We start from the raw sequence: 55,256 nt of genomic DNA, 5'->3' as shown, positions 1-55,256 counted from the left end.
GGGCTAGGCGCGCTCATTGACGGGGCTCTCTCGTTCGAGGGTCATGTACTTCAGGAGGAATTCGGGGGTCGCCTCGGCGATCGGCACGTCGGCCGTGATGCGCCCCTCCGAGAGGGTGTAGATGCGGTCGCAGATGCCCAGCAGTTCGGGGAGCTCGGACGAGATGACGATGACGCCCTTGCCCGCGTCCGCGAGCTGGTTGATGATCGTGTAGATCTCGTACTTGGCACCGACGTCGATGCCGCGGGTGGGCTCGTCGAGGATCAGCACGTCCGGGTCGGCGTACATCCACTTGGACAGCACGACCTTCTGCTGGTTGCCGCCCGAGAGCTTTCCGGTCACGGCGGCCACGGTGGGCGCCTTGATGTTCATGCTCTTGCGGAAGCGCTCGGCGACGGTGCTCTCTTCGGACCGGTTGACGAAACCCCAGTTCGCGAGCTTGGAGAGCGCCGAACCCGAGACGTTGCGGGTGATGTCGTCGATCAGGTTGAGGCCGTACTTCTTGCGGTCCTCGGTGGCATAGGCGATGCCGGCCGCGATCGCCTTGCTGACGGTCGAGGTGTCGACCTTTTCGCCGCGCTTGTAGACGGTGCCCGAGATGCCGGTGCCGTAGCTCTTGCCGAAGACGCTCATCGCGAGCTCGGTTCGTCCGGCGCCCATCAGCCCGGCGATGCCGACGATCTCGCCGGCCTTCACGCTGAGGTTGGCCTGGTGGATGATCTCGCGCGTCGCGTCGAGGGGGTGGTGGACGGTCCAGTCCTCGATGCGCAGCAGCTCGGCGCCGACCTTCGACTCGTGGGCCGGGTAGCGGCTCTCGAGGTCGCGACCGACCATGCCTTTGATGATGCGATCCTCGGACACTTCGCCGGCGTGCATGTCGAGGGTCTCGATGGTCTTGCCGTCGCGGATGATCGTCACCTTGTCGGCGATCGCCTTGATCTCGTTCAGCTTGTGGCTGATGATGATCGACGTGATGCCCTGGGCCTGCAGGCTCTTGATCAGGTCGAGCAGGTGGGCCGAGTCGTCGTCGTTGAGGGCGGCGGTCGGCTCGTCGAGGATCAAGATCTTCACGCGCTTCGAGAGCGCCTTGGCGATCTCGACCAGCTGCTGCTTGCCGACTCCGATGTCGACCACCTTGGTGATCGGGTTGTCGCGCAGGCCGACGCGGGCCAGCAGACCGGCGGCGTCGAGGTTGGTCTTGTTCCAGTCGATGAAGCCGCCCTTGGACTGCTCGTTGCCGAGGAAGATGTTCTCGGCGATCGACAGGAAGGGGCTGAGAGCGAGCTCTTGGTGGATGATGACGACGCCCGCGGCCTCGGAGTCGTTGATGTTCTTGAAGTCGACGGGCTGACCGTCGAGCAGGATCTGTCCGTCGAACGAGCCGTGCGGGTAGACACCCGAGAGCACCTTCATCAGCGTCGACTTGCCGGCGCCGTTCTCGCCGCAGATCGCGTGGACCTGGCCACGCTCGACCTCGAGCGTGACGTCCTGCAGGGCCTTGACGCCGGGGAACGTCTTGGTGATCTCCCGCATCTCGAGGATCGTGTTCGCCACGTGTTCCTTCTTCCGTGTGTCGGGTGGGTGCCGCTGGGGAGCAGAGAGACGAGGAGGCGCTGGTCGGCGACCGGCGCCTCCTCGGTTCTCGCAGGGGAGGGACCTACTTGAGGTCGGCCTCGGTGTAGTAGCCGCTGTCGATCAGGACCTTCTTGTAGTTGTCCTTGGTGACGATGGTCGGCTGGAAGAGGAAGGTCGGGACGACCTTCTCGCCATTGTCGTACGTCTTGTCGTCGTTCGTCTCGGGCGTCTTGCCGGTCAGCAGGTCGTCAGCCATCAGCACGGACTGGTCGGCGAGCTGGCGGGTGTCCTTGTAGATCGTCGAGTACTGCTGACCCTCGATGATCGACTTGACCGAGGCGGCCTCGGCGTCCTGGCCGGTGATGACCGGCAGGGCGTCACTGGCGTAGCCAGCGCCCTCGAGGGCCGAGATGATGCCGATCGAGATGCCGTCGTAGGGCGAGAGCACGCCGTCGAGCTTGGTGCCGCCCGAGTAGGTCGAGGCGATCAGGTTCTGCATGCGGGCCTTGGCGGTGGCGGGGTCCCACTGCTGCGTCGCGGCCTGCGTGAACTGGTCCTGACCGGAGCCGATCGTCAGCGAGCCGTCTTCGATGTAGGGCTTGAGGGTGTCCATCGCGCCGTTGAAGAAGAAGGTCGCGTTGTTGTCGTCGGGGCTGCCGGCGAAGACCTCGATGGTCTTGGGCGAGGCGCCGTCGACCTTCTTGCCGTCGGCGTCGGCGAGGCCGAGACCGGTCAGCAGGCTGGTGCCCTGGTCGACGCCGACCTTGTAGTTGTCGAACGAGACGTAGTAGTCGACGTTCTCGTTGCCGGTCAGCAGGCGGTCGTACGAGATGACCTTGATGCCGGCCTTGGCGGCCGAGTCGAGCTGGTCGCTGAGCGAGCCACCGTCGATCGAGGCGACGATGAGCACCTTGGCGCCCTTGGTGATCATGTTGCTGATCTGCTGGACCTGCTGGGGGATCTTGTTGTCGGCGTACTCGAGGTCGACCTTGTATCCCTTGTCTTCCAGGGCACTCTTGACGGCGTCGCCGTCCTTGATCCAGCGCTCGGACACCTTGGTGGGCATCGCGACGCCGACCAGCGCACCGGCGTTGTCGCCGCTGCTGCTGCCGCCGGCGTCACCGCCGCGTCCGCCGCCGCCGCCGGAGCAGGCGGCCAGGGAGAATGCCATGCCGACGGCGACGATGCCGACGAGGAGCTTTTTCTTCACGGTTGTTCCATTCGTGTCAGGTGTCATCTCGACGGCGTCGTCGATGACGGGTGATGGTGCTGTGAGGGGATCTCTGTGGTGCGGGCGCTCGACGGCTCGGGTGGCCGGGGACGCGCCGGGCCGACGGGTGCGCGAGGCCTGCCCGTCGGGGCTGAGGGGACGTCAGGCCGGGGCGGCCGCGAGGAGGCGCGGGGCGGGCGACGTGCGGACGGCCCGGTGGGCGGCCGGGCGGCGGAGGGAGGAGCTGTTCACGGTTGACCTCTTCGTCAGGAAACGTGTGGCTGGGGTGTCGCGGAGTGGAGCGGGATGGCCCGTCACGAGGACGGTCGAGCGCTGACCTGAGAATGTGAGCGCTCACATCGGTGGTGCTGGGCAATACTGAACGAGGTCCAGGTGCTTGTCAAGTCGGTTCGTGCCCGGCGTGTCGCGACATGATTTACACGTTCGCCACACGCCGTTCACGCGCGTGAGCGGTCGTCACGTCACAGTGTGCGCATGATCACCGCGACCGCGACCGTCCACACGGCGTACGACGCCGCCGGCCTGTTCTGGTTGTCGCGCCGCCTGCTCGCCGAGCACCGTGCCGCGCGGGTCGACGAGGGCCAGTACCTCGTGCAGCTCGCCGATGCCGGAACCGTGCTGCTCACCGAGCTGCCCGAGGCGCTGCGGTTCGACGTCGTCGTCCGGGACGAGCTGACCGCCCGCCGCACGCGTCGCGCCCTCGAGGCCGCCCTCGAGCGCTGCCTGCCCGGCACGGTCTCGGCCATGACCTGGCAGACCGAACCCGTCGCCGTCTGAGGGCGGCCCGGCGCGACACCCCCGAACCAGCGCGACTCCCCGGGTTCGTGGGGTGTCGTGCTGGTTCGGAGGTGTCGGGCCGCGCTAGAACGCGGCGATGGTCCAGCTCGCCGAGTGGGCCTCGCCCGGGGCGAGCAGCACGAGGTCGTCACCCGAGTTGAAGGCGTCCGGCGGGCAGGTCATCGGCTCGACGGCCAGGCCGACCCGGTCGTTCTCGGGCTCGGGGCGGTCGGCGGTGTGCACCTGCACCCAGGGCAACTCGGCACCCCACGACATGGTGACGCCGTGCCCGTCGCGCGCGGTGACCGTGGCGGTGACCCGCGCCTCCTGTGCGGGGCCGCCCGCGCCGTCGACGCCGTCGACCGCGGTGAACGCGAGGTCGGTGAAGGCGTGGTCGACGAAGAGGTCGCCGATCGCGTGCCCGTCGCGGAAGTCGAAGCCGTCACGGTCGCCGACCGGCCGCGTGCCGACGGGCACGAGGCGGTCGTCGGTCACCTCGAGGTAGCTCGCGGCGGGCAACGTGAACGACCAGTCGTCGACGCGGCCCTCGCCGGGGACGAGGTAGGGGTGCGGCGCGGTGCCGTAGGGGGCGACGCCCGTGCCCGCGTTGCGGGCCGTGACGGTCGTGGTGAGCCCGTCGTCGGTCAGCTCGTAGACGACCGACAGCGCCAGTCGCCACGGGTAGCCGTCGCTCGGCACGAGCACGAACGAGGCCGAGGCCCGCGCGGCCTGGGCCTGGTCGATCGTCCAGTCGGCCCAGTGGGCCAGGCCGTGCAGGGCGTGGCCGCGTTTGACCTCGTTGAGCGGCAGCTGGTGCTCGACCCCGTCGCGCTCGTATCGGCCGTCGGTCACGCGGTTGGGCCACGGGGCGAGCAGCGCCCCGCGGAAGCCCGGCCGCACCTCGTCGGCGGCGAACGGCACGACCAGGTCGCGGCCCTCGAAGGTGAGGGTGCGCAGCGTGGCCCCGACACCGGCGATCTCGGCCCGGTAGCCACCGCGCTCGAGCACGACCTGCGCACCCGAGACCGGCACCGGCGACGTGACGAGCCTCGCGGTCGGCGGCGCACCCGGTGCGGGCTCGACGACGGGGGGCGTGGTGCCGGGCGGCGGCACCGAGGCGGCGGGGATGGGCTCAGACATGCGCGGGCTCTCCGAGGACGGACGCGGACAGGAACGGGTTGCGGAAACGCCCCTCGGGGTCGACCGACTCGACGTGGGCGGCGAAGTCGCCGAGACGCGGGAACACCCGGCGCAGCTCGGCGTGCGTGGCGGTCGAGACCTTCCCCCAGTGCGGGCGGGCGTCGAACGCTCCGAGCACCCGTTCGATCTCGGGCAGGACGGCGAGCACCTCGTCGGGACGCCGGTGCCAGGTGAAGTGGAAGGCCACGCTCTGACGTCCACCGCTCGGGCTGATCCAGGCGTCGTCGGGGGCGATCGTGCGGATCTCGCTGACCATCAACACGTCGGCGAAGGTGTGCGCGATGCCCCGCAGGCCCTCGATCGCGGCCGCGGCGTGTTCGGCGGGGATCAGGAACTCGCTCTGGATCTCTTCGCCGGCGCTCGGCGTGAAGTCGAACCGGAAGTGCGGCAGGCGCTCGAGCCAGGGGCCCGCCACGCCGCCCTGCTGCGTCACGGCCGCGGTCTCGGCGCCGGGGATCATGTGCGTGGTGTCGTCGGCCCGCACCGCGCCGAGGTCGCGGAGGTCGAGACCGACCTCGTCGCCGACCCGGTGCTTCGACCAGATCTGGTCCACCCCGTCGCCGTCGTACCTCGTGAAGAAGCTCAGGCTGTAGGCGCTGGCGAGCACGGCGTCGAGGTGCTCGAGGGCGGCCGCCCAGGGCAGGTGCTCGTGGATGGTCTGCTCGACGTCGAAGGTCGGCACGGTGTCGAGTTCGAGGGTCGTGACGACGCCCACGGCGCCGAGCGAGACGACGGAGGCGCCGAACGCGTCGTCACCCCGGCGGACGGTCTCGAGGCTGCCGTCGGCGCGCACGAGCTCGACGGCGCGGACGCCCGCCGAGAGGGCGGGGTTGCCGACCCCCGAACCGTGCGTGCCGGTCTGGACCGCACCGGCGACCGAGATGTGCGGCAGCGAGGCGAGGTTGTGCAGGGCGAGGCCGTGGCGCTGCAGCTCGCCCGCGAGGGCGGCGTGCGTCGTGCCCGCGCCGACGCGGACCGTGCCGGCGGCCGAGTCGATCTCGACGGGGGTGCCGAGCGCGTCGAGCGAGACGAGGGTGCCGTCGGTGTCGGCGACGCGGTTGAACGAGTGGCGTGAGCCCAGGGCCTTGACCAGGCGGCTGCCGGTGACGACGTCACGCAGCTCGTCGAGGCTCGTGGGGCGACGCAGGTCGGTCGTCGAGTACTCGACGTTGGCGGCCCAGTTCTGCATGGAGACTCCTTCGGCTCGGGGTGCTGCGTCGAGTCTAGGCGAGTGGCCTACGGTGAGTGAGCGCTCACTCGGCTCCGTCGGTGGCCTGCCAGCCGAGGAGGGGGCCGAGGCGCTCGGCGGTGTCGGTCAGCACCTGCGTGTACTCGGCGAGGCCGAAGTCGAAGGGCAGCTCGACGATGAGGTCGTCGACCTCGCGCATCGCGGCGTTCTCGTGGAGCTGCTCGGCGATCCACTCGGACGGGCCGACGAGGTCGCGGTCGAACATCATGCCCCGGGGACCGTGGGCCACGGTCGTGCGGTCGCGACGGGAGGACGCGTAGGCCTCGTACGCCGCACGCTGCTCGGCCGTGGCCGTGTCGGTGGGCAGGACGACCGCGCCCTTGGCGACCCGCGCCTCCTGACCCGCGGGGTGGACCGCGCGGAAGGCGCGGATCTGGTCGAGCTGCGACGCGGCGAAGCGGGTCGGCTCGATCGGCCCGGGCGCGCCCGCGAAGCTGACGTTGCTGATGAGCATGCCGAGGCCCTGCCGGCCCGCCCACTCGGCGGACCGCGGGCTGCCCGCGCCGTACCAGACGCGGTCGGCGAGACCGGGGCTCTGCGGCTGCACCCGCCCGGTGTAGACCTCGATGCCCTCGGTGCCCTCGAACGCACTGACCTGCTCGCCACGCACGAGCGAGAGGAACTTCTCGACCCGGCCGTACGAGAAGTCCTGGTGATCGGAGGCGTCGCCGTAGAGGTGCGGGGCGATCTCGTCGTAACCGCGGGGCTCGCCGACGCTGACCCCCAGCTGCAGCCGTCCACGCGACAGCACGTCGACCGTGCCCCAGTCCTCGGCCAGGCGGAACGGGTTCTCCCAGCCGAGCGGCATCACGGCCGTGCCGAGGGTGAGGCGCGAGGTGCGCTGCGCCGCGGCCGAGAGGAACGCGACGGGCGACGAGATGCCGAACTGGAGGTGCCGCGTACGCGTCCAGCCGCCGTCGAGGCCCAGCGCCTCGGCCCGCTCGAACAGCTCGAGCCCCTGCTCGAGACCGGCGGTCGGGTCGTCGCCCTCGAAGGCGCCGATGGTGAGGAAGCCGAGACGGCGCAGCGGCCTCGCGGCGGCGGACGGGGCGGGCGACGAGGAGGCGGTGGTCACCGGTCGAGCCTAGCCAGACGACTCGACGCCCCGGCCCGTGTCCCCGGACCGCCTTCCCCGGCTCGCGTCCCCCCGCTCGCGTCCCCCGATCCGCGTCCCCCGGACTGGGGACCGGCCCACCCCCGTACTGGGTGGCCGTGCCCCGTTGTCCCCCGGGCCCGCGTGCGGTTCGCTGGACGGAGCCGTTCGAGAGTCACGTCGACGACGACACGACCACGGACGCCACCACGACTTCAGGGGAACAGAACACGATGGACACCGCAGAGCCCGACACCGGACGCCCGGGCACGACCGACCCGTCGGACGCCGCGACCACGCTCGGCCCCGTCACCACCGTCGGGGCCGCCCCGGCGACCTCGGCCCGTCCGACGCGCCTCCGCCGCGAACGCGCCACCCGCCTGCGTCGACCCGCCACCTTCGTGCTGTCCTGGCTCGACCTGCCGAACGACGGCAGCGACCCCACGCTGCCCCTCGGCACCTGCCTGGTGCTCCGCACGGTCGGACGCCCCGCGCGCGACGTGCTCGTCGATCTGCCCGGCGGGCCCGTCCGGGGTCGCGACAAGCTGCGCCCCGGGGCTCCGCTCGGCATCGCGACCCCCGTCGAGCTCGACGCGGTGGTCGCCCTCGGCACCGTCTTCGTCGAGTGGTCGGACGGCCGGGGCGTCAGTCGGACCACGTGGCTCCGCGTCCCGCCGGTCCCGGCACGGTACCGCAGCCCCGCCGCTCGCTGACCACTCCGGCGCGTCGACCCGAGCCGGGTCGTTCCGTGCGCGGACGCGAGCGGCGCATCGAGCCGCGCCGCGCCTCCCCGGCTCAGCGGCGGTAGGCCGCCGCCGGGTGTGTCTCGGGCAGCCGGGGCCCACCGCCGGTCAGCCGCTCGCGCAGCGTCTCGCCGGGCACGTACGCCTCGCGCAGTCGACCGCGTCGACGCAGCTCGGGCACGATCAGCTCGACGAAGTCGGTCAGCGTGTCGAACGAGTGGTACTGGCGCAGGTTGATGCCGTCGATCCCCTCGTCGTCGAGCCAGCGCTCGACGGCGTCCGCCACGACCGTCGGTGTACCGGCGACGAAGAACGTGCCGCCCCAGGCCTCGTCGACCGAGTCGATCAGCTGGCCCACCGTGATGTCGAGCGGCAGCGCGGCGGCTCCCGGGTGGTCGAGCCGACCCTCGGCCTCGAGCGCCTCGCGCACGGTGCGGTCGCGGGGGTGCGACGGGGCGTCGAACGGGATGCTGCGGTGGATCAGTTTGCCCTGCTCGCTGGCGAACGAGCGGTAGAGCGCGAGCTTCTCGGCGACGACCTCGTCGGTCTCGCCCGTGATGACGCCGGCCTGCACGATGAACGACACGTCGTCGGCGGAGCGCCCGGCCGCGACGGCCGCCTCGCGCGTGGCGGCGCCGACCGCCTTGACGGCGGGACCGCCGGTGAAGACGACCTCGGCGTTGCGGGCCGCCTGCTCGACGCCCTTCGGCGACGCGGTCGCGAGGAAGAGCACGGGCGTGCGCTGCGGCGACGGCTCGCTGAGGTGCGGACCGGCGACCCGGAAGTGCTCGCCGACGTGGTCGATCGCGTGCACCTTCGCGGGGTCGGTGTAGACGCCCGAGCCGGGTTCGAGGCCGTCCGCGGTGGGGTCGGCGACGACGGCGTCGTCCTCCCACGAGCCCTCCCACAGCTTGTAGAGCACGTCGAGGTACTCGGCGGCGCGGGCGTAGCGCTCGGCCTTGGGGATCTCGGCGTCGAGGCCGAAGTTGCGCGCGGCGTTCGGCAGGTACGACGTGACGACGTTCCAGCCCACGCGTCCCTTCGTGAGGTGGTCGAGGGTCGACATGCGCCGCGCGAAGGCGAACGGCGGCTCGTAGCTCGTCGAGAACGTGATGCCGAAGCCGAGGTGCTCGGTCACGGCCGCCATCGCCGGCACGACCATCATCGGGTCGTTGTTCGGCGCCTGGATCCCCTCGAGCAGGGCCGGCGCCGGGCTGTCGCCGAAGACGTCGTAGGCACCCAGCACGTCGGCGATGAAGATCGCGTCGAAACCGCCGCGTTCGGCCAGGCGGGCCAGCTCGAGCCAGTACGCCAGGTCTTTGTACTCGCTGCGATGGTTGTGCGGCAGCCTCCAGAGGCCGTGCGTGATGTGCCCGACGCAGTTCATCTCGAAGAGGTTGAGGATCAGCTTCTTCTTGGTGGTGGGGGCGTCGACGGCGACGGACGAGACGGTGGCGGACGGGTCGGGCGCGGGGGTGTCTGCGGTGCTCACGCGTCCTACTGTGCCGCACCGCGCCTCCTCGTCCACCGGGCGGTGACGCCGTGTTGCACGACGGGAAGACCGGGCGGCACCCCGTCGCACCGCGTTTCGTGCACGACACCGCGACGAGACGAGGTGCGGTGCACGGAACGCGGTGCGGTGCGATGCCGTTCGGGACGGTGCGGCGGGTCAGCGCTCGCGGATCGTGGTCGTCACGTCGACGAGGCTGGGGTCGGCGGGCGCCGAGCCGAAGCCGAACCGCACGGGCGGGTCGAGCGGGGCCAGCGCCCCGAGCGCGCGGCCGTCGAGACGGGCGTCGACCGCGACGATGCGCCGGGCCAGCGTCACGCCGTAGTACTCGCGACGGCCGCCGCCGGCCGTGCCCGCCGTACGGGCACCCCGCACGATCAGCCGGGCCACCGGATCGATCAGCATGAGCCAGCCGGGCCGGGTCGCGAAAGCCCGGGGCACGAGCCGCAGCAGCCACCCGAGCGGCGACACGGGCCCGATCTCGAGCGACAGGTCGAGCACGTCGCCGCCCGCGTCGTCCGGGCCGGCCGAGACCCGCAGCGTCCGGTCGACGCCGTGCCACGAGACGGGCTGAACCCGCACCTCGTCGAACGTGTAGGTCGACGAGACGTAGTCGGCGACGGCCTGCGACGGTGCCAGCAGGGTGCGGTGACCGTCGGCGTCCTCGACCATGACGTCGACGAAGCGACCGAGCGGCGAACGGTTCCACAGCCCGACGACGACGCGCGTCCCGGACTCGGTGCCGAACCCGGCGATGCGTCCGTGGAACCGCTGGTCGGGGGTCACGTTGCTCATCGTCGCTACTCGGCCACCCGGGCCGAGACGGTCTCGAGGGCGGCGAGCTCGTCGGCGCTGAGGGCGACGCTCGCGCTGGCCAGCAATGCGGGCAGCTGCTCGAGGGTGCGGGCGCTGGCGATGGGGGCGACGACGCGGGGCTGGGCCTGCAGCCAGGCGAGGGCGATCGTGGCGATCTCGACCTGGTGGGCACTCGCGATGTCTCGCAGGGCCGCCACGACGTCGAGCCCCTCGTCGCTGAAGTAGCCCTCGATGTTGCCACTGCGGGCCCCGGCGATGTCGTCACGGGTCTGGTACTTGCCGGTCAGGAAGCCCGCGGCGAGCGAGAAGTACGGCGTGACGCCGAGCTGGTTCGTGGCGGCGAGCGGGGCCAGGTCGCGCTCGTAGGCCTTCCGGGTCACGAGGTTGTAGTGCGGCTGCAGGGCGACCGGGGCCGCGAACCCCTCACGGCGCGCGATCTCGACCCACTCGGTGATGCGCTCGGGCGAGAAGTTCGAGATGCCGACGTGCCGCACCTTGCCGGCCTTCTGCAGGGCGTCGAAGGCGCCGAGGGTCTCGGCGAGGTCGTCGCCGGTGTCGAAGTGCGCCCAGTACAGGTCGATGTGGTCGGTCTGCAGGCGGGCCAACGAGGCGTCGGCCGCGGCGGCGACGTTGGCGGCGCCGAGCCCGGGGAACTCGGGGTGCTGGCTGACCTTGGTGCCGAGCACGATCTGGTCGCGACGCGAGGCACCACCCTGGGCGAGCCAGGTGCCGATGACCGTCTCGGACTCACCGCCCGAGTTGCCGTCGGCCCAGGCCGAGTAGACGTCGGCCGTGTCGACGAAGTTGCCGCCGCCGGCGACGAAGGCGTCGAGCACCGAGTGCGACTCGGCCTCGTCGCTGGTCCAGCCGAAGGTGTTGCCGCCGAGGGCGAGGGGGAAGACGTCGAGGTCGGATGTTCCGATGAGGGGCATGCGGGGGTTCCTTTCGCGAACGTCGCGTCGGGTCGGCGCGGCGACTACCCAGGTCTAACGCGTCGGGGTCGGGTTCGTTCCCAGGTGGACGATCAGTAGCCCTGCTCGACGTCGACGACGCCCTCGGGGTCACCGCCGTCAGCCAGCGCCCGGATGTTCGCCTCGACCCGGGCCTGGAAGAGCGGCTCGGTCATCGCGTTCGTGTTGGCCTGGTGCGGGGTGAGCAGGGCACGGGGTTCGGCCCACAGCGGGTGACCGTCGGGCAGCGGCTCGGGGTCGACGACGTCGAGGCCCGCCGCCCCGATCCGCCCCTCGGCGAGCGCCGCGACGAGGGCGTCGGTGTCGACGAGCGGACCGCGGGCGATGTTGACGAGCACGGCCGTGTCCTTCATGGCGGCGAACTCGTCGGCTCCGAGCAGGCTGCGGGTGCCGCCGGTGAGCGCCGCGGCGACGACGACGACGTCGCTCGTCGGCAGCACCTCGGCCACGCGGTCGACCGTGATGGTGCGGGCCGCGCCCGGGACGTCCTCGTTGGTACGGCGCACCATCGTCACCTCGACGTCGAACGGCTGCAGCAGGCGCAGCAGCTCGGTCCCGATGCCGCCGGCGCCGACGATGGTGACGCTCGCCCCGTTCAGCGAGATGCCCCGCTGCTCGCGTTCCCACGAGGAGGCGCGGGCCCTGATCTGCAGGGAGCGCAGGGTCGCCAGCGTCAGCGCCAGGGCGTGCTCGGCCACGGGTGCGCTGTAGGCCCCCTTGGCGCTGGTGAAGACGAGACCGTCCCGGGCGGTGGCCTGCATGGTCTCGACGTAGGCGTCGACGCCCGCGCTTGGCAGCTGCACGATGCGGACGCCGGGGTGCTGCTCGATCGCGGATCGCAACTCGCCCTGGTCGATGCGGCCGCCGACGACGATCATCTCGGTCTCGTCGCCGAGCTCGACCAGGCGGGCGTCGGTCGCGTCCACCGCCCGCTTCGCGGGCGCGACGCCCCACGTGTCGCCCGACGACCCCTCGGAGTCGGCGGTGGCGGAGGCGGCGGGGAGGACGGTGACGGCGACGGTGCTCATCCGTCCACCGTATCGATCAGGTCACGAAAGCGACTCAGGCTCGTGTCTTCGTCGGACCGGTGGCAGAGTGACGCCGTCTGCCGGTCGCGAAACCCGATCGTGGACGCGGGAGGCACGGGTCAACGGCGACACGCGCCTCCTTCCCTCCGACCTCGCCCGGCGACGGTCGACCGCCCCTGCGGGCAGGGGTACGCTGTCCCACGGCCCAGGCGGGCCCACGGCCCCACCGGGCCCGGCGGCAGCACGACGGAAGGCAGGTGAGCGGCGATGGCTGGTGACAGTACTGGCGCCCCGCGGCATCGCTCCGTGATCGCGCCGTCCGCCCCGCTCGTCTGAGCTGCGGGCCCGACCGACCACGAGCGATGCCCACGGGCACCGACGTCTCCTGTCGACGCACGTCGTCGACGACCCGACACCCCGGTCTCGTCTCGTCGCCCGTGTGCGTCGCCCCGGCCCCCACCGCACACCCGTCGTCCGCACGGCTGTCGTGACCACCACCGGTACGACATCGTCCCTCGACGGACGGTCGTCGCACCCCGAACGGCAGGAGCGCAGACCATGGCACTCATCGACAACGGCATCTACGTCGCGGGGCACCGCACCGACAGCCCGGCGAACCTCGACGAGACGTTCGAGTTGCTGCACGAGCACCAGGGCATGGCCTGGATCGGCCTGTACCGCGCCGACCCCGACGAGGTGCGCGCCATCGCCCAGGAGTTCGAGCTTCACCCGCTCGCCGTCGAGGACGCGCTCAAGGGGCACCAGCGCGCGAAGCTCGAGCGCTTCGGCGAGACCCTCTTCGTCGTGCTGCGCTCGGCCCGCTACCTCGACGCCGAGGAGACGGTCGAGTTCGGCGAGGTGCACGTGTTCGTCGGCCCGGGCTTCGTCATCACGATCCGGCACGCCGAGAACCCCGACCTCGGCCGGGTGCGCCGCCGCCTCGAGTCGAACCCCGAGCTGCTCGCGCTCGGTCCCGAGGCCGTGCTCTACGCCGTGCTCGACCAGGTGGTCGACGGCTACGGCCCGGTCGTCGCCGGCATCGAGAAGGACATCGACGAGATCGAGGACGAGCTCTTCGGCGGCGACCCCGAGGTCTCCCGACGCATCTACGAGCTGCTGCGCGAGGTCATCAGCTTCCAGCGCGCGACGAGCCCGCTGCGCGGCATGCTCGAGAACCTGCTGCGCGGGTCGGACAAGTACGGCGTCGACGTCGAACTGCAGCGCTCGCTGCGCGACGTGCTCGACCACGTGCTGCGCATCGGCGAGCGCGCCGACACCTTCCGCGCGCTGCTCGAGAACGCACTGACGGTGCACTCGACGCTCGTCACCCAGGCGCAGAACGACGAGATGCGCCGTCTGTCCGAGGCCGGGCTCGCCCAGAACGAGGAGACCCGGCGACTGTCCGAGGTCGGCCTGCAGCAGAACGACGAGGTCAAGAAGATCTCGGGCTGGGCGGCCATCCTGTTCGCCCCGACCCTGGTCGGCGGCGTCTACGGCATGAACTTCGACCACATGCCCGAACTGCACTGGCAGTTCGGCTACCCGATGGCGGTCGCGGCCATGGTCGCGGTCGGCGCGAGCATCTGGGGAGTCTTCAAGTGGAAGAAGTGGCTCTGACGCGGTCGGGCCGGTGACGCGGAGAACGCAGGAGGCGCGGGTCGGGTGACCCGCGCCTCCTGCTTTCTCGAGGCGGTGCGGTGCTGCGGTCGGGGCCTAGGCCTCGAGCGCGGCGTCGAGCGTGATCTCGACGCCGGTGAGGGCCTTCGAGACGGGGCACGTCTCTTTGGCGTTCTGGGCGGCCTCGAGGAAGCGGGCCTCGTCGATGCCGGAGACCTCGCCGCGGACGGTGAGGGCGATGCCGGTGAGCTTGAAGCCGCCGGCCGAGTCCGGGCCGAGCGAGACGTCGGCCTTGACGTCGAGCGCCTCGACGGTGCCGCCGGCCTGGCCGAGGACGGCCGAGAACTGCATGGCGTAGCAGGCCGAGTGGGCGGCGGCGAGCAGCTCTTCGGGGCTGGTCGCGCCGTTGGCGTCGTCGGCCGCACGCTTGGGGAACGAGACGTCGTAGGTGCCGAGCTTGGAGCTCGACAGTTCGACCTGGCCTTCGCCGGTCTCGAGGCTGCCGTTCCAGGCGGTGCGTGAGGTGCGAGTGGGCATGTGGTGCCTTCTTTCGTGGAGGGGGCCGACGTCGGGGTCGGCTCCGGGTGGGGTGTTCGGGGGTGTTCTGGTCGGTCGGTGAGGCGGGTCAGAGGTGCTGGTCGGTGAGGGCGGCCGTGTTCGCCCGGACGGCGGCGGCGAGCGCGGCGATGTCGGCTCGCAGCGTCTGCAGGTCGGTCAGCTCGAGACCGGTGGCGCCGCAGATCTGGTCGGCGAAGCCGGCGGCCTGCTCGCGGAGCGCGACCCCGGCGTCGGTCAGGGCGACGTCGACGGTGCGCTCGTCGGCGGCCGAGCGCGTGCGCGTGACCAGGCCGTGGGCCTCGAGCCGCTTGAGCAGGGGCGACAACGTGCCCGACTCGAGCTGCAGCTGGTGGCCGAGCTCGGAGACGGTCGTCGGGCCGCCCTGCCAGAGGACCAGCAGCACGAGGTACTGCGGGTAGGTGAGGCCGAGCGGGGCGAGCAGGTCGCGGTACCGCGCCGTGACGGCACGCGAGGCGTTGTAGAGCGCGAAGCAGATCTGCTCGTCGAGCACGGGCGCCGGGCCCGGAGTCGTCGTCTCGGCTGCTGTCGTCATGTCGGCGACTGTAGCACGTCGTGCGCGATTTGGTTGTGCACAATCGAATGGCACCGAGCGAGACGCGGGGCGGGCGGCGACGAACCCACCTCAGTCGACGTCGGCCCGGCGTTCCCGGAAGGCGATCATGTTGACGCGGTTGCCGCAGCGGACGCTGCAGAACCGCTTCGACCCGTTACGTGACAGGTCGACGAAGACCCCGTCGCAGTCCTCGGCGGCACAGGCCCGCAGCCGGCCGGTCTCGTCGGTGCGGATGACGTCGACCAGCGCCAGGGCCGACTCGACGCGGATGCGGTCGGCCAGGGGCGCGTCGTCGCTCGTCGCGTGCAGGTGCCAGTCGAGGGCGTCGTGTCGCACGAGCCGGGGCGACGAGACGCTGTCGGCCAGCATGCGGTTGACCTCGGCGGCGAGCAGATCGCGCTCGAGCGTCCAGATGCGTCGCAGTTCGGCCCGGACGCCCTGCACCGAGGCCAGTTCGGCGTCATCCCGGTCGAAGCGGCCCGAGAAGGCGAACGAGTCGAGCAGGGCCGTCAGCTCGGCACGGGTCGAGAGCTCGTCGCCACCGGACCGACTCGCGCCGGCACCCGTGTTGACCAGGGCGACGTTGAACTCGAGGACGTCTTCGGTGTCAGGGGCGAAATGCAAGTTGACTCCTTGTGAGAGGCGGTCATACGCTCGCGACAGAAGCGGCGCGTCACCACCCATTGTGCACGACGGCCCTGACAGAAGGAGTCCCCGTGAGCACCGGTGCGACCACGACCCCGCCCACGACGACGCCCCTCGCCGACGGGCGCCCCGCCTCGACCACCGCAGGCCTGCTCGTCGCGCTGCTCGCCGCGGCCTCGTTCGGCTTCTCGGGGCCCTTCGTCAAGCCGCTGCTCGAGTCGGGGTGGAGCCCCGTGGCGGCCGTCACCGTCCGCGCCCTGATCGGCGGGGTGGTCCTCGCACCCGTCGCCCTGGTCGCCCTCCGCGGTCGGCTCGGCCCGATCTGGCGGGCCCGCCGGCGCGTGCTCGGCATGGCCGTGATCGGCGTCGCCGGCACGCAGGTCTTCTACTTCGCGGCGGTGGTGCGCATCCCGGTCGGGACCGCGATCCTCGTCGAGTACCTCGCCCCGCTGCTGCTCGTCGGAGTGGCCTGGGCGACCACGCGGCGTGTGCCGCAGGTCGTGGTGCTCGTGGGCTCCGCGATCGCCTTCGCGGGCCTCCTGCTGGTCGTCGCCCCGAGTGGCGGCGTGGCGCTCGACCCCGTCGGGCTCGCCCTGGCCGGGGCGGCCATGGTCTGCTGTGCGGCTTACTTCGTGATCGCCGCCCGACCGAGCGGCGACCTGCCCCCGGTCGCGCTGGCGGCGTCGGGCCTGCTCGTCGGCGCCGGGCTGCTGGGGCTGCTGGGACTGACCGGGCTCGTACCGTTCACGACCTCGGCCGCCGACGTGCCCCTGTTCGACGCGATCGTGCCGTGGTGGGTGCCGATGCTCGTGGTCGGCGTCGTCGCCACGGCGGTCGCCTACGCCACGAGCATCACGGCCAGCAGCATGCTCGGCTCGCGCCTGGCGTCGTTCGTCGGCCTGCTCGAGGTCGCGGCCGCCGCGCTCTACGCCTGGCTGCTGCTCGGCGAGGCCCTCACTACGCTGCAACTCGGCGGCGGCCTGCTGATCGTCGTCGGCATCGGCTTCGTGCGGGCCGAGCGCACCCGCGAGGCCGAGGTCGTGGCCGACGCGGTGGCCGAGACGCCCCTCGCCGACGCGGTGGCCGAGGGCCGGGGTGCGACCATGAGGTGATGGACCCCGTCGAGAACGCCAGCTTGCACGACCTCCCCCGCCCGGACACGGCCTCCGAGATCGCGGCGACGTTCGGTCGCCCCGTGTACACGTTCGTCGAGCAGCCCCGCCTGGACCTCACGCAGCCCAGCACGATCGCGCACGACGACGTGCTGGACACCGTTGCCCTGAACTACGTGTTCGTCGCCGACCCGTCCGACCCCGGTGCCCCGTCCAACCTGGTCGAGAACGTCGCCGAGATCGACCATCACCTGGCGAACGCGGTGGACGCCGGACAGCCCGAGTGGTTCCTGGCCGGACTGCGGGCGTTCCGGTACCCGATGCTGTGGGAGGCGGTGGTCACCACGGTCGTACCCGACGAACCGGAACGGTCGGGCGGACGCGATTCCGTGGCGGAGCATCTCGCTCGGCACGTGAACCACGTGCTGATCAACACGGCCGAGGGGCGGAGCACCCGACCCGACGGCGCCGTGCCCGTGGTGGACGCCCCCGTGACCGTCCGGCATGCGCAGCCGGGAGCGGTGCTCGTCGTCGACGGGGTCGAACACGACGCCGTGCTGATCGACACCGATCCCGACCTGGTCGGCTGGGGCACCGAGGTCGACGGCTCGATCGTGCTCGTGGTGCTGCCGCGGGACCTCGTGCCGCTGGTCGACCGGCGGTTGACGTCCCTCGCGACCTGACCCGCGCCTCCTCGGCTTCCCTCCCCCACCGCCACCCGCGGGCGCTCGACGGCAGGGCGTCGGGTTCGACCTAGCCGGGGGCGCTCTGGCGGGCCGAACCCGACCTGCCAGAGCCCGAACGGCGTACCGAACCCGACAGAACCCGTGCGACACGCCGCTCACCACCGTCCACGACGAGGCTCGCGCCGGCAGTCGTCGCGAATTGCACACGGGGGCTGGGCGAGGCCGAGCGAACCGGGGGCGGGCATAGGGTCGGGGGGTGACTCCGACGACGCTGCCGCGCAGCACGCCCTCCGCCCAGAACGTCGACGCGGCGGGCATCGCCGCGTTCGTCGACGCCCTCGAGACCACCGCCGGCGTCGAGCCGCACAGCATCATGTTGCTGCGCCACGGGCAGGTCGTCGCCGAGGGCTGGTGGGCTCCGTACTCGGCCGACCGCGCCCACCTCCTCTACTCGCTCAGCAAGAGCTTCACCTCGTCCGCGGTCGGGTTCGCCGTCGCCGAGGGGCTGATGGGGCTCGACGACACCGTGCTCGGCCACTTCCCCGAACTCGACGACGAGGTCACCGACCCGCGCAGCCGCTCGATGCTCGTGCGCCACGTGCTCGCGATGGCCAGCGGGCACCGTGCCGAGACCCTCGACCGGGCGCTCGCCGTCGACCCGGTCGACGTCGTCCGGGGCTTCCTGCTCACGCCGCCCGACGACGAGCCCGGCACCGTCTTCGCCTACAACCAGCCCTGCACCTTCGCCGCCGGCGCGATCGTGCAACGCGTCACGGGCCAGTCGCTGAGCGAGTACCTGCGCCCGCGCCTGCTCGACCCGCTCGGCATCGGCGAGGTCGGGTGGCAGCGTGACGCGTCCGGCCGTGAGCTCGGCTTCAGCGGGTTGCACGCCACCACCCACGCGATCGCCGCCCTCGGTCAGCTGTACCTGCAGCAGGGCGAGTGGGACGGCGTGCAGCGGCTGCCGCGCGAGTGGGTCGTCGAGGCCACGCGCTCGCACGTCTCGAACGCGGGCGAGTCGAACCCCGACTGGGCCCAGGGCTACGGCTTCCAGTTCTGGATGGCCCGCCACGGCTACCGCGGTGACGGCGCCTACGGGCAGTTCTCCGTCGTGTTGCCCGGGCACGACGTCGTGCTCGCCCTGACCGGCCAGTCGCTCGACATGCAGGCCGTGCTCGACGCCGCGTGGACGCACCTGCTGCCCGCGTTCGGCACGGACACGATCCGCGTCGGTGGCGCCGCGGCCGACGACTCGCTGGCGGCCCGTCTCGCCGACCTGACGCTGCCCGGGGTGGCCGGTCCGACCGAGCACGACGCCGCACCGGTCCGACCGGCGGACGAGGAGGCGCGGGTCGGCGACCAGCACTCCCCCGGCACCGAGCGCCTCGTCTCGTTCACCGCGGCCGAGGGCAACGACCAGCCCGGCCTCACCCTCGTCGAACTGCGCGCCTCGGCCGACGCCGCGACCACGCTCACCCTCGTCGAGGGCGACTCCCGCCTCGTGGCCCGCGTCGAGGCCGAGGACTGGGTCGTCACCGACGGCTTCGGCACCGACCCCGGCACCGGCTCCGGCACCGGTTCCGTCGCGGCTCCGGTCGCCGCGAGCGCCACCCGGTCGGCCGACCTGCTGCACGTCGACCTCGTCTTCGTCGAGACGCCGCACCGCCTGCACCTCACGCTCGACGAGGCGGACGCGACCTTCACGGCCCTGTGGGAGACCCAGCCGCTGCACGCGCCCGCGCTGACGCAGCTGCGCATGCCGCGCGGCTGACGCAGCGGGGCACGCCGAGCGCAGCGCGGGGATCAGCCGAGGACGCCCGTGTGCTCGAGCACGATGTTCACGCCGATCAGGATCAGGATCACGCCACCGGCGATCTCGGCCGGCTTGCCGAACCTCGCACCCACCCGGCGCCCGACGAGCACGCCGACGAAGGTCAGCACGGCGGTCGTCACGCCGATCAGCAGGATCGCCCAGCCGATCGACACCGGCAGGAACGCCAGGGTCACGCCGACCGCGAGGGCGTCGATGCTCGTGGCGATCGCGAGCACGGCGAGTTCGCGGAGGTTCAGCCGGTCGGTGTCCTTCTCGTCGTCCTCGCCCGACGAGAACGCCTCGTAGAGCATCTTGCCGCCGATCAGGGCGAGCAGGCCGAAGGCGACCCAGTGGTCGAACGGCGCGATGTACTGCGCGAAGGTCGAGCCGAGCAGCCAGCCCAGCAGCGGCATCAGCGCCTGGAAGGCACCGAAGGTGAGGGCGATGACGACCGCGTGGCGCGCGTTGAAGCGCGTCATGTGCAGGCCCTTGCCGAGGGCGACGGCGAAGGCGTCCGCGGAGACGCCGAGCGCGATGAGGAAGAGGGCCCAGAACGACATGGGGGCAGCGCCTTTCGAGACGGTCGGGTGGAGACGCCGGTGTCTCGGAACCTGACGATCCTGGCATGCCGAGCGCGCCTCCTCGACCGAAAAAGTGCTGATCAGAGGTATTCGGCACGCCGAATTCGGGGTGTTGGCAAACCGTCGCGCGGGGCGCTGCGAGCCGAACGGCGACCACCGGACGCCGACCCGCGGTCGACGGTCAGGAGGCGCGGCGCCGCTCAGGCGGGGACGAGCACGTCCCGAGGCAGCACGGCGTGCACGCCCCAGGTCCGGTTGGCGACCTGGGTGACGCGCAGGTCGACGACCGTGCTCGCGAAGGCCAGTGCCGTGGCGGCGTCGACGCCGTAGAGCTGCTGCATCCAGATCACCATCGCGGCGAGCGCGTCCCCGCTGGCGACGTTGAGGTCGGCGTCGAAGCCGAAGGTGATGCGGGCTTCGGGGGTCTCGGCGTGGATCGTCGTGAGCGGGCGGTCCGTGGCGAGCCCGACCCGCGCCTCCGTCGTCATGCCGGTCTCGATCGCGGTGCCTCCGACCTCGCCGTCGCCCTGGGCCGCGTGCCCGTCGCCGAGGTAGAGCAGGGCGTCGTCGACCGCCACCGGCAACCAGAGCGTCGTGCCCGCGACGAGGTCACGGCAATCGATGTTGCCGCCCACGGAGGTGCGGGGCGGGATGGTCGAGTGTTCTCCGGCCTCGGCGGGGGCGAGTCCCATGACGCCGAGGAAGGGCGCGATCGGTCGACGCAGACCCCGGCTCTCGGTGGCGGCGCCCGCCTCGTGGTCGATGCTCCAGAGCAGCCAGGCGGCTTCGGCGTCGACCAGGCCGAGGTGGCGGGTGATCGGGGTGTCGGCGGCCGCGGCGACCGTGAAGCCCCAGTCGTCGGGGGTGAGCGCGAGCAGGTCGAGCTGGAGCATGTCGCCCGGACGGGCTCCGCGGACGGCGATCGGACCGGTCAGGGCGTGACCCCGCCGCGTCGGGAACAGGTACGGGGTGACCTCGCCGGGCACGGTCTGCGGCTCGAGGTGACCCGAGGCGTCGAGCGAGCGCACGACGACGGTGTCACCGGGGTCGATCGTCAGCACGGGGGCGTGGTCGCGCGAGAAGACCTCGTGGGCGGTGTCGGTGCTGGGGTCGAGGCGGTGGGTCGTCATCGTCCGAGCGTAGGCCGCGACGCCGACACCCACGCTCCGCCGGACGTGCCGCGCCCAGGGGCCCTCGGTACGATGGACCCCTGTTCCGCCCAGACCCCGCCCCACCTGCTCACAGAGAGACCGACGCCCCCATGGTCCTGTTCTTCCACGTCCTCATCATCGCCATCTCGGTCGTCGGCGCCGGCCTGATCTCGGCCGCGCTCGTGGGCCTCGCCACCTCGAAGTAGCCGCCGCCGGTACCGCCCGAACGGGGTCTGGACGACCCGACCCCGGGGATGGTCGGATGAGGCAGTGATGGAAACACCCGACGCCCCGCACGACACCGTCCGCCCGAGCCACGACACCGAGACCCGGGTCCGCATCGTGAGGGCCGTCGTCACGGCGTTCCGTACGCGGGCCTTCCACGAGACCACGTACGCCGTCGTCGCCGAGATCGCCGACCTGCCGGTCGACACGGTCGAGCGCCACTTCCCCCGGTGGGACGGCCTCGTCATGGCCGCGGTCGACCGTTGGAACGCCGAGCGCATGGAGCCGGTGATCCCCCTCATGCAGAGCCACGGCACCGTGCGGTTCCTCCGGGGCATCGTCGAGCAGAACGTCCTCGACCCCTCTCTCATGCGCCTCCTCACGTCGCTGCTGAACGTGGCGGCGACACCGGGCCATCCGATGGCCCCGACCCTGCAGCACGAATGGCAGAAGTTCCACGCTCTCGTCCTGCGAGGCCTCACCCAGGACGTCGCCGTCGGTCGTGAACCGGCGACGATGCAACCGGATCGCGGGGCCGAGCAACTCATCGCCCTCTACGAGGGCCTGCAGATGCAGTCCATGGTCCGGCCGCGCATGGACCTCCTGGCCTCGTACGACCGGGCGGTCACGCGCCTCCGGGCCGGATGGTCGCAGTCCTACGCCGAGCAGGTCTGGGACCTCGACCGCTAGCCCCTGCTCGCGCAGGCTCGCGACCTCCGCAGGGAGTGCGGAGCCGACCCCCAAAGACCCGTTTGACGGTCGGCCCGGGTGGCCTGCACCATGGCCACATGTCCGCACTCGACGAACTCCGCGCCACGGCCCACCCGATCCGTCTGCGCCTCCTGTCGCTCCTCACCGGCGTCGCGATGAGCGCCGCCGAGGCCGGTCGCGAGCTCGGGCTGTCGCAGGCCACCGCGAGCTACCACCTGCGCGTGCTCGAGCGCGTGGGTCTCGTCGAGGTCGTCGAGCTCGTCACCATCCGCGGCGGCGAGGCCAAGCGCTACCGGCACCTGTCGTCGGCGCAGCCGTTCCCCGTCGTCCCGCCCACCGCCGACGGGACCGACGCCGACACCGACGCCGAGCGCGCCCGCTACGTCGACGCACTGGCCGACGAGCTGCGCCGCCGCTCCCCCCGGCGGGCGGACGGTCCCCAGATCTCGACCGACGCCGAGCTCTGGGTCGACGCCGAGACCTGGCAGCGGGTCGTGCGCCACGTGGGTCACGCCTCCGCCCTCCTGCACGCGGCCGCGCAGCGCCCCCGGACACCGGGCACGAACCCGGTGTCGATGACGGCCGCGCTGTTCCCGATGAGGCGACCGTGACCGGGGACGCAGGAGGCGCCTCCTCGGTCACCCGGGCACCTCGCGACCACCGCGGCCCCCTCGCTCACGGCACGTTCCGCTGGCTGCTCGCGGCGCGCACGACGGGCGTGCTCGGCAACGCCGTCGCCCCGATCGCGCTCGCGTTCGCCGTGCTCGACCTGACCGGGTCGGCGGCGGACCTCGGACTCGTGGTGGCCGCCCGATCGATCGCCAACGTCGCGGTGCTGCTCTTCGGAGGCGTGATCGCCGACCGGCTGCGGCGCGACGTCGTGCTCGTCGGGACGTCGCTGGCCGCGGCCGGGACGCAGGCCGTGGTCGCGACGCTCGTCATCACGGGGTCGGCGACGATCCCGCTGCTCGTCGTGTTGGGCGTGCTGAACGGGGCGGTCGCCGCGGTGAGCCTGCCCGCGGCGGCGGCTCTCGTGGCCGAGACGGTGCCCGACGCCCTGCTGCGGCCCGCCAACGCGCTGCTGCGCCTCGGCCTGAACGGAGGCAGCGTCGTCGGGGCCTCGGCCGGGGCGGGCATCGTGGCGGTGGTCGGGCCGGGGTGGGGTCTGGTGATCGACGCCGCGGGGTTCGCGCTCGCGGGCGTGCTGTACTCGCGGCTGCGCCTGCCCGCCCGGCCGGGAACCCCGGCGACCGGCGCGGCAGACACGGGCTCGGGCACGGGCACGGGCTCGGGCTCGTCGGTGCTCGCCGACCTGCGCGACGGGTGGCAGGAGTTCACCCGGCGCTCGTGGGTCTGGATCGTGGTGGCGCAGTTCGCGGTGCTGAACGCCGCGTTCGTGGGGGCGACGACGGTGCTCGGGCCCGTCGTGGCGGACGGGTCGTTCGGGCGGGCGGCCTGGGGACTCGTCGTCGCGGCCCAGACCGTCGGCCTCGGCCTCGGGGCCGTCGTCGCCCTGCGCTGGCGACCCCGGCACGGCCTCGCCGTGGGCGTGGGGCTGATGGCCGTGACGGCGATGCCGGTGGCGATGCTCGGGCTGGCGCCGGCGGTGCCCACGCTGGTGGTGGCGTTCCTGCTGGGCGGCGTCGCCCTCGAGATCTTCGCCATCTCGTGGGACCAGTCGTTGCAGGGCAACGTTCCCCGCGCCTCCCTGGCCCGGGTCTACTCGTACGACATGGTCGGCTCGTTCGTGGCCGTGCCGCTCGGCGAGGTGTTCGCCGGGCCGGCGGCACACCATTTCGGCACGCGACCGACGCTGCTCGTCTGTGCCGCGATCATCGTCACGGCGACCCTGGCGGCCGTGGCGACGCCTGGTGTCCGCCGACTGACGACCGAGGTGACGACCGGAGCCACGACCGACCGGGCTATCGGGCCGTGACGGTCGCGAGTTCGTCCCAATGGGTGGTCGCGCGCGGCGAGACCATGTCGCGCTTCATCGACCACCCGCGGCGGTGCCGGAGACCCGCGATGCCGAGCCCCAGGGTGTCTTCGCCGAACTTGCCGGCGATCCGGTCGATGACGGCCCCGTAGGCGGGCGGTGCCGCGTCGGCCTGTCCGAAGACGTCGAGGCTCGCGTGTTCGTCGCGCGGGGTGAGCTCCATCAGGGTGACGCCGGCTCGGACGTAACGCTTGCCGGGTTCGAGCTGCGGGCCGAGGGCGGCGATGGCCGAGCGGTACAACAGGGCGGCGTCGTCGGTCGGCTCGGGGAACGCCACCGACACCGAATGGTTCGTGTGGGCGGCGCTGTCGGAGAACGGCGAGGTCGCGGTGAAGCACCGCATCATGCGCGTCAACGAGCCCTGCTGTCGCAACCGGGCCGCCGCGCGCTGCGTGTACACCGACAGCACCTCTTCGAGTTCGGTGACGGTCGTGATGGGCACTGCGAACGAGCGCGAGTGGTGGATCTGCTCGCGCTCGGGCTGCACCTGCTCGATCGGCAGGCAGTCGACGCCGCGCAGCTCGTGCACCACCCGGGCCTGCACGACGCCGAAGCGCGAGCGGATGCGGGCCGCGTCGGCGTCGCGGAGGTCGGCCGCGGTGTGGATGCCGAGCGGCGCGAGCTTCTTCGCCGTACGTCGGCCGATGCCCCAGACGTCGCCGACGTCGACGCTCGCGAGGATGGCGGTCTGCTGCTCGGGGGCGTAGCTGCCCAGGTGGCAGACGCCGGCGAGGGCGGCGTTCTGCTTGGAGCCGCGGTTGGCCAACTTGGCCAGGGTCTTGGTCGGCGCGATGCCGATGCTGACCGGCAGACCGATGAGTTTGCGCAGGGCCCGGCGGATCTCGCGGGCCTGCGCGATCGTGTCGTCGAGCGAACCCGTCAACTCGATGAACGACTCGTCGATCGAGTACACCTCTTGGTCGCTGGTGTACCGGCTGAGGATCTCGGCCGACCGCGCCGACATGTCGCCGTAGAGCTCGTAGTTGCTCGACACCGCGACCACGCCCTGCATCGCCGCGATCGGCGCGATGCTGTGCCACGGTGCGGCCATGTCGACGTTCAGCGCCTTCGCCTCTTGCGAGCGCGCGATGACGCAGCCGTCGTTGTTCGACAGCACGACCACCGGTCGGCCCTCGAGGGCCGGGTTGAACACGCGCTCGCACGACACGTAGAAGTTGTTGGCGTCGACGATGGCGACGCTGCGCTCGGACGTGGCGGACCTGGAGGTCGTGACGGACTCAGACACGGTGCAGGCACCTCGTCACGACGCCCCAGATCGTCGCCTCGTCGAGCTCGGACAGCACGATCTCTGGGTAGGCCGGGTTCTCGGGGCTGAGCACCATCTGCCCCTGCCGGTACGAAAGGCGCTTGACCGTCAGCTCGGCGTTGACGACGGCGACGACCACGTGCCCGTCGTGCGCGTCGAGGCCCCGGTCGACGACGAGCTCGTCACCGTCGAAGATGCCGGCGCCGGTCATGCTGTCGCCGCTGACGCGGACCAGGAACGTCGCGGTCGGGTCGCGCATCAGGTGCCGGTTGAGGTCGACCGGCCCGTTGTAGTACCCCTGTGCCGGCGAGGGGAATCCGGCGTGGACGGCTTCGGCGGCTTGCTGCGGCAGCAGGTGGTCGGGACGTTCGTCGCCGCCGACGGGACCGATGACGGCGGTCACCGTGCGCCCTCGCGCCCGGCCCGAGGGTCGTCGAAGAGGCGCGCGCCGGTTCGCGCGGTCGGCTGCCGGTGGTCTCTCATCACGCCTCCCACCGAGGACGTTACGACAGACCACCGACACCGCGCCCCTCTCCGCTCCGGGAAGGCCGCCCCGCCGCCCGACCGCCCGCCCCGCCGCGTGGTCGGCAACTCCTGCTTCGTGCGGAGTCGTTCCGCGGCGCCCCTGAGCTTCCGGGCCCGGGGGTTCGCGAGGCGGCACCGGTCCGGAGTTGCCGACGGGTACCGTGGCGATGCGCCGTCACGACCGGACCGATCCGATTCGACGCGCACCCCCGGCACGCCACCCCGCCACCCCGCCCTGCGCGTGGCCTCCCGATGCGGGCAATTCCTGCCTCCGGGTGCAGCGACCGGCACGGGCCCCGGGTTTCCGGGCCCGGCATCCGGCGCTGCGGCACCAGCCCGGAGTTGCCGACACGAACGCACGGCACCCACGAACTCGGGGCCGGGGCCGAGCTAGGGGTCGAGACCGGGGTCGAGCCCGGGGTCGGGGCCGGCGTCGAGGCAGAGGTCGAGGCCGGGGCCGGGGCCGGGGCCGGGGGCGACGTCGCGCGCGGCACGTTCCCGGCGCGACGTGCACCTCGGCGATGCCGGACCCCGCCCCTCGATCCACCCGACTGCCTGCGGACGCGTGCGGTCGGCGGCGGCGGACGCCTCAGCCGGCGAGGGCGTCCCGCAGGGCGGTCTCGTGATCGACCAGTCGACCGGCGCGGGCCGACGACGCCACCTCGTCGAGCCGCTCGGCGAGGTGCAGCGCCGCTGCCAGCACGGCCGGTTGGTCGAGGGCGTAGGTGCGGACGGTGTGGAAGAGCGAGTCGACGAGCGCGTCCACCGTCGGCCACGTGACGAGGACGACCGGCTCACCCCGGTCGTCCAGCAGGGCCGTGACGGGCTCGCCCCGACGCCAGAGCGGGACGAGCACCCCGGCCGACATGTCGAGCGCACTCACCGCGGTGTACGGGTCGTTGCTCCCCGAGGCGAGACCGCGCACGGCGATCTCGACGAGTTGTTGCAGGGCGAACCCGACGTCCTGGTGAGGGGTCCGGGCGGGTCCCAGGGTGGCCGCCCGTCGCAGCTCACGGACCGTGTCGGCCCCCGGGGAGGCGCTGGTCACCACGAGCGGGTCCCCCACGATCACGTACCGGCCGGGCATCGCGACGACTTCGACGACGAGGCCTTCGCGCACGGCGACGCGGCGGAGCGCCTCCCACGCGACGGTCTGCACGTAGCCGTCGGCGTCGGCACGGACGACGGCCGCGTCGGCCGGGAGCGGACCGTCCGCCGAGGACCCCACCCGCGCCTCTTGACTGACGTCGTCGGCCGGGCTCGTGGGGTAGACGACGTCGGTCACGGCCCGGAGGTCGTCGAGCACGCGCGCCTGCAACGAGGTGATCTGCACCGAGCCGGCGATGTGGTGGATGAAGAAGACCAGCACCCCGACGTCGAACACGCTGAGCAGGACCGCGACGTGGACGGCGATCACCGGGACGAAGGCGCTGGTGTCGTCGACCTCGGTGTGGACGGTGCGCATCACGACGATGCAGTAGAGGAAGGTCGAGGTGAAGGTCGCCAGCACGAACTGGTTGGCACGGTCGGCCATGAAGTTGCGGACGAGTCGCGGGCCGTAGGTCGACGACGTCGTGGCGAGCACCGAGATCGTGATCGAGAACGACGTGCCGGCCACGGTCAGCATGGACGTCCCGATGCCCGACAGCAACGACCGTCCCCCGGAGGCGCTGAGGGCACCCAGCAGCGGCAGCCCCTCGGTCACCGTCGTCGGCAGGGACCGGTCGACCGTCACCAGCACCTCGGCGAGGACGACGGCGACGAGCCCGAACACGGCGGGCAGGAACCAGAACGACTCCCGCACGCGGGTCAACGACAGCATGCCGCCGAGCGTAGACGGTGCCTCCCGCCGGGCACCGCCCGAGGAGGAGGACTCCCCCGCCGATCAGCGGGCCGTGACCACGCGCCGTCCAAGGTCGGAGTCGAGCATCGTGTCCATGGCCGTGCCCACCAGGCGGTCCCCGAGGGGTCGTTCGACGCGGCCCGAGGCGACGAGCGCCGCGATCCCCTGCATCGTCGCCGCGAAGAGCATCTTGAAGTGGTCGCGCGACTCGTCGCCGGACGCCTCGGACTCCGCCGGCCCCAGGGCTCCGTCGAGCACGGCGAAGAGGGTGCCGGCCGCCTCGTGCACGGCCTCGGGCTTCGTCGTGACCTTGGCCTGGAACATCAGCTCCATGAGCGCGGCGTCGTCGACGGCGAAGTCGACGTAGGCGCGGGCGACGCGGTGCAGGCGTTCCGTCCGACCTCCCCCGCCGTCGAGTGCGCGCCGGATCGCGGTGGTGAGCCGCTCGAACCCGGCTCCGGCGAGCGCGTCGAGCAGCGCCTGACGGTCGACGAAGTGGCTCCGGGGGGCACCGTGACTGACCCCGGCCCGACGGGCGAGGTCGCGGAGCGAGAGGCCGTCGACACCGGACTCGCGCACGACCTCGATCGCCTCGTCCAGCAGCACCGCGCGGAGGTTCCCGTGGTGGAAGGGCCGCTGCGTCATGCCTCGATCCTAATCCCCGACTAGTCATTGACTAGATACTAGACACCGCCTAGATTAAAACCATGACCACTCCACGAACCCTTCTCGTGCTCGGCGCCACGGGCCAGACCGGGCAACACTTCACGCGACTGGCCCTCGACGCCGGGCATCGGCTCCGCGCCCTCGCACGGACGCCCGGCAAGCTCGCGATCGAACACGACGACCTCGAGGTCGTCCAGGGCTCCCTCGACGACGACCTCGACCTCGACGCCCTGCTCGACGGCGTCGACGCCGTCGTCATGATGCTCGGGGACGCGGCCGCCCAGCGCGAGCGGCAGGTGAACACGATCTTCGTCCGATCGCTCGTCCCCGCCATGCGCCGCAGCGGCACGCGACGACTCCTCTACCAGGCCGGGGGCCTGAGCGCGGCACCGGGCAAGCCCCTCGCGCCGGCGTTGCGGATCGTCCGCCGCACGATCGCCCGCGGGTACATCGGGCAGCACGAGGACAACGAGGCCGTCATGCGCTACCTCGACCAGGACGCCCGCGACGTCGAGTGGATGGTCCACCGGGCGGGCATCGGCTCCGACGGCCCCTCCAAGGGAGAGCTGCACCGCTCGTCCTCGATCATCAGCATCGGGACGTTCGTCGACTGCGCGACCTACAATCTGCGCATGCTCTCGGACGATTCGGCCGTCCACACCTCCGACGGCAGCCGGTACCGACGACGCTGACCGGTCATCGCGGCGGGCTCGACGGCAGGGCGGCGGCGAGGACGAACTCGAGCGCCTGCAGCTGACGCGCCGTGGTCCATCGGCGGGGGTCGCCCGCCGCGAGGCTCGAGACCCCTTCCACGGCCGCGACGAGGGCCGCCGCCCGGGTGGCCGCCTCGTCTCGGACCCCGGGATCACCGGCCTCGAGCAACCGGGTCAGACGATCGGCGAAGGCGCGACCGTTGCGCGCGTGCCGCTCGGCCAGGACGGGATCGTCGAGCGCCGCCGCCAGGAAGCCGACCCACACGCGGGCCTCGGCGAGACGCTCGTCGTCGGTCGGCAGGGTGCCCAGGACGACGGCACGCACGGCGGAGATCGCGTCGCCGGCATCGCGCTCGAGCGCGTCCGAGCGCTCGCGGGTGCGCTCGTGGAGCACGTCTCGAGCGTGGAGCAGCAGGGCCTGCTTGTCCGGGAAGGTGTGCAGGACGAGGCCCGTCGTGCATCCCGCCCGTTCGGCGACCGCGCGGAGGGTGAGTCCCGTCGCCCCCCGCTCGGCGAGGGTCGTGAACACGGCGTCCGAGAGGCGCCTCCGGGTGTGGGTCACATCTCGCGTCCTGCTCATCCCGACATCGTAACGTCTGTTACCGTAACGGTCGTCACGAAAGGACCCCCATGAGCTGGACGATCACCCGGACCCCCTTCGACCACCTCGACGCCGACGGACTCCGCCGCGCGCAACGGGTCGAACTCGACGCCCGGTACGGCAGCGACGACCACGAACCCGGCACGCCGCCGTCGGCGGCCGACGTCCCCGTGTTCCTCGTCGCCCGCGCGGACGACGGCCGGCCGATCGCCTGCGGTGGGCTGCGCCCTCTGGCCGACACGGTGCTCGGCCCGGCCACGGTCGAGGTCAAACGCATGTACGTCTCGCCCGAGGCGAGAGGGTCGGGTGTGGCGACCGCCGTCCTCCGAGCCCTCGAGGACGCCGCTCGCGACCTGGGCACCCGCCGCATCGTGCTCGAGACGGGCATCCTCCAGCCGGACGCCATCCGCTTCTACGAACGGGAGGGCTACGAGAGCATCCCGCCCTTCGGCTCGTACGTCGGATCGGCCGAGTCGGTCTGCTTCGCCCGCGACGTCTGAGCCGTGGCCGCGGCACCCCGTCGACCCGCCGGCGGCCTCCCGACCCGCGACGGGACGCCGCCCCCGGGGCGGGACACGTCTTCTGGGGTAGGGACAGCTGCCGGTGGATGCGGCATCATGTCCGTCAGACCTCCCGTCGGCGATTCGTGACGAAACCTGCTCGACCCTCGTCCCCATTGCTGAGGCCACGTCCCACCAACGTGCGACCCGGACGAGAGGAGGACCAGGAGATCACCATGCCCAGCACCTACATGCCCGCGACCGGACCGGCGCCCGACGAGCGCGCGCCCGACGAGCGCGCACCGGACGAGTTCCGTCGAGACGCCTGGTCGAGCGACGACATCGAGGAGGCGCGCGACAGTCTGCAGACGGTCCTCGCCGGCCGGGACTTCCGTGCTCGCGTCGGCCCGGAGCCGTTCGCGTTCCGCTTCGCCTCCGCCGGTGACGCCCGTCTGGCGCTGCAGACCGGCACCTTCACCGGTCACCTGCAGGGCACGATCCCGTGGTCCCGGGACTACGTCGTGTCCTGGTTCCAGCAGGGCTCCGTGACCATCGACCACCCCACCGGGCAACTCACCAGCGTGGGCACCCGGCCGTTCCTGACCCCCACCGAGACGTCCTTCTCCTTCGTCATGACCCCCCACCGTCACGGCATCGTCCAGATCGACGGCGCCTTCTTCGAGGAGGTCGCCACCGAACGCCACGCCGGGCCGGCGCAACGGATCGTCTTCGACTACGCCGCCGTCCCGAGCGACGTCGCCCTCGCCGCCTGGCAGCGCACCCTCGGCACGGCCACCCCGACGATCGTCGACCCGCGGACCCCTCCCCTCGCCCGACACAGCGCCCAGACGGCGATCGTCAGGACGCTGCTGGACGTGTTCCCCTGGCGAGCGGTCGACGTCCCCGACACCCTGCGCACCGAACGGACGAAACGCCTGCGACTCGCCGCCGAGTACGTCCACGCCTACGCCGACCAGGCGATCTCGTCGGCGGACATCGCCACGGCCGCCGGCCTGCACACCCGGACCCTGCAGCAACTGATGAACGAGCACCTGGGTTCCAGTCCGTCGAAGTACCTCAGACACGTCCGCCTCGACCGGGTGCGCCAGGACCTCGTCGCGGGCGACCCGGGGACGACCCTCGTCTCGGAGGTCGCCGGCCGCTGGGGCTTCGGGAACATGGGCCGGTTCTCGGCTGCGTACCTGGCCCGCTTCGGCGAGCACCCGAAGGACACCCTCGCGCGCTGAGCGGACGACGGCCAGGGTTCCGTCGTCGCCTCCGGTCCGTGTATTGTCTCCCTCACTGAGGTAAAAGGCGTCGCGATCCGCGACGCACCCGCACGCGGCATCGGACGATCCGCCACTTCTTCCCTCGAAGGAGTGCGCCCTCGTGTCGCCCAGCCCCCACCTCATCCGCCGCGCCGGTCTGCGTACCGGCGACGCGCCTCCTCGCCTCTCGGACGCCTGGATCGCCCTCGCCGGGTTGTCGGCGGTGTTCCTCTTCGAGATGCTCGACAACTCGGTGCTGAACGTCGCGCTGCCGACGATCGGCCGCGAGCTGGACGCGTCGACGACGGGCCTGCAGTGGGTGTCCGCTGCCTACTCGGTCGCCTTCGGCGGGCTCATGCTGCTGTTCGGCGCCGTCGCCGACCGCGTCGGCCGCCGCCGCGTGATGCTGACGGGCCTCGTCCTGCTGGCCGCGGCGAGCCTCGCCACCGCGGCGGTCACGACGACCGGAGAACTCGTCGCCGTCCGCGTGCTCATGGGGGCCGCCGCCGCGATGACCACACCGGGGTCGATGGCGCTGGCGTTCCGCCTCTTCGACGACGAGCGCCTGCGCGTCCGGGCGCTGACCGTCGTCTCGACCGCGGGCCTCGTCGGCCTCGCCGTCGGACCGACGCTCGGCGGGTTCGTGCTGGCGGTCGCACCGTGGCAGGTGCTGCTGCTCGCCGACGCGCCGATCGCCGTGCTGGCCCTGGTCGGCATCCGGTCGGGCGTCGCCCGGGACGACCCCGCAGGGCTCCGACGCGACCCGGTCGACGTCGTCGGGGCGCTTCTCGGCACGGTGACCGTGTCCGCGGCCCTCGTGACGCCGACCGTCCTCGTGGAGTCGGGTGGCGCCTCCGGGTGGGGGTGGCTCGGCGTCGCCGTGACCGTCGTCGGCGCCGTCGGGTTCGTGGCCCGGGAGCGGTCGGCCCGACACCCGGTGGTCGATCTCCCGCTGCTCGCCCGTCCGCTGGTGTCGAGCGGCCTGGCGTTCAAGGCGGCGTCGGGCCTCGCCGTCGCCGGGCTCTCGTACCTGGTGACGCTGCAACTGCAGTTCGCCTGGGGCTGGCCTCCGGCCCTGGCCGCCGTGGGCACGCTTCCGCAGGTCGTCGTGCTGCTCGCCGGCGGCCGACTCGTCGGGCCGTTCGTCCGGCGGGTGGGCCTGGGCCGCGCGGCGGGGATCAGCGCGGCGGCCGTCGTCGCGGGTCTCGCGGTCTTCGGCGCCCTGAGTCGCCACGGGTACGTCTGGGTGCTCGTCGCGCTCGTGCTGGTCGCGGCGGGGATGCGCGTGGTCGGGGTCGTCGCGGGCGCCTCGGTGCTCACCGGCCTGCCCGCCGACCGCACCTCGGTCGGCGCCGCCCTCGTCGACACGTCGAGCGAGCTCGCGAGCGGTGCCGCCGTCACGGCGGCCGGGACGGTCGTCGCCGTCCTCGTCGACGGCAGCATCACCACGACCACCTGGACGGCCGCGCGTCTGGCCACGTTCCAGGACGCGCTGACGGTCGCGGGCCTCGGACTCTGCGTCGTGGCCGCCGCGCTCGTCGTGCTCGGGATGCTCCGGGCCCGGGCCGACGACGGCGGTGCCGACCGCGGCCGTAAGGAACCCCCTCCCACACACCTCTCCACCCCTGCCCGTTCGACCACCCCCACCGAGGAGACCACCCGTGCCTGACACCACCACCCTGCCCCGCCCGCCGTTCGACCCCGAGTTCGTCCCCTTCCTGGAGGCGATGGACGCCCGCGGCCGCTTCCGTCTCGAGACCGAGATGCTGCCGCGGATGCGACAGCTCGAGATGACGGAGGCGCAGCTCGACGAAGGACTGCACGCCCGCGGTCTCGAGAGGCGCAGCATCACCGTCCCCGGGCACCTCGGCGCCCCGATCGCCCTCGCGGTCGTCCAGCGGATCGGCCGCACCGGGACGGCGGCCTGCGCCTACGCGATCCACGGGGGCGGCATGATGTTCGGCCACCACCTCGGCAACCTCGACTCGTACGACGACTGGCTGCTCGTGCACGACGTCGTCCTCGTCAGCCCCGACTACCGTCTCGCCCCGGAGCACCCCGACCCGTACCCGGTCGAGGACTGCTACGCCGGCCTGGCCTGGGTCGCCGAGCACGTCGACGAGCTCGGCGTCGACCCCGCGCGGATCGTCCTCGTCGGCCAGAGCGCCGGAGCCGGACTCGCCGCGGGCACGGCGCTCCTCGCCCGGGACCGACAGGGTCCGGCCGTCGCCGGCCAGGTGCTCGTCAGCCCCATGCTCGACGACCGCGACGCGACCCTCTCCGCCCGGCAGTTCGACGGGGTGGGCGTCGCCGACCGGGAGATGACCCGGTTCGGCTGGGACGCCTACCTCGGCGACCGTCGCGGCAGCGACGACGTGTCGATCCACGCGGCCCCCGGCCGCGCGACCGACCTGGCCGGTCTGCCGCCGGCGTACGTCGACTGCGGCAGCGCCGAGGTGTTCCGTGACGAGGCCGTCGCCTACGCCGGCGCGCTCTGGGCGGCCGGCGTGCAGGCCGAACTACACGTGTGGCCGGGGGCCTTCCACGGCTCGGCCAGCATGCTGCCGCAGGCGACCCTCTCGCGACGGGCCGTCGCGGCCCTGCGGGACTGGACCGGGCGCCTCCTCGGCTCTGCCGCCTGACCGAGGCCCAGGCCCAGGCCCGAGCCTGGGCCCGGGCCCGGGCCTGGGCCGGTCACGATCGGCGGCCTGCGGCAAGGGCGGGACACGGTCAGGAGTCCCGTCGGCGGTGCGCGGCGAGAGCGAGAAGCGCTCCGAGGACGAGGAGGCCGAGCGCGGCGATGCCGATGACGGCCGGTTCGGTGCCCGTGAAGGCGAGCAGACGATCTCTCCATTGCGCACCGGGACCGGCCGACGGATTCGAGATCGTGTCCTCGGCGCCGACGGGTGCCTCAGGGTCGAATGGCGCCCCCGGGTCGACGGGCGCCCCTGGATCGACGGCCGCCAGCAGGCCCGCGTCGATGCTTCGGTCCCTGTCGACCCCGACGAGCTCGTCTCCCTCGAGGACGGTCGAGAGCACCACCGACGCGGTGCCGTCGGCCGCGACGTCGGAGTCGACGGTCTCGTCATCACCCTGATGGCGTGCGGTCCAGGCCCTGTCGGGCAGCGAGGAGAACGCGACGGTGTAGGCCCCCGGGCGGAGCCCGTCGAAGACGTACGTGCCCCCGATGTCGGTCGTGGTGTGGCGTTCGACCGGACGGCCCCGGTCGTCGGCGCCGACGAGGGTCACCGGGAGGGACGGAGTGCCGCTCTCGGCAGGTCCCTGGAGCCCGTCGGCGTCCGCGTCGTCCCACACGAGGTCACCGACGGCGCCGGCGACGACGGTGATGGAGGCCCTGTTCGAGAAAGCGGGGAGCGCGAGGTTCGTCGCGCGCAGGCCGAACCGGTTCGTGACGACGTCTCCGTCACGCGCCTCCGTCGTCGTCGCGGTCAGGTCGTGGGTGACGACCTCGCCGACGTCGACGGCCGTGGTCCGCTGGATGCGGACGGCGGTGACGTCCTCGAGCGCCACCCCGTCGCCCCCCGTTCCGATGCGGGACCCGTCGAACCAGGCGGTGTCTCCACCGGGTGCGTTGCTCGGATCGTCACCGTCCAGGGAGATGCTGCCCGGGTTGGCCGTGGTGTAGCTGACGCGTTCACCGGCGGCGGGGTCGACGGCGACCGGGGCGGCGAGGTCGACCTGTCCACCGCCGGGGCCGACGAACGGCAGGACGTCGATCAGGTCGACGGCCGCGATGGGGACGGCGTCGGTGTTCCGGTACTCGAGTGCCCAGACGAGCGGGTCGCCGACGACGACGGTGGGCTCCTCGGCGGTCTTCTGGACCCCGATGCCGCTCGAGGACTCGACTCGGACACCACGGAGCGCGGTACGCCGTTCCTCGGGCGACAGGTCGTCCTCGGAGAAGACGCGGGCGGTGTTGTTCACCGACCCCGCCGGGGCGGTGCCGGACACGTCGAGCCGGTAGGTGAGGGCAGTGATCGGACGGTTGGGGACGACGTCCTCGAGGGTCCAGACGATGGTCTCGTGGACCTCACCGTCGATCGTCGTGGTCTCGACGCTCGTCGGTTCGAGGGAACTCGAACCACGCTGGTACGTGGTGTGCGGGGGCAGGACGTCGGTCACCGTGAGGACCTGGGGGCGGCCCCCCTCCGTGGCGTTCGTGAGGGTCGGGTAGAGGGCGTAGTCGACGCTCGTCCCGGCGACGACGAACGCGGTCTTGTCGGGAGTGGTCGCGGCGCTGGTGCCGGGGTCGACGATCTTCTTCACGATCCTGGCCCTGACCTGGGTGACGATGACGCTGTCGGCCAGGGGCCCCGCGCCGTTGACCGCAGGCGCCGTGTCGTGGACCCAGGCACTCGTGCCGTCGAAGATCGAGCCGAAGTCGTAGAGGCGGGTGTCGTTCGGCGCGGCCTGCACCTCGAAGTAGCTGAAGAGGTTGCCCGCCCTCCCGCCGGCGACCGTCCCGACGGCGCGGATCTTGCCGATCGCGTCGACACCGCCGGGGACGTCCTCGGGGCTGTCGTACCAGGGCCCGTCGGAGTCGTCGCACGTGGCGTCACGACCGACGGAGGGGTCGGTGAAGGAGAACGCCGCGTACTCGACGCGGACGCCGTCGTTCCACCCGTTGGTGGCGGCGTGGTTGCCGAACAGGGTCGTCAGTTTCTGAAATCGGTTGTCGTAGACGTCGCAGGCGATCGCCCCGACGTAGTCCGAGACACCCTTGTTCGCGAGGTTCACCTGGGACCGGATGCGCGTCCCGGGTGTGACGTAGGGGTCACCGGACTTGGCCGAACCGACGGCGGTGGAGCCGTCGTCCCGGGTCTGGCCGAGGTGCTTGAAGCCCCCTCCCGGGACGAAGTACGACAGGTTGCGGTCGACGGAGTTGTTCGTCAGCGGCTCGGTCGAACCCGGGAAGTTGGAGGCACCGCTGATGCCCGTGGTCTGCAGGGGCGTGTAGGTGTTGGTCGCGATCAGGGACTGGCCGGCGTCGAGGCCGGGAACCCAGATGCTGATGTAGCCGCTGATCACGTAGGGCTTGACGCCCCCCTGGATCGGCTGGCCGGTGGCGCTCTGCGAAGGGATGCCCCGCGACGGCGTGATGTCGGTGTCGGTGCCCGTGATCGTGACGTCGACGGGCTGCCCCGGGGCGGGTTGGGTGCAGTCGAACCGGCCCGAGTGCAGGACCGCCGTGGACCTGCCACCGCTGCCGCCGGGGAGGACCGGGAACGTGCGTCCGTCGTTCAGCCCGCAGGCCGCCCTTCCGTCGTGACCGAAGAGGACCGCCGGGGACGGGAGATCGCCGAACATGCGGGAGACGTCGTCCTGGAAGGTGAAGGTGCCCGCCGAACGTTCGTAGCCGAGGAGCCCCTGCCCGGGGACGACGGGCTCCCAGGCGACGGCCACGGGGTACTGGACGACCGTGCCCTCGGTGCCGTCGGGACCGACGACGCCGGGGTGGAAGTTGGAGTTCGCGACGGATTTGCTGAGATCGAAGCGAGGCGCGGCGGACACGGTCGTCGACACCGAGGTGACGGGGCCGGCCGGGGCGGCGACGTCGTCACCGGTCACGGTGCCCGTGATCGCGACGGTGCCACCGCCCGCCTGCGAGTCGACGGTCAGGACGACCGGGGTGGCGAGGACCTGCCCCTCGCCGACCATGCCGACGTTGCAGGTGAGCTCGGCGCCGACGATCGCGGAGCCGTCGGCCTGGCAGGTGTTCGGCAGACCGGCCCAGGTGGTGCCGGCGGGTGCGGTGACGGTGAACCGCTCGTTCGTCACCGAACCGCCGTTGGCACTGACGGTGACACGGTAGGTGATGGCGTCGAAGGTGCGGACGATGCCGTTGGAGGCGCCGGCGTCGGCACCGGGCCCGTCGGCAGGCGTGAAGGGGCCGCTGCCGTCGGCACGGCGCTCGATCTCGAGGTCGACGGTCGCGGCCGAGGCCGGTACGGCGGGCGCGGTGGAGGCCGGGGCCGGTGCGGTGGGCGAAGCGGAGGCGGAAGCGGAGGCCGGAGCGGTGGCGGCGGGCGTCGCCGCGGCAGGTGTCGCCGCGAGGACCGCGGTCACCATCGCCAGGGCCACCGTCACACCGACCCCTCGGATGCCTGTGGTCGTGTTCATCGTGTGCGCCTCTCCTGGATCGCGACAGGCCACCCGGAAGGTGACATGTTCGAGATCACATGTCGGCTGTCATCCTAGGGCGCGGTCGACCCAGGACGGAACCCACGGAAGGCCGACGGAGCGACCCGATCGTCAGTCGCGCTTGGCGCAGGTGACCTGATCGGCGGACTGGCCCGTCACGCTGCTCGGGAGCTCGGCCGACGTCGGCGCCGGCTCGGGCGTCGGCGCCACACCGGTCGCCGACCCGTCGGCCGGAGCGACGTCGGGCGCCGGCGCGGACGGCTCGCCCGTCGCCTCGGCGGACGGGTCGGTCGACGTGCTCGGCGCCGGTGCGTCCGGGTCGAGCACCGCCGACCGCCCGAGGCTGTCCGTCGACAGGGTCAGCGGCAGGTCGCGCTGCAGCGCCTCGTCCAGGACCGACGCCGACGCCTCGTCGACCAGGACGCGGTTGCGATCCGCGGGGTCGTCCACCGCCGGGTACTGCACGAAGACCATGTTCGACAGCCCGACCGTGTTCACGGCGAGGGCGAGCTTGGCGAGGGTCGACGCGTCGGCCAGCGTGTCGCTCAGCGTCATGTTCGCGAACGCCACCCGCGCGATGGCCAGCACCTTGGTCGGGTCGGTCAGCGTCCCCGCCGACACCGTCTGCCGGGCGAGCGCCGAGAGGAACGTCTGCTGGTTGCTGATGCGCCCGAGGTCACTCGAGTCGCCGACCCCGTAGCGCGACCGGAGGAACGCCCCGGCCTCGGCCCCCGACAACGTCCGCGTGCCGGCGGGCAGGTCGAGGGCGGGCTGGACCTCGGTGTCGCGGATCGGCGTCGCCAGGCACACGTCGACGCCGCCGATGGCGTCGGCCATCGACACGACCCCCTCGAAGGTGATCGACCCGGCGTAGTCGATCTGCAGTCCGGTCAGCTGGCCGATCGTCTGCGCCACGCACGACAGCCCGTTCTTCGGTCCGCCACGACCCAGCGCGGTGTTCAGCATCGCGCCCGAGGTCGCCGGGCTGACCGTGCCGTCGTCGTTCGGGCACGCGGGCATCGGCACGATCAGGTCGCGCGGGAAGCTGACGACCGCCATGTTCGTGTGGTCCTCGGAGATGTGCACGAGCACCGTCGAGTCGTTCTTGCCCGCCCCCGAGCTGGCCCGCTGGTTGGCGGCGTCGTCGAACCCGGTGCCCAACCCCTCGCGGGTGTCGGTGCCGATCAGCAGCAGGTTCACCTCGCCGGTCTGTGCCGTCAGCTGCGGTACGGGCGAGGCGGACGACCCGTCGGGTCCGGCGAGCGGCACCGTGGGCCTCGCGCCCTGCAGCACCTGCCACGTGGCGATGGCCGCGACCGAGGTCGTGCTGACGAGCACGACGGCCAGCGCGGCCGCCGTGATCTTCGCCGCGAACGCCACGGGGTGGCCACGGCGGAGGCGACCGTGGCGGGCGATCCCGCCTTCGCGCACCGCGCCTCCTCGGCTCGTCGAGCCGTCGGCGTCGTCGAGTGCTCGCTCGGTGCGTCCGTCGTCGGTCATGCGCGCCCCCTCGGCGAGAGAGGGCTCGGGCGGCCCTCGTCGGGACGAAGCATAGGAGGCGCGGGCCGGGAAACCCCGGAGATCGCCCCGTCGGCGTCCCCGGCCGTCCCGGTCAGGCGCTCTCGCCGAGCGTGGCCGGCGCGACGGCGGGCAGGACGTCCTCGGTCCAGTCGACCCGCAGGGAGCCGGACCCCGACCAGCCACGCAACTCGGCACCGACCGTGTCCCGGAAGGTGGCCGCCTCGTCGCGGTCGCCCACGACGACGTCGAGCCGCAGCCGCGCCAACTGCTCGGTGACGCGGACGGGGAGGCCCCAGGCCTGCAGCACGAGCACCTCGGACGCGGCGCTCAACGCCGGGAAGTGCCGCCGGAGCTTCTGCTCGACGACGTGCAGCACGGCCACTTCGTCGGTGGGGTGGATCACTCCGGTCAGCGAGATCATGCCTGATGGTCCGCCCGGGAGGTTACGGCAGTGTGGCCACCCGCTGTGAAAGCACCCGGCCTCGCCTCGTCCCCTGCGGCGGCTTGTCCCCCGGCGGGTCCCCCGCGGGCACGACCGTGTTGGCAGATCGGCCCCGGGTGGGCATGATCGTCACATGGCGAAAAAGCTCAAGACGGCCCACCGCGACCTCGTCGAGGCGCTCGACCACCACCGCAAGGTCATGCAGGAGAAACCGCTGTCGAGCAAGCGCGCCGGGCGGGCGACCGCCAAGCTGCGACTCGCCGTCTCGGCCTACTCGGCGGTCGTCGCCGACAAGACGGGCCAGCCCGACCCGTTCGTCGACTACGACGCCCTCGACCCGGCCACCGTCGCGTCGCTCGCCGCCGAACGCGACGCCATCGCCCACAAGAAGTCGTCCGACCAGGGCACGCTCGACTGACCCGGCCGCGCCGCGCCTCCTCGGGGCGGCTCAGCTCGGGACGGCCGCACCCTCGACGAGCGCCCAGCCGCCGTCGGTCGTGCGGCGCACCGCCCCGGCCCGCTCGAACGCGTCGAGCCAGCCACCCATCGGCCACTCACCCCAGCGTTCGGCGAACAAGCCACCGTTGCGCACGACGTCGGCCAGGTGCCGCCACGGCGGGGACGAGGTCGGGTGGTACTGGTGGTACGCGTGGGCGCCGCCGACCCAGACGAGCGGGACGTCGAGCGAGCGCGCGGTGAACGCGAAGTCGGTGTCCTCGCCGCCGTAGCCCTCGTACCGTTCGTCGAAGCCGCCGAGCCGCGCCCAGGTGTCCGGCGTCACCGCGAACGAGAGCGACCAGAACAGCGGGTAGTCCGCGGCGCCCGCGACGAGCGTCGTCCCGGCAGGAGGCGCGGGTCGCGCCGCGTGCGGAGCGGTCGCCGCCTCGAGTCCCTCGCCGCCACCGAGCACGAACCCGTCGGGCAGGTAGGTGACGGGTCCGCTCAAGAGGGCCCCCGGGTGGTCGAGCGCCGCCTGCTCGTAGTGACGGAAGAGGTCGGCACCCGGGACGCAGTCGGCGTCGAGGAACACGATCAGCGTCGCGCCGTGACCGACGGCCGCGTCGGCTCCGCGGTTGCGCCCCGCGGCGAGGCGCAGGCCGTCGGGGCCGGGCGGGACGTGCAGGGTCGTCACGCCGGCCAGGGCGGGCACGTCGGGGGCCGGGGTCTCGTCGAGCCAGACGACCACGTGGCCAGCGTCGGACGCGACCTGCCGGACGAACCGCAGCTGGTTCGCGACGTGCTTCATGCGGGTGGCGGACGCGAGGGTCACGACGACGACGGTCACGACGCGGCTCCTGCCCCGGCTGTCGGCACGGCGACCTCGGCGACCACCGCGGCGGCGCGGGCGGCAGCACCCTCGACCTGCCACGCCGACCAGTCGGGCCGCAGACCGCGTGCCCGCTCGATCAGCGCCGGCCACTCGTCGTCCTCCGGCCAGGACGACGCCACGACGGCGAGGCCCGCCCGGTCGAGCGCCCGGGCGGTCGTGAGCTGCTCGTCGAAGGGTCGGGTCTGCGGCACGACCACGGCACGGGCACCGAGGGCGGCCAGGTCGGCGACGGTGTTCTGACCGGCCCAGGTCACGACCACCTCGGCCGCGGTCATGGCCGCCCACGGGTCGTCCACCCAGGTGTCGAGCCCCAGGGCCGACCAGGTCGTGCCGGGCGTGGCCCGGGCCGCGCGGGCGACCGCGGCCGAGAGGTCGACGTGATCGCTGCCGCCGGCACCGCCCACGAAGAGGACGCTGCCGGGCACGACGGCCGACCCGCGATCGGATGCCCCGCGGCCGTCCTGTCGCGAGATCCCACCGACCCAGCGCACCTTCTCGGCGACCCGGTCGAGCGCCGACGAGTCGTGCGTCCCGGCGGGCCACGGGGCGATGACGCGCGACGCGGCGTCGTACGCCAGTCGATGGGGTTCGTCGGTGCGGTCGCCGGGTTGCGAGACCACGACGACCTCGACGCCGAGCAGTCGGACGAACAGCGTCACCTCGACCGAGACGTCGACGACCATCGCGTCGAACGGACGCCCGTCGGCCGCGGCCCCGGTGATCTCCCGGGCGATGCGGCCCAGGCGGGAGGTGTGCCCGGGGTGCCCCACCGGAGCCCAGTGCAGCAGACCGCCCACGGTCGGCGACGCGTCGGCGGGGTGCCGGACCACGCCGTCCGATCCCGTGGTCGGGGCGTCGTCCCGCTCGAGTTCGATCCAGGTGGTGTCGGCCGGCAGGTCGACGGGAGCGCTCAGCGAGCTGAAGACGACGACGTCGGCGTCGAGGTGCGGCCGGACGGCCGAGAAGCGGGTGCGGTGCCCGGCACCGTGGTGGTGCACGTACCAGCCGACGAGGGGGCGGGCGACCGTCGACGTCACGCCGTCACGACCCGTCGGCCGGTGCCGGCCGGGCGGACGGCCGACAGGCCGCCGGTGAGGGACGAGGAGGCACGGTGCCGGCCACCCACGCCGGTCGCCTCCGTCGCGGCGCCGGCGGACGTGCCCGGCACGCGCTCGTCGGAGGCGACGACGTCGGAGTACAGCCGCTCGAGCACGGCGGCCCGGGCTCGCAGCGAGAACCGGTCGACGGCGTCCTGCCGCACCGTGCGACGGGCGTCGGCGTCCGTCCCGACCCGGCGCAGCAGGTCGTCGGCGGCGCGCGCCATGCCGTCGAGGTCGCCGGCGGGGACCAGGGCGGCCCCGACCGAACCCGCCACGACCTCGGGGACTCCCCCGACGGCGAACGAGACGACCGGCGTGCCGGTGACCAGCGCCTCCGCGATGACGAGACCGAAGGGCTCCTCCCACACGGGCGTGACGAGGGCGCAGCCGCTGTGGCCGACGAGGGCCGCGAGCTCGGGCTGGCGCAGCTCGCCGACGTAGTGGGCGGTGACGCCGAGGTGCGGGGCGACCTCGGTCTCGAAGTAGTCGACGTCGCCGATGCGACCGGCGATGACGAGGCGGCGCCCGGCGCGACGGGCCACCTCGAGGGCGAGGTGCAACCCCTTCTCGGGGACGATGCGTCCCGACCAGACGAGGTCGTCGCCCCCGGGTCCGAAGCCCCAGCGCTCGGTGTCGACGCCGTTCGGCAGGACGCTCGCCTCGACGCCTTCCCGCGCCCAGGCGGCGGCGGTGTGACCGCTGACGGCGACGAAGCGGCTGCGCGGCCCGGTGGACGAGCGGTGCGCGGCGAGCATGTCGGGCAGGGTCGGCGTGTGCAGCGTGCTGACCATGGGCACGCCGATGCGGTCGGCCCGGGCGAGCGGGACGCCGTGCAGGCTGTGGTTGTCGACGAGGTCGTAGTCGTCGGCGTGGTCGGCGACGAACTGCAGGGCGCGTTCGAGAGCCGGCAGCGCGCGCTCGAGGTAGCCGTCCGGGTAGGTCGTGTCCGTCGCCTCGGCCGGGTCGTCGAACACCACGGCGGGCAGGACGAACTCGGGCGGGCTCTGGTCGAGGTGGTCGGACCCCTCGGTCGCGATCAGCGAGACGCGGTGACCGCGCTCGCGCAGGGTGCGCACCTGGTGGTGGACCGACGACTCGAGGCCGCCGGCGAACGGCTCGCGGATCGGGTAGCGCAACGGCGCCACGACGACGATGCGCAGGGGCCGGGAGGCGCGGATCACGCCGTCACCGCCGCGACCGTCGCGAGGGCGCGCTCGTACACCGCGAGATGGGCGGCGGCCACGTCGTGGCGTTGTCGTCGCCGCACGGACCGACGCTGCCGCTGCAGGGCGGCGCGCTGCGGGGTGCCGCGGCGCGAGGCCGGCACGCGGGCCGCGTCGTCGTGCGCGTCGGCGGTCCCGTCGACCGCGTGCGGGCTGACCAGGGCGACCACGGCCGCGGCGAGCGACGCGGGGTCGTCGAGGTCGAACGAGGCGGTCGTGCCGGCTTCGGGGTGCTGCGCCGCCGCGTGGCCGACGCGGGGCGCGGCGACCGGGACGGCGAGGTCCCAGCACAGCTCGACCCAGCCGGAGTGCGTGCCGTGGCGGTAGGGCAGCACCGACACGTCCAGGTCGGCGAGCGACCGCTCGAGCTGGGGGTCGGTCAGGCGCGGGTGCTCGGCGAGGGTCGCCGACGGGCCGGCGGCGCGGACGAGCTCGCGGATGCGCTCGGCCTGCTCGGGGTCGCGCACGCGCTCGTTCAGGTCGACCCGCGCCTCCACGGCGGCACCGGTGGCGCGCAGGGCGTCGACCGCCGCCAGCAGGGTGCGGACGGTCTCGACGCCCGCGACGTTCGGGCGCAGGTCGCGGAGGTGGACCCCGACGACGACCGTGTCACCCGGTGTGCCGACGGGCAGCTCGGCCTCGGGGTCGGCGATGGCGGGGTGCGCGACGACGGTCGGGCGACGCCCCCACCGGGCCTCGACCTCGTCGGCGGCCGCGTCGGTGAGGGTGATCAACTCGTCGGCGGCCGGGACCAGCACGTCGAGGTGCTCGAGGTGGGGCGCCTGGTCGACGAGTTGCGGGTTGGTCAGGTCGTGCACCGTGTACACGAGCGGCAGGCGCAGGTCGCGCAGGGTCTCGACGACGGCGACGAGGTGCTCGGTCGGGTACGACTCGGTGCCGAAGTGCACGTGCAGGAGGTCGACCTCGTGGGCGTGCGCCCGCAGCCAGGCGGCGTCGAGCACGACCGGGGGCCACCAGCGGGCCGGCTCCGCGGGGTCGGGCAGCGGGTCGGCGAGGTGCACGACGCGTCCCGACGTGTCGAGGGGGTCGAGCAGCGAACGGACGTACGGGTGGCCGGCCGGGACCGATGCGACGCGGATCGGGGCGACCGGGGCGACGACGGCGCGGGCCGGGGTCGACGGCGACGTCGGGGCGTGATGGGTCATCGGGGCCTCCTCGGCGTGATCAGGTCGCCCGCCGTGCCGGACCGGCGCGGGGCCTGTCTCGCGCGACGACGAGCACCCGCGACGATGCGGGTGAGGTGTGCCGGGGCTGGCGGCGGGAAAGGATGACGCGACCGGGGAAGTCGCTGTTGACTCAACATAGGCCCGCGCGACCCCCTTTGTCCGTTCCGAGTTCGGGCCGGAGGGAAGCATGTCCGAACAGCGAACCGAACCCGACGGCCGCACCCGTCACTACGGCGACTTCTACGGTCTGAGCGAGCCGGAGGGCGACGGCGCGATCGCCCTCGTGGTGGGCAATTGCCAGGCCGAGTCGCTGCGCATCTTCCTCGACGGCGCGGGGCTCACGGCCGTCCGCATGCCACCGGTGCACGAGCTCACGGCCGCCGACCTGCCGCAGCTCGAGCGGTGGCTCGGCCGGGCCGGCCTGCTCGTCTCGCAGCCGGTGCGCGACGACTACCACGACCTCCCGCTCGGCACGGCCCAGCTGGCCGCGATGCTGCCCCGGGAGGCGCGGGTCGTCCGGGTGCCCGTCGTCCGGTTCGCGGGCCTCTACCCCGCGCACGTCATCGTGCGCCCGCCGAGCGACGTCTCGCTCGTGCCGCCCGTGGTCGAGTACCACGACGTCCGACTGATCGCCGAGGCCGCCGGACGGCCGCTCCCGGCCGACGCCCTGAGACCCGCCGTCGTGCGGTCCGTCGCCGAGCTGTCGCTGGCCGAACTGCGCAGACGCGAGGTCGCGCACGACACCGTCGTGGCCTCGGACCTGTTCGAGGTCGGTGCGGGCACCGAGGGGGCCGGCACGCCGCGCTTCGACCAGATGCGCACCCTGAACCACCCCGGCAACCCGGTCTGGACGGCCCTCGCCTCGCGCGTCCGCGATCGCCTGGGCCTGCCCGAGCACGTCGTCGACCCGGGCCGACCCGTGCTGTCGAGCGTGCACGCTCCGCGCGAGCAGGCGGTGATCGACGCCTGGGGCCTCGACGCCGAGCCGACCGACCATTGGGTCGTCGGCGGCGAGCGCGTCGGCGCCGACGAGGTCCGTCGTGCGCACCTCGCCTGGTACGCCGAGCACCCGGACGCGGTCGAGGCCGCGCTGGCCCGGCACGCCGACACGTTCGCCCTGTGGGGCGCGGCGTGACCGGGGCGGCGGTCGACCCCTCGGCCCGCGAGGCGACCGCGCGCGACTCGGCCCGCTCGAGCGCGCGGGACGGTGCGGCGGCGACGATCGACCTCGCCGAGCTGCCCGTGGTGGTCACGCACCACGATCCGCAACACGGCGTCGCGACCTACGCGGCCCAGATCGCCGCGACGGTCGAGGCCCGCACCGGGCGGCACCTCGCCCTCGACGTCGCCGACCTGCTCGACGTGCCGGACGACGACTCCGTCGACGTCACCGTGCCCCGGGCGCACCTGCAGTTCACCGACCGACTGTGGGGCCCTTCTCCGTCGGCCGCGGCCGACGTCGTCGAGCACCTGGCCGACACGAGGGCGCTCACCGTCACCCTGCACGACCTGCCCCAGCCGTCGGACGGCGAGCGCAACCTGAGGAGGCGCGGCGAGGCCTACGGTCGTGTGGTCGCCGCCGCACGGGGCGTCGTCGTCAACAGCGAGCACGAGCGCGCCCTCCTGCACGAGTGGGTCGGCTTCGACGGCCCGGTCGAGGTCATCCCCCTGCCGGTCGAACGGCATCCGCTGACGGGCACCCGGCCGGAGCCCGACGGCGACGTGGCGGTCATCGGGTTCTTCTACCCGGGCAAGGGGCACGCCGAGGTCGTGGCGGCCGTGGCCGGACTCACGGCCGCGCGGCACGACGCCGCCGGTGACCGGGACGGAAGCGGGGCGACACGACCGGACGCGCGGGCGACGGGCGTCGTGGCGCTGGGCCGCGCCTCCTCGGGTCACGAGGCCGAGCTGCTGCAGCTGGTCGACGAGGCCGCCGGTCTCGGCGTGCCGTTCGGCGCGACGGGCTACCTCGACGACGCGACGCTGCTCGACCGGGCGCGACGCGCGTCGGTGCCCGTGGCGGCGCACCAGCACGTGTCGGCCTCCGGATCGATCGCGACCTGGATCGCGGCCGGGCGACGACCGCTCGTCCCCGACACGAGGTACTCGCGCGAGATGGCGGCGCTGCGGCCGGGCACGCTCACGCTCTACCCCGACGGCGGGCTGGCGGCCGCGATCGCCACGGCCCTGGCCGACCCGGAGTCGACCTGGCTCCACGACGACGCCCGCACCCTGCCCGGCCTCGACGAGGTCGCCGACGCCTACGCGGCGTGGTGGGCCGAGGGGGTGCGCTGGTGAGCCGCGACGCCGGGTCGCCGGTGTCCGACGCGACCGACACCGCGCCTCCTGCGGGCGGGCGGTTCGTCGTCGGCAACGCGTGGGACGCCCTCGACGGGACGTGGCCCGACCTGCCGCCGCTCGTGTCGGTGGTCGTCGTCCACTACCGGCAGCAGGCCGAGCTCGACCGGACGCTGGCGGCCCTCGCGCGTCAGAGCTACCCGGCCGAACGGCTCGAGGTGATCGTCGTCGACGACGGATCGCCGACGCCACCCACCGTGCCCGAAGGAGTGCGACTGATCGTGCAGGAGGACCTCGGGTTCCGGCTCTCGGCCGCCCGCAACGTCGGCGTCGCCGCGTCGTCGGGGTCGGTGCTGTGCTTCGTCGACGCCGACACGTCACCCGAGCCGGACTACGTCCTGCGGCTGACGCGGTTGCCGGCGCTCGTCCCCGAGGCGGTGACGGTCGGACAGCGGAAGCACGCGGACTTCGCGGGCGTGCTGGGTGGTGACGGCGGCGCCGTGCCGGTGTCGGAGCCGGTCGAGGTGGCCGGGCCGGCCCACGAACTCGAGCAGCCGCGCTGGCTGCAGCAGGCGTACGGCTGGTCGGCCGACCTGCTGCACGCCGACGACCGGTCGTACCGCCACCTGATCGGGGCGGTCACCTGCTGCACCCGCTGGTTCTTCGACCAGGTCGGCGGCTTCGACGAGTCGTTCACCAGCTACGGCGGCGAGGACTGGGAGTGGGCACACCGCGCGTGGCTCGCCGGCGGCGTGTTCGCCCACGTGCCGGGCGCCGTGGCGTGGCACGACGGGCCGGACTGGGCGGGGCGGGCGACGGGTGCGGGCGTCGGTTCGGCGGGGTCGGCGGGATCGGCGGGCTCGGCGGCCTCGGAGGGCTCGGCGGCCTCGGAGGCCTCGGGGGCCTCGGAGGCTGCTCGCGAGGACGAGGAGGCGCGGCGCCAGGCCGAGAAGAACGGCGAGACCCTGCGCCTCGCCGACCTGATCGCCGTGCGCGGCTCCCGGGGGTTCGGAGTGCGGAGTCGCGCCGTGGACGTCTGCGTCGAACTGGCCGCCGCCGTCGGGACGTCGATCTCGGCCGGTGCGGCGTTCGTGGCGGTGGACAGCGTGCTGGCGGCGATGCCGGACGTGACGGTCGTGGTGCCGGACGACGTGGCCCCGGTCTTCGAGGCGGACCAGCGGGTTCTGGGCCGCTCGTCGGCGGCTGCCGCCGCGGCGCGGGGCGGTGCCCGGGTGGTCGTGACGCTCGACGGTGCCGTGCGGGTGCTGCCCGCGGTGGAGGCCGGCGGCTCGGACGACGCCCGGGTGCAGGCACTGGCCGCTGCGGCAGGCCTCGGGGACGACGTCGCACGCGACCTGCGGACGGCGACGGACGCGGTCGGCGTGGGGTCGCTCGGCACCCTCGAGTTGGTGGACCCGTCGGGCCGGGTGCTCGTGACGGTCGAGTCGCGTCGCGCCGCCCTGCGCGCCCGACGCTGGGGGGCGGGCGTCGCGTTCGTCTCGCACCGCGCCTCCGTGGACTGGCTCACGCCCGTGACGGGCGAGCCCAGCGTCGCCGCCTACCTCGGCGGCTGGGGCTGACCGCGGGCTCGCACCCGCCCGCGTGCCGCGTGCTGCGTGCTGCGTGCTGCGTGCTGCGTCGAATGGTCCCGTTCCGTCGTTCGTCGACCGACGAGGGACGGTTCGGGACCACTCGACCGTCGCTCAGGGGGCGGGTGCGACCAGGGTGAGCCAGCCCTCGTCGACGACGTAGCCGAGGGAGGCGTTCGTGGCGACGATCGCGGGGTTGTCGGCGGAACCTCCCGTGCGGAAGCGGAGGACGCCGGCATCGAGGAGGGCCAGCACCGACGCCGCCTTGATCGCTGCGGCGAGACCTCGACCGCGGTGATCGGAGTGGACGACCGTGACGTCCGTCTCGGCGGCGGGACCGTCGAGGTCGACGACGGTCAGGCCGACGAGGCGACCCGTCGGGGTGAAGGCACCCCAGGCCCTGCGGGTCGGTCCGGGCGTCGCCGACGACCGGTCGAAGGGCTCGTGCCGTGTGGCCACGCTGCCCGGGTAGTCGTCGAGGGTCTGCGCGTCGAGGGCGAGGACGGCGTCGACGTCGAGCGGACCGAGCTCGCGGATCGTGACGTCGGCGGCCTTGCCGGTGGCGAGGGCGCGAAGGTGGTCGCGGTCGACGTCACCGGTGTGGAGCCGGGCACCGAACGACCGAGCGGCGACGGTCCACCCCTCGCCGAGGAGCGCGGCGGCCTCGGGCGAGTGGTCGCGGAGGACGGCCGGGGTCTGCACGGTCCGATCGTACGACGGGGGCCGTCCTCGGTGCCGGACCGCGCCTCCTGGTCCTCTGGCATGCCGTCGTCGTCCGGAGGGCGGGGCCTGGTGGTGCCTCGGTAGGGTGGCGGGGTCGCGGTGGGCGGCGCGGACGAGGGGGATCTCATGACCGACAGGAACGACGGGGCGGACCAGCAAGGCGGGGCGGTGCCACCGTACGGGCAGCAGGCGCAGGGCGGACAGCCCCAGGGCGGGCAGCCTCAGCAGCCGCCCGCCGGGCAGCCGACGCCTTCGCCGTACGGGCAGCAGCCGCCCTACGGGCAGCCGACGCCTCCGCCGTACGGGCAGCAGCCCTCCGGCCACCCGCAGCCGCAGCCCGGGTACGGACAGCCCTCGTACGGACAGCCCTCGTACGGGCAACCCTCGTATGCACAGCCCTCGTACGGACAGCCGCCGCAGGGGTCGCCCTTCGCCCCAGGTGGGCCGGTCCCCCTCTGGGCGCCTCTGTACGGGGCGGGTCCGGTCGTCGCGGTGAAGCGGTTCTTCCAGAAGTACGCCGACTTCACGGGGCGCGCGAGCCGCAGCGAGTACTGGTGGGTGGTCCTCGCGAACACGGTGGTCTGGTTCGTGCTCAGCATCGTCGGGTTCCTCGCGGGCCTCCCGGGGAGCACGACGGACTACGACGGCACCCTCGAGCCCGGACCGGGCTTCATCCCCTTCGGCTTCGTTCTCGCGGTCTTGCTCTTCGGGACGGTCGTCCCGTTCCTCTCCCTCGGAGCGCGGCGACTCCACGACATCGACCTCAGCGGGTGGTTGCTGCTGATCAACCTGTTCCCGTACCTCGGCGCATTCGTCATCTTCATCCTGTCGCTGCTCGGCCCGAAGCCCGGCGGTGCCCGCTTCGACCGACCGAGGGCGTGACGGCACACCAGTCCGAACGCGGTGACGGCGGCGGACGCGACACGGTAGTTTCTCGACCATGAGCGCCCCCGACGCCCGCGTGCCCGACGACCGACGTGCCCTCGTCCAGCCGGAACTGCGCCCCGGCGAGCGCCTGCTCTGGTCGGGCGGCCCGGACGAGAGCGTGACCTTCGGTCGCAACGACCTGTTCCTCGTGCCGTTCAGCCTGCTGTGGTGCGGGTTCGCGATCTTCTGGGAGGTCTCCGCCCTGCGCGACGGGGCATCGTGGTTCTTCGTCGCCTTCGGTGGGGTCTTCGTGGCGATCGGCCTCTTCTTCGTGGTCGGCCGATTCCTGCTCAAGCGGGCACGGAAGGCGAAGACGGGTTACGCGGTCACCGACCAGCGGTCGTTCCTGGTCGTCGGGTCGACCGTCCACCAGGCGCCGGCGAAGCAGCAGAACCAAGAGGTGTCGTGGTCCCGGGACCGCACCCACGTCAGCGTCGACTGGACCGACTCGATCACGGGCGACACCCCGTTCGGCGCACGGCAGCGTGGCCTGACCAACACGGGCCTCGACGGCGTCATGGCCCCGCTGCCGATGACCTTCGTGGACGTGCGCGACGGCGAGGCGCTGCTGCGCGCGCTCGACGAGGCCGGGCGTCCGGAGGCACGGTGAGGCACGTCGGCGCATTCCTCCGTCGACGAGAGGCGAACGTCGGCGAACCACGCCGCAGCCAGGCCTGGCGGGATCTCGTCGACCGGGTGCTGGTCGAGCTCAACGCCCTCGACCCCTATGGACTGGAGCCCGGCACCGAGGACGGCGCCCCCTGGGACGAGTACGAACTCGAAGCCGTCCCGATGGTGCGTGAACTGATCCTGGCCCGGGGCATCACCGGCGACCAGGTCGACGCGATCTGGACCGCGTGGTTCGGCGAGACGCTGAGCGGTCGCACGGAGCCGGCCCGGTTCGAGGAGTTCCTCGCCCGACTGGATGCCGTGGGGCCGTGGCCTGACGCACGCTCGTAGCGCGACGACCACGACGGCTTCGAGGGGCATCTCCGGCGGTACCGTGAACCCGTGTCCTCCCACCTCCGCCTGATCGAGCCGCGAGACGCCCCCGAGCTGGCACGGGCGTTGACGCGCAACCGTGCGTTCCTGGCCCCCTGGGACCCCGTGCGCGGTGACGCCTACTTCACGCCCGAGGGGCAGCTGTCGGTGATCTCGTCGCTGCTGGCACAACGGTCACGCGGCGAGGCGCAGCCGTTCGTCATCGTCGACGAGGGTGCCGTGGTGGGCCGGCTGACCCTCAGCGGGATCGCCCGTGGTCCCTTCCGGTCCTGCGACCTCGGCTACTGGCTGTCGGAGGACCGCAACGGGCGCGGCATCATGACGTCGGCCGTCGGCGAGGCCATCGACTGGGCGTTCGGCGAGGCCGGCCTCCACCGCGTCCAGGCGGGGACGCTCCGCCACAACGTCGCCTCGCAACGGGTTCTCGTGAAGGCCGGCTTCGAGCAGTACGGCATCGCCCCGTCCTACCTCGAGATCGCGGGCCGCTGGCAGGACCACGTCCTCTTCCAGCGGATCGACGACTCTACGTAGAGCCGCGCACGTCAGCGTGATGCCGCGAGCATCGCGTTGATCGCACGCCACGCGCGTGTCCCCAGCTCCCGGTCCGCGGCCTCCGTGCCCCCACGTCGCATGGCCATGCCGCCCCGGACCAACGACTCCCCGGGCAGGATCGCTCGGTGCCCGGCGAGGACACCAGCCACCACGACGGTGTCGGCACCGTGGTCTGCGCGCCGACACCGGATGTTCTCCGCGTACAGCGAGCTCGACCACACCTGGTCGTCGCCCCCTGCGACGACGACGACCTCGGCAATCCGCTCCACCTCGATCGCCGCCGCGGCCACCCGGTCTGCGAACGTCCTTCGGGACCGCTCGTACACGGGCGAGAACCGAGGAGGTTCCTCCGTCCCCCGACACTCCTGGTCGATCGGTACGAACGGCACGGGCGCCCCACCCCATGTCCAGTGCGAGTGTTCGGCACCGGCCGGGTCGTAGCCCGCCCATACGACATCCGACGGGGCGAACGCGAACACACCCGACACCCCGGGGGCACGGGCGGCCGTCGCCAGGGCGGCCTCGGCCCCGAACGACGTCCCGACGAGCCAGACCCGGTCGCATTCCCTGGCGAGGGAGTCCAAACGGTCCACGAAGGTCTCCAGCGGGACGTCCCACGGCCCGGCGCTCTGCCCCTCGCCTCCGAACCACCGGATCGACTCGGCCAATGCGCCGTGCTCCGCAAAGAGCCGGGCGCGCTCGCCGTCCACCCGTCCACTCGACCCCGCGAGCACGAGGACGCCGTCGCCCGACGGTAGCGCCGGTGACCAACGCACCCCTTCGGGCCGCGCGAGGTCGGCCCGACGCATGCCGGGCACGGCGGGCAGAGCAGACGAAGTCGTCACCGCCGGGCGAACCCGTCGAGGGCGGCACTGAGCACCTCGACCTGACGCGGGCCGCCGTGCCCCTCGTCCTCGACCACGGTGAGGGTGCTCGCCGGCCAGGCACGGTGCAGGAGCCACGGCGTGATCGCCGGCCCGCTGACGTCACGACGACCGTGCACCAGCGCGGCGGGGACCTGGGCGATCCGTGGCAGCTGTGCCATGATCGACCGCTCGCCCGGGAGGAAGCCGTCGTTGCTCCAGTAGTGGGTGACGAGCGTGGCGAACGCCTCTCGCCGGCCGGGTCCCAGATGCCCCCGCCCGCGGGACCCGGGATCGTCGAGGCTGACATGGACGCTCTCCCACCGGTCCCAACTCGCCGCGGCCGCCCCACGATCGGCCTCGTCGTCGGAAGCCAGCCGTCTCGCGTAGGCGTCGACCGGTCTCTCGTCGTCGCGCCTCCTGCTCTCGCGGTCGAACACGGCCCAGTCCTCGGGGAAGAGCCGCCCGACCCCCTCGGTGATCCAGTCGACCTCGTCGCGACTCGTGGTCGTGACCGCCATGAGCGCCAGGGCTCGGACGCGGTCCGGGTGCTCCTCGGCGTAGGCCAGCGCGAGCGTCGTGCCCCACGACACCCCACCGACGACCCAGCTCTCGATGCCGAGTCGTTCGCGGACCTCCTCGAGGTCGGCGACGAGTCGCGGTGTCGTGTGCCGTTCGAGGCCGGCCAGGTCGTCGACGACGTTGGGGGTGCTGCGCCCGGAACCGCGCTGGTCGATGCCGATCAACCGGTAGGCCTCTGGATCGAAATATCGTCGGTAGCCGCCCTGACCGAGCGAACCACCGGGCCCGCCGTGCAACCAGAGGGCGGGGACGCCGTCGGCACGACCCGACTCTTCGACGAAGAGCGAGGCGCCGTCCGTCGTCTCGAGGAAGCCCGTCCGATACGGGTCGTGCGGCGGGTAGGTCATGCGGCCACCGTAGTCACCAGCTCACCGCGAGCGCGACGGCCCCCACGGAGCCCAGGCCGTCGCCCCGTCGGCAACTCCGGGTGGCTGTCGCAGCCACTCCCCTCCCTCGCGGCAATCGGCGCCCCGCCGCAGCACCAGCCCGGAATTGCCGACACCAGAGCCAGAGCCCGAGCCGGAGGGGCCCGGGAGCGTAGTCGGAAGGGATGGGAAGCACCCGCGGCGGACCGCGGGCCCCGTCAGAGCACCGTGTACCCGGCGTCGAGCGCCGAGCGCCCCGTCAGGGCCGTCAGGAGGTGCGGCGCATCATCCGACGGAGCGTCGGCCACGAGGCCGCCGAGCACGACCAGCGCCTGACGAACCGCGGTCTCGGGCGCCTGCCCGTCGAGCCCGCCGGCCGTCCGCAGGTCGCCGGTGTGGACGACGAGCTCGACGACGCGCGTCGGCAGGTACGCCTCGAGCCGCCACTCGCCGACCGGGGTCTCCACCCGTGCGTCCGCGGTCCGTCCGGCCACCACGGCGGTCACCCGTCGCACGACGGTGTCGACGCTCTCGGGCAGGTCGGCACCGAGGTCCCGTCCCGCTTGCCGCCCCCGCTCGGCGACCTCGTCCGGATCGGCGCGGCCGCCCCGGACCGCCCGGTAGTAGTCGACGGAGCGGCGGTCAGAATCCGACGGCCCCGGCCGCAGGTACTGCTCGACCGTGAGCAGGGCCCTCGACGTGTGGCCGACGAGGTCACGACGGCTCCACTCGCCGAGCGCCGTGGCCTCCCAGGGGGCCGGCGGCCGGTCGAGCTCGTGCACCGTCTCGGCGAACCACCGCGCCGCGGCCCCGAACGCGTCGCGGACCGTCCGGAAGTTCTCGTCCATGGGGTGAGCCTAGATCCGGCGACGACCCGCGTTCCGGGGCGTTCCGTCGGCCGCCACCATGCCCTAGCCTCGCCGTCGTGGGGAAACGTCAGATCTACGTCGAGACCGTCATCGACGCCGACCTCGATCGGGTGTGGGCCGCCACGCAGGACCCCGCCCAGCACGTCCGCTGGGACGTCCGCTTCTCGCGCATCACCCCCGGGCCGCCGGACGCCGACGGGTCGACACCGTTCCGCTACGTCCGTCGCACGCCCGTCCACACCGTCGAGGGCACGGGCGTCAGCATCGGCGAACGCCACGGCCAGGACGGTTCGCGAACGTCCGCCCTGCGCTTCGCGACCGACGACGCCCTCTCACCGATCCGGGCCGGGCGCGGGTACTGGCGCTACCTGCCCACCGCCGACGGACGGACGCGCTTCGTGACCGGCTACGACTACGACTCGGGCTGGGGTCCGCTCGACCTGGTCGTGCGTCCGCTGCTCGGGTGGGCGACGGCGTTCAGCTTCGACCGCCTGCGCCTCTGGCTCGAGACCGGCCGCGAACCCGAGCGGTGGCCGCTCACCAGCGCCCTCGCGTTCTGGCGTCCGGACCGGCCCCGCGCCTCCCGCACCCTCCGCGCGCCCGCGGGCGGCACGCGGGCGGGCGACCACCTGCAGGAGGCGCCGGTCACCCTGGCCGCGCTGCCCGACCCCGCGAGGCGGTCACCCCGATGACGTCGATCTTCGAGCAGGCCCTCGGCGACGAGTTCGTCCGCCTGCACCCGATGATGCAGCGCCGCTTCGGCGTCGGTCTGGACTCGGGCGAGGCCTGCGTGGGCCGGGGCGTCATGTCGTCGATCCGGCGGGGCCCGTGGTGGACCGTGCTGTTCTTGCAGATCGGGCGGTTGCGCAACATCCTGGTGCCCGACGTCGGTGACGACGTGCCCTTCGTCATCGAGAACTATCCGTACCGTGACGGGCTCGGACGCGAGACCGTCACCTTCGTCCGCTCGTACACCGTGCAGCGCCGCCGGGCGGGCCGACGCCCGGTCCGCTTCGACGCGACGATGGTGCTCGACCACGGGCGGGTGCTCGACTACCTCGGCACCCACCAGCACCTCGCGGTCGACCTCGACCTGACGGTCGACGACCGCGGCGGCCTCGTGCTCCGCTCGGAGGCGCAGCGCTTCCACGAGGGCCCCGTCTCGTTCCGCTTCCCGATGCTGTTCAGCGGTCGGGCCGAGCTGCACGAGTGGTGGTCCGACGACGACGAGTCGTTCCACGTCGACCTCGAGGTGCACAACCAGCGCTTCGGGTTC

55 protein-coding genes (2 of these 55 running past the window's edge) are annotated in these 55,256 nt (G+C 72.9%); 24 read left to right on the top strand and 31 right to left on the bottom strand.

What is annotated here, in order from left to right; genetic code table 11:
• The 3 genes from mmsB to chvE form a co-directional block, all read right to left on the bottom strand.
• Window positions 1-17 carry the 5' portion of a multiple monosaccharide ABC transporter permease gene (gene mmsB, locus IFT88_RS12305; RefSeq protein WP_082059986.1) on the bottom strand. It extends 1,252 nt beyond the left edge of the window, so 17 of the gene's 1,269 nt are visible here — the first part of the coding sequence; the start codon lies at window positions 15-17; its stop codon lies beyond the left edge, outside the window.
• Window positions 4-1,533, bottom strand: a complete 1,530-nt coding sequence (gene mmsA / locus IFT88_RS12300; protein ID WP_199859237.1) for a multiple monosaccharide ABC transporter ATP-binding protein — start codon at window positions 1,531-1,533, stop codon at window positions 4-6. Before mmsA ends, mmsB begins: the two co-directional genes overlap by 14 nt.
• A 124-nt stretch (window positions 1,534-1,657) precedes the next feature.
• Window positions 1,658-2,812, bottom strand: a complete 1,155-nt coding sequence (chvE, locus tag IFT88_RS12295; RefSeq protein ID WP_043595116.1) for a multiple monosaccharide ABC transporter substrate-binding protein — start codon at window positions 2,810-2,812, stop codon at window positions 1,658-1,660.
• Between the two features lie 468 nt (window positions 2,813-3,280).
• On the opposite strand from chvE, the gene IFT88_RS12290 reads away from it, so the two are divergent.
• Window positions 3,281-3,583: a hypothetical protein gene (locus IFT88_RS12290; RefSeq protein ID WP_043595117.1), complete on the top strand. Its 303-nt coding sequence runs from the start codon at window positions 3,281-3,283 to the stop codon at window positions 3,581-3,583.
• Window positions 3,584-3,667: 84 nt separating this feature from the next.
• Here the strand turns inward: IFT88_RS12290 and IFT88_RS12285 are convergent, their stop codons facing one another.
• The 3 genes from IFT88_RS12285 to IFT88_RS12275 all read right to left on the bottom strand — a co-directional run bounded on the left by IFT88_RS12285 (window position 3,668) and on the right by IFT88_RS12275 (window position 7,107).
• Window positions 3,668-4,723 (bottom strand): aldose 1-epimerase family protein, encoded by a 1,056-nt coding sequence (locus tag IFT88_RS12285; RefSeq protein WP_192120897.1) that lies wholly within the window; start codon window positions 4,721-4,723, stop codon window positions 3,668-3,670.
• Window positions 4,716-5,972, bottom strand: a complete 1,257-nt coding sequence (locus IFT88_RS12280) for a D-arabinono-1,4-lactone oxidase (RefSeq protein WP_137847701.1) — start codon at window positions 5,970-5,972, stop codon at window positions 4,716-4,718. The genes IFT88_RS12285 and IFT88_RS12280 overlap by 8 nt, the downstream gene beginning before the upstream one ends.
• A 64-nt stretch (window positions 5,973-6,036) precedes the next feature.
• Window positions 6,037-7,107, bottom strand: coding sequence for an LLM class flavin-dependent oxidoreductase (locus IFT88_RS12275; RefSeq protein ID WP_056225221.1), 1,071 nt, complete (start codon window positions 7,105-7,107; stop codon window positions 6,037-6,039).
• A gap of 251 nt (window positions 7,108-7,358) precedes the next feature.
• Between IFT88_RS12275 and IFT88_RS12270 the strand changes: the two genes are divergently transcribed.
• A complete protein-coding gene (locus tag IFT88_RS12270) occupies window positions 7,359-7,838 on the top strand; it encodes a hypothetical protein (protein ID WP_192120895.1) in 480 nt (159 codons plus the stop codon).
• Window positions 7,839-7,920: 82 nt separating this feature from the next.
• Here the strand turns inward: IFT88_RS12270 and IFT88_RS12265 are convergent, their stop codons facing one another.
• The 4 genes from IFT88_RS12265 to IFT88_RS12250 all read right to left on the bottom strand — a co-directional run bounded on the left by IFT88_RS12265 (window position 7,921) and on the right by IFT88_RS12250 (window position 12,193).
• Complete coding sequence (locus IFT88_RS12265) at window positions 7,921-9,255, bottom strand: NtaA/DmoA family FMN-dependent monooxygenase (RefSeq protein WP_055976636.1); 1,335 nt, start codon at window positions 9,253-9,255, stop codon at window positions 7,921-7,923.
• Between the two features lie 282 nt (window positions 9,256-9,537).
• Window positions 9,538-10,173 (bottom strand): hypothetical protein, encoded by a 636-nt coding sequence (locus tag IFT88_RS12260; RefSeq protein WP_192120893.1) that lies wholly within the window; start codon window positions 10,171-10,173, stop codon window positions 9,538-9,540.
• A 5-nt stretch (window positions 10,174-10,178) separates the two neighbouring features.
• A complete protein-coding gene (locus tag IFT88_RS12255; RefSeq protein ID WP_192120891.1) occupies window positions 10,179-11,126 on the bottom strand; it encodes an aldo/keto reductase in 948 nt (315 codons plus the stop codon).
• A gap of 92 nt (window positions 11,127-11,218) precedes the next feature.
• Window positions 11,219-12,193 (bottom strand): D-isomer specific 2-hydroxyacid dehydrogenase family protein, encoded by a 975-nt coding sequence (locus tag IFT88_RS12250; protein ID WP_192120889.1) that lies wholly within the window; start codon window positions 12,191-12,193, stop codon window positions 11,219-11,221.
• 558 nt (window positions 12,194-12,751) lie between these two features.
• Here IFT88_RS12250 and IFT88_RS12245 point away from each other — a divergent pair.
• A complete protein-coding gene (locus tag IFT88_RS12245; protein ID WP_043595123.1) occupies window positions 12,752-13,810 on the top strand; it encodes a magnesium and cobalt transport protein CorA in 1,059 nt (352 codons plus the stop codon).
• Window positions 13,811-13,906: 96 nt separating this feature from the next.
• On the opposite strand, the gene IFT88_RS12240 is transcribed toward IFT88_RS12245, so the two are convergent.
• The 3 genes from IFT88_RS12240 to IFT88_RS12230 form a co-directional block, all read right to left on the bottom strand.
• The gene (locus IFT88_RS12240) at window positions 13,907-14,347 is read right to left on the bottom strand and encodes an OsmC family peroxiredoxin (RefSeq protein WP_192120887.1); all 441 of its coding nucleotides are present in this window, start codon (window positions 14,345-14,347) and stop codon (window positions 13,907-13,909) included.
• 88 nt (window positions 14,348-14,435) lie between these two features.
• On the bottom strand, window positions 14,436-14,921 hold the full coding sequence (locus IFT88_RS12235; protein ID WP_043595125.1) for a MarR family winged helix-turn-helix transcriptional regulator: 486 nt from the start codon (window positions 14,919-14,921) through the stop codon (window positions 14,436-14,438).
• A 90-nt stretch (window positions 14,922-15,011) separates the two neighbouring features.
• Window positions 15,012-15,566 (bottom strand): CGNR zinc finger domain-containing protein, encoded by a 555-nt coding sequence (locus IFT88_RS12230; RefSeq protein WP_249408997.1) that lies wholly within the window; start codon window positions 15,564-15,566, stop codon window positions 15,012-15,014.
• A 92-nt stretch (window positions 15,567-15,658) separates the two neighbouring features.
• Between IFT88_RS12230 and IFT88_RS12225 the strand changes: the two genes are divergently transcribed.
• The 3 genes from IFT88_RS12225 (at window position 15,659) to IFT88_RS12215 (ending at window position 19,156) form a co-directional block, all read left to right on the top strand.
• Window positions 15,659-16,699 (top strand): EamA family transporter, encoded by a 1,041-nt coding sequence (locus IFT88_RS12225; RefSeq protein WP_192120883.1) that lies wholly within the window; start codon window positions 15,659-15,661, stop codon window positions 16,697-16,699.
• The gene (locus IFT88_RS12220) at window positions 16,699-17,382 is read left to right on the top strand and encodes a hypothetical protein (RefSeq protein ID WP_192120881.1); all 684 of its coding nucleotides are present in this window, start codon (window positions 16,699-16,701) and stop codon (window positions 17,380-17,382) included. Before IFT88_RS12225 ends, IFT88_RS12220 begins: the two co-directional genes overlap by 1 nt.
• Before the next feature lie 259 nt (window positions 17,383-17,641).
• A complete protein-coding gene (locus IFT88_RS12215) occupies window positions 17,642-19,156 on the top strand; it encodes a serine hydrolase (protein ID WP_192120879.1) in 1,515 nt (504 codons plus the stop codon).
• A 32-nt stretch (window positions 19,157-19,188) separates the two neighbouring features.
• Here IFT88_RS12215 and IFT88_RS12210 read toward each other — a convergent pair whose 3' ends face one another.
• Complete coding sequence (locus tag IFT88_RS12210) at window positions 19,189-19,758, bottom strand: manganese efflux pump MntP (protein ID WP_043595128.1); 570 nt, start codon at window positions 19,756-19,758, stop codon at window positions 19,189-19,191.
• A gap of 221 nt (window positions 19,759-19,979) precedes the next feature.
• Window positions 19,980-20,909 (bottom strand): acetamidase/formamidase family protein, encoded by a 930-nt coding sequence (locus IFT88_RS12205; RefSeq protein WP_192120877.1) that lies wholly within the window; start codon window positions 20,907-20,909, stop codon window positions 19,980-19,982.
• A 294-nt stretch (window positions 20,910-21,203) separates the two neighbouring features.
• Between IFT88_RS12205 and IFT88_RS12200 the strand changes: the two genes are divergently transcribed.
• The 3 genes from IFT88_RS12200 (at window position 21,204) to IFT88_RS12190 (ending at window position 23,802) form a co-directional block, all read left to right on the top strand.
• Window positions 21,204-21,845 carry a TetR/AcrR family transcriptional regulator gene (locus tag IFT88_RS12200; protein ID WP_192120875.1) on the top strand — a complete coding sequence of 214 codons (642 nt, stop codon included), beginning with the start codon at window positions 21,204-21,206 and terminating at the stop codon, window positions 21,843-21,845.
• 98 nt (window positions 21,846-21,943) lie between these two features.
• Entirely contained in the window at window positions 21,944-22,477 is a 534-nt protein-coding gene (locus IFT88_RS12195) for a winged helix-turn-helix domain-containing protein (RefSeq protein WP_043595130.1), read from the top strand.
• Window positions 22,474-23,802, top strand: coding sequence for an MFS transporter (locus IFT88_RS12190; protein WP_192120873.1), 1,329 nt, complete (start codon window positions 22,474-22,476; stop codon window positions 23,800-23,802). The genes IFT88_RS12195 and IFT88_RS12190 overlap by 4 nt, the downstream gene beginning before the upstream one ends.
• Here IFT88_RS12190 and IFT88_RS12185 read toward each other — a convergent pair.
• The 4 genes from IFT88_RS12185 to IFT88_RS12170 all read right to left on the bottom strand — a co-directional run bounded on the left by IFT88_RS12185 (window position 23,789) and on the right by IFT88_RS12170 (window position 28,142).
• The gene (locus IFT88_RS12185) at window positions 23,789-25,108 is read right to left on the bottom strand and encodes a Y-family DNA polymerase (protein WP_043595132.1); all 1,320 of its coding nucleotides are present in this window, start codon (window positions 25,106-25,108) and stop codon (window positions 23,789-23,791) included. The genes IFT88_RS12190 and IFT88_RS12185 overlap by 14 nt on opposite strands.
• Window positions 25,101-25,532 (bottom strand): LexA family protein, encoded by a 432-nt coding sequence (locus tag IFT88_RS12180; protein ID WP_148076764.1) that lies wholly within the window; start codon window positions 25,530-25,532, stop codon window positions 25,101-25,103. Before IFT88_RS12180 ends, IFT88_RS12185 begins: the two co-directional genes overlap by 8 nt.
• 711 nt (window positions 25,533-26,243) lie before the next feature.
• Window positions 26,244-27,476, bottom strand: a complete 1,233-nt coding sequence (locus IFT88_RS12175) for a DUF2254 domain-containing protein (protein ID WP_192120871.1) — start codon at window positions 27,474-27,476, stop codon at window positions 26,244-26,246.
• A 63-nt stretch (window positions 27,477-27,539) separates the two neighbouring features.
• Window positions 27,540-28,142: a TetR/AcrR family transcriptional regulator gene (locus IFT88_RS12170; protein ID WP_043595133.1), complete on the bottom strand. Its 603-nt coding sequence runs from the start codon at window positions 28,140-28,142 to the stop codon at window positions 27,540-27,542.
• A 62-nt stretch (window positions 28,143-28,204) separates the two neighbouring features.
• Between IFT88_RS12170 and IFT88_RS12165 the strand changes: the two genes are divergently transcribed.
• Window positions 28,205-28,855 carry an NAD(P)-dependent oxidoreductase gene (locus IFT88_RS12165; RefSeq protein WP_192120869.1) on the top strand — a complete coding sequence of 217 codons (651 nt, stop codon included), beginning with the start codon at window positions 28,205-28,207 and terminating at the stop codon, window positions 28,853-28,855.
• Between the two features lie 4 nt (window positions 28,856-28,859).
• On the opposite strand, the gene IFT88_RS12160 is transcribed toward IFT88_RS12165, so the two are convergent.
• Window positions 28,860-29,456, bottom strand: coding sequence for a TetR/AcrR family transcriptional regulator (locus tag IFT88_RS12160; protein WP_192120867.1), 597 nt, complete (start codon window positions 29,454-29,456; stop codon window positions 28,860-28,862).
• A gap of 50 nt (window positions 29,457-29,506) precedes the next feature.
• Here IFT88_RS12160 and IFT88_RS12155 point away from each other — a divergent pair, with 50 nt between their 5' ends.
• The 4 genes from IFT88_RS12155 (at window position 29,507) to IFT88_RS12140 (ending at window position 33,887) form a co-directional block, all read left to right on the top strand.
• Window positions 29,507-29,977: a GNAT family N-acetyltransferase gene (locus IFT88_RS12155; protein WP_192120865.1), complete on the top strand. Its 471-nt coding sequence runs from the start codon at window positions 29,507-29,509 to the stop codon at window positions 29,975-29,977.
• Window positions 29,978-30,213: 236 nt separating this feature from the next.
• Window positions 30,214-31,224, top strand: a complete 1,011-nt coding sequence (locus IFT88_RS12150; RefSeq protein WP_192120863.1) for an AraC family transcriptional regulator — start codon at window positions 30,214-30,216, stop codon at window positions 31,222-31,224.
• A gap of 142 nt (window positions 31,225-31,366) precedes the next feature.
• Window positions 31,367-32,914: an MFS transporter gene (locus IFT88_RS12145; protein WP_342212152.1), complete on the top strand. Its 1,548-nt coding sequence runs from the start codon at window positions 31,367-31,369 to the stop codon at window positions 32,912-32,914.
• A complete protein-coding gene (locus IFT88_RS12140) occupies window positions 32,907-33,887 on the top strand; it encodes an alpha/beta hydrolase (protein WP_043595137.1) in 981 nt (326 codons plus the stop codon). The genes IFT88_RS12145 and IFT88_RS12140 overlap by 8 nt, the downstream gene beginning before the upstream one ends.
• Before the next feature lie 88 nt (window positions 33,888-33,975).
• Here IFT88_RS12140 and IFT88_RS12135 read toward each other — a convergent pair whose 3' ends face one another.
• From IFT88_RS12135 to IFT88_RS12125, 3 genes are all read right to left on the bottom strand, one after another.
• Window positions 33,976-37,386, bottom strand: coding sequence for an SdrD B-like domain-containing protein (locus IFT88_RS12135; protein WP_192120861.1), 3,411 nt, complete (start codon window positions 37,384-37,386; stop codon window positions 33,976-33,978).
• A gap of 132 nt (window positions 37,387-37,518) precedes the next feature.
• Entirely contained in the window at window positions 37,519-38,907 is a 1,389-nt protein-coding gene (locus tag IFT88_RS12130; RefSeq protein WP_192120859.1) for an LCP family glycopolymer transferase, read from the bottom strand.
• 112 nt (window positions 38,908-39,019) lie between these two features.
• Window positions 39,020-39,349, bottom strand: a complete 330-nt coding sequence (locus tag IFT88_RS12125; RefSeq protein ID WP_043595139.1) for a hypothetical protein — start codon at window positions 39,347-39,349, stop codon at window positions 39,020-39,022.
• Between the two features lie 154 nt (window positions 39,350-39,503).
• On the opposite strand from IFT88_RS12125, the gene IFT88_RS12120 reads away from it, so the two are divergent.
• A complete protein-coding gene (locus IFT88_RS12120; RefSeq protein WP_043595140.1) occupies window positions 39,504-39,788 on the top strand; it encodes a hypothetical protein in 285 nt (94 codons plus the stop codon).
• A gap of 30 nt (window positions 39,789-39,818) precedes the next feature.
• Here IFT88_RS12120 and IFT88_RS12115 read toward each other — a convergent pair whose 3' ends face one another.
• The 4 genes from IFT88_RS12115 to IFT88_RS12100 are packed head-to-tail and all read right to left on the bottom strand — an operon-like array spanning window position 39,819 to window position 44,189.
• On the bottom strand, window positions 39,819-40,655 hold the full coding sequence (locus tag IFT88_RS12115; protein WP_192120857.1) for a galactosyltransferase-related protein: 837 nt from the start codon (window positions 40,653-40,655) through the stop codon (window positions 39,819-39,821).
• Window positions 40,652-41,737 carry a glycosyltransferase gene (locus IFT88_RS17670; RefSeq protein ID WP_192120855.1) on the bottom strand — a complete coding sequence of 362 codons (1,086 nt, stop codon included), beginning with the start codon at window positions 41,735-41,737 and terminating at the stop codon, window positions 40,652-40,654. Before IFT88_RS17670 ends, IFT88_RS12115 begins: the two co-directional genes overlap by 4 nt.
• Window positions 41,734-42,981 (bottom strand): glycosyltransferase, encoded by a 1,248-nt coding sequence (locus IFT88_RS12105; protein ID WP_231567091.1) that lies wholly within the window; start codon window positions 42,979-42,981, stop codon window positions 41,734-41,736. Before IFT88_RS12105 ends, IFT88_RS17670 begins: the two co-directional genes overlap by 4 nt.
• Entirely contained in the window at window positions 42,978-44,189 is a 1,212-nt protein-coding gene (locus IFT88_RS12100; RefSeq protein ID WP_192120853.1) for a glycosyltransferase, read from the bottom strand. Before IFT88_RS12100 ends, IFT88_RS12105 begins: the two co-directional genes overlap by 4 nt.
• 208 nt (window positions 44,190-44,397) lie before the next feature.
• Here IFT88_RS12100 and IFT88_RS12095 point away from each other — a divergent pair, with 208 nt between their 5' ends.
• The 3 genes from IFT88_RS12095 to IFT88_RS17445 are packed head-to-tail and all read left to right on the top strand — an operon-like array spanning window position 44,398 to window position 48,088.
• Complete coding sequence (locus IFT88_RS12095) at window positions 44,398-45,345, top strand: WcbI family polysaccharide biosynthesis putative acetyltransferase (RefSeq protein ID WP_192120851.1); 948 nt, start codon at window positions 44,398-44,400, stop codon at window positions 45,343-45,345.
• On the top strand, window positions 45,342-46,508 hold the full coding sequence (locus IFT88_RS12090; RefSeq protein ID WP_192120836.1) for a hypothetical protein: 1,167 nt from the start codon (window positions 45,342-45,344) through the stop codon (window positions 46,506-46,508). Before IFT88_RS12095 ends, IFT88_RS12090 begins: the two co-directional genes overlap by 4 nt.
• Window positions 46,505-48,088 carry a glycosyltransferase family 2 protein gene (locus tag IFT88_RS17445; protein ID WP_342212151.1) on the top strand — a complete coding sequence of 528 codons (1,584 nt, stop codon included), beginning with the start codon at window positions 46,505-46,507 and terminating at the stop codon, window positions 48,086-48,088. Before IFT88_RS12090 ends, IFT88_RS17445 begins: the two co-directional genes overlap by 4 nt.
• A gap of 123 nt (window positions 48,089-48,211) precedes the next feature.
• Here IFT88_RS17445 and IFT88_RS12080 read toward each other — a convergent pair whose 3' ends face one another.
• Window positions 48,212-48,799 (bottom strand): acetyltransferase, encoded by a 588-nt coding sequence (locus IFT88_RS12080; protein WP_192120834.1) that lies wholly within the window; start codon window positions 48,797-48,799, stop codon window positions 48,212-48,214.
• A 147-nt stretch (window positions 48,800-48,946) separates the two neighbouring features.
• Between IFT88_RS12080 and IFT88_RS12075 the strand changes: the two genes are divergently transcribed.
• Genes IFT88_RS12075 through IFT88_RS12060 form a run of 4 tightly spaced genes read left to right on the top strand, consistent with a single transcriptional unit; the run spans window position 48,947 to window position 51,280 of the window.
• Window positions 48,947-49,702 (top strand): DUF805 domain-containing protein, encoded by a 756-nt coding sequence (locus tag IFT88_RS12075; RefSeq protein WP_192120832.1) that lies wholly within the window; start codon window positions 48,947-48,949, stop codon window positions 49,700-49,702.
• Window positions 49,703-49,760: 58 nt separating this feature from the next.
• Window positions 49,761-50,357, top strand: coding sequence for a hypothetical protein (locus IFT88_RS12070; protein WP_052505266.1), 597 nt, complete (start codon window positions 49,761-49,763; stop codon window positions 50,355-50,357).
• Window positions 50,354-50,707: a hypothetical protein gene (locus tag IFT88_RS12065; RefSeq protein WP_192120830.1), complete on the top strand. Its 354-nt coding sequence runs from the start codon at window positions 50,354-50,356 to the stop codon at window positions 50,705-50,707. Before IFT88_RS12070 ends, IFT88_RS12065 begins: the two co-directional genes overlap by 4 nt.
• Window positions 50,708-50,758: 51 nt before the next feature.
• Window positions 50,759-51,280, top strand: coding sequence for a GNAT family N-acetyltransferase (locus IFT88_RS12060; RefSeq protein ID WP_192120828.1), 522 nt, complete (start codon window positions 50,759-50,761; stop codon window positions 51,278-51,280).
• 11 nt (window positions 51,281-51,291) lie between these two features.
• Here IFT88_RS12060 and IFT88_RS12055 read toward each other — a convergent pair whose 3' ends face one another.
• From IFT88_RS12055 to IFT88_RS12045, 3 genes are all read right to left on the bottom strand, one after another.
• Window positions 51,292-52,011, bottom strand: a complete 720-nt coding sequence (locus IFT88_RS12055; protein WP_199859212.1) for an acyl-CoA thioester hydrolase/BAAT C-terminal domain-containing protein — start codon at window positions 52,009-52,011, stop codon at window positions 51,292-51,294.
• Window positions 52,012-52,142: 131 nt separating this feature from the next.
• A complete protein-coding gene (locus IFT88_RS12050) occupies window positions 52,143-53,093 on the bottom strand; it encodes an alpha/beta fold hydrolase (protein ID WP_192120824.1) in 951 nt (316 codons plus the stop codon).
• Window positions 53,094-53,329: 236 nt separating this feature from the next.
• A complete protein-coding gene (locus tag IFT88_RS12045; RefSeq protein WP_192120822.1) occupies window positions 53,330-53,959 on the bottom strand; it encodes a maleylpyruvate isomerase N-terminal domain-containing protein in 630 nt (209 codons plus the stop codon).
• Window positions 53,960-54,036: 77 nt separating this feature from the next.
• Between IFT88_RS12045 and IFT88_RS12040 the strand changes: the two genes are divergently transcribed.
• Together IFT88_RS12040 and IFT88_RS12035 are read left to right on the top strand one after the other, a co-directional pair.
• Complete coding sequence (locus IFT88_RS12040) at window positions 54,037-54,672, top strand: SRPBCC family protein (RefSeq protein ID WP_192120820.1); 636 nt, start codon at window positions 54,037-54,039, stop codon at window positions 54,670-54,672.
• Window positions 54,669-55,256 carry the 5' portion of a DUF4166 domain-containing protein gene (locus IFT88_RS12035; protein WP_192120818.1) on the top strand. The gene runs 96 nt beyond the window's last position, so 588 of the gene's 684 nt are visible here — the first part of the coding sequence; it begins with the start codon at window positions 54,669-54,671; the stop codon falls past the right edge of the window. The genes IFT88_RS12040 and IFT88_RS12035 overlap by 4 nt, the downstream gene beginning before the upstream one ends.

It is taken from the genome of Frigoribacterium sp. CFBP 8751 (assembly GCF_014841545.1).
Classification (GTDB): Bacteria; Actinomycetota; Actinomycetes; order Actinomycetales; family Microbacteriaceae; genus Frigoribacterium.
Note: the sequence above shows the minus strand (reverse complement) of the source record. Positions and strands in the feature narration are given on the sequence as shown.

What these genes read in the sequence shown, in the direction of transcription:
- mmsA (WP_199859237.1), bottom strand. Translation starts at nt 1,533, where the DNA reads ATGCGGGAGATCACCAAGACGTTCCCCGGCGTCAAGGCCCTGCAGGAC.
- chvE (WP_043595116.1), bottom strand. Translation starts at nt 2,812, where the DNA reads ATGACACCTGACACGAATGGAACAACCGTGAAGAAAAAGCTCCTCGTC.
- IFT88_RS12290 (WP_043595117.1), top strand. Translation starts at nt 3,281, where the DNA reads ATGATCACCGCGACCGCGACCGTCCACACGGCGTACGACGCCGCCGGC.
- IFT88_RS12285 (WP_192120897.1), bottom strand. Translation starts at nt 4,723, where the DNA reads ATGTCTGAGCCCATCCCCGCCGCCTCGGTGCCGCCGCCCGGCACCACG.
- IFT88_RS12280 (WP_137847701.1), bottom strand. Translation starts at nt 5,972, where the DNA reads ATGCAGAACTGGGCCGCCAACGTCGAGTACTCGACGACCGACCTGCGT.
- IFT88_RS12270 (WP_192120895.1), top strand. Translation starts at nt 7,359, where the DNA reads ATGGACACCGCAGAGCCCGACACCGGACGCCCGGGCACGACCGACCCG.
- IFT88_RS12265 (WP_055976636.1), bottom strand. Translation starts at nt 9,255, where the DNA reads ATGAACTGCGTCGGGCACATCACGCACGGCCTCTGGAGGCTGCCGCAC.
- IFT88_RS12260 (WP_192120893.1), bottom strand. Translation starts at nt 10,173, where the DNA reads ATGAGCAACGTGACCCCCGACCAGCGGTTCCACGGACGCATCGCCGGG.
- IFT88_RS12255 (WP_192120891.1), bottom strand. Translation starts at nt 11,126, where the DNA reads ATGCCCCTCATCGGAACATCCGACCTCGACGTCTTCCCCCTCGCCCTC.
- IFT88_RS12250 (WP_192120889.1), bottom strand. Translation starts at nt 12,193, where the DNA reads ATGAGCACCGTCGCCGTCACCGTCCTCCCCGCCGCCTCCGCCACCGCC.
- IFT88_RS12245 (WP_043595123.1), top strand. Translation starts at nt 12,752, where the DNA reads ATGGCACTCATCGACAACGGCATCTACGTCGCGGGGCACCGCACCGAC.
- IFT88_RS12240 (WP_192120887.1), bottom strand. Translation starts at nt 14,347, where the DNA reads ATGCCCACTCGCACCTCACGCACCGCCTGGAACGGCAGCCTCGAGACC.
- IFT88_RS12235 (WP_043595125.1), bottom strand. Translation starts at nt 14,921, where the DNA reads ATGACGACAGCAGCCGAGACGACGACTCCGGGCCCGGCGCCCGTGCTC.
- IFT88_RS12220 (WP_192120881.1), top strand. Translation starts at nt 16,699, where the DNA reads ATGGACCCCGTCGAGAACGCCAGCTTGCACGACCTCCCCCGCCCGGAC.
- IFT88_RS12210 (WP_043595128.1), bottom strand. Translation starts at nt 19,758, where the DNA reads ATGTCGTTCTGGGCCCTCTTCCTCATCGCGCTCGGCGTCTCCGCGGAC.
- IFT88_RS12205 (WP_192120877.1), bottom strand. Translation starts at nt 20,909, where the DNA reads ATGACGACCCACCGCCTCGACCCCAGCACCGACACCGCCCACGAGGTC.
- IFT88_RS12200 (WP_192120875.1), top strand. Translation starts at nt 21,204, where the DNA reads ATGGAAACACCCGACGCCCCGCACGACACCGTCCGCCCGAGCCACGAC.
- IFT88_RS12195 (WP_043595130.1), top strand. Translation starts at nt 21,944, where the DNA reads ATGTCCGCACTCGACGAACTCCGCGCCACGGCCCACCCGATCCGTCTG.
- IFT88_RS12175 (WP_192120871.1), bottom strand. Translation starts at nt 27,476, where the DNA reads ATGCTGTCGTTGACCCGCGTGCGGGAGTCGTTCTGGTTCCTGCCCGCC.
- IFT88_RS12170 (WP_043595133.1), bottom strand. Translation starts at nt 28,142, where the DNA reads ATGACGCAGCGGCCCTTCCACCACGGGAACCTCCGCGCGGTGCTGCTG.
- IFT88_RS12165 (WP_192120869.1), top strand. Translation starts at nt 28,205, where the DNA reads ATGACCACTCCACGAACCCTTCTCGTGCTCGGCGCCACGGGCCAGACC.
- IFT88_RS12160 (WP_192120867.1), bottom strand. Translation starts at nt 29,456, where the DNA reads ATGAGCAGGACGCGAGATGTGACCCACACCCGGAGGCGCCTCTCGGAC.
- IFT88_RS12155 (WP_192120865.1), top strand. Translation starts at nt 29,507, where the DNA reads ATGAGCTGGACGATCACCCGGACCCCCTTCGACCACCTCGACGCCGAC.
- IFT88_RS12150 (WP_192120863.1), top strand. Translation starts at nt 30,214, where the DNA reads ATGCCCAGCACCTACATGCCCGCGACCGGACCGGCGCCCGACGAGCGC.
- IFT88_RS12135 (WP_192120861.1), bottom strand. Translation starts at nt 37,386, where the DNA reads ATGAACACGACCACAGGCATCCGAGGGGTCGGTGTGACGGTGGCCCTG.
- IFT88_RS12130 (WP_192120859.1), bottom strand. Translation starts at nt 38,907, where the DNA reads ATGACCGACGACGGACGCACCGAGCGAGCACTCGACGACGCCGACGGC.
- IFT88_RS12125 (WP_043595139.1), bottom strand. Translation starts at nt 39,349, where the DNA reads ATGATCTCGCTGACCGGAGTGATCCACCCCACCGACGAAGTGGCCGTG.
- IFT88_RS12120 (WP_043595140.1), top strand. Translation starts at nt 39,504, where the DNA reads ATGGCGAAAAAGCTCAAGACGGCCCACCGCGACCTCGTCGAGGCGCTC.
- IFT88_RS12100 (WP_192120853.1), bottom strand. Translation starts at nt 44,189, where the DNA reads ATGACCCATCACGCCCCGACGTCGCCGTCGACCCCGGCCCGCGCCGTC.
- IFT88_RS12095 (WP_192120851.1), top strand. Translation starts at nt 44,398, where the DNA reads ATGTCCGAACAGCGAACCGAACCCGACGGCCGCACCCGTCACTACGGC.
- IFT88_RS12075 (WP_192120832.1), top strand. Translation starts at nt 48,947, where the DNA reads ATGACCGACAGGAACGACGGGGCGGACCAGCAAGGCGGGGCGGTGCCA.
- IFT88_RS12070 (WP_052505266.1), top strand. Translation starts at nt 49,761, where the DNA reads ATGAGCGCCCCCGACGCCCGCGTGCCCGACGACCGACGTGCCCTCGTC.
- IFT88_RS12050 (WP_192120824.1), bottom strand. Translation starts at nt 53,093, where the DNA reads ATGACCTACCCGCCGCACGACCCGTATCGGACGGGCTTCCTCGAGACG.
- IFT88_RS12045 (WP_192120822.1), bottom strand. Translation starts at nt 53,959, where the DNA reads ATGGACGAGAACTTCCGGACGGTCCGCGACGCGTTCGGGGCCGCGGCG.